This window comes from Microcoleus harperi Pol14_C6 (genome assembly GCF_036701295.1).
Classification (GTDB): Bacteria; Cyanobacteriota; Cyanobacteriia; order Cyanobacteriales; family Microcoleaceae; genus Microcoleus.
Genome location: NZ_JAUBQN010000031.1, coordinates 10,143 through 67,813, shown reverse-complemented (window position 1 = coordinate 67,813; position 57,671 = coordinate 10,143). Strand labels below are relative to the sequence as shown.

Annotated in this window: 50 protein-coding genes and 1 other RNA gene (1 of these 51 only partly in view); 24 read left to right on the top strand and 27 right to left on the bottom strand. The window is 45.8% G+C overall.

The annotated features are described in order from the left end of the window. Window positions 1–18, bottom strand: partial view of a protein phosphatase 2C domain-containing protein gene (locus QUA27_RS19835; protein ID WP_333069922.1) — the start only. It extends 2,124 nt beyond the left edge of the window; 18 of the gene's 2,142 nt are visible here — the first part of the coding sequence; it begins with the start codon at window positions 16–18; its stop codon lies beyond the left edge, outside the window. Between the two features lie 334 nt (window positions 19–352). Here QUA27_RS19835 and QUA27_RS19830 point away from each other — a divergent pair, with 334 nt between their 5' ends. Both QUA27_RS19830 and QUA27_RS19825 read left to right on the top strand, forming a co-directional pair. After that, window positions 353–784 carry an NfeD family protein gene (locus QUA27_RS19830; RefSeq protein ID WP_333069920.1) on the top strand — a complete coding sequence of 144 codons (432 nt, stop codon included), beginning with the start codon at window positions 353–355 and terminating at the stop codon, window positions 782–784. A gap of 116 nt (window positions 785–900) precedes the next feature. Then, entirely contained in the window at window positions 901–1,869 is a 969-nt protein-coding gene (locus tag QUA27_RS19825) for an SPFH domain-containing protein (RefSeq protein ID WP_333069919.1), read from the top strand. Window positions 1,870–2,122: 253 nt separating this feature from the next. Here the strand turns inward: QUA27_RS19825 and cimA are convergent, their stop codons facing one another. Next, window positions 2,123–3,781, bottom strand: a complete 1,659-nt coding sequence (gene cimA, locus QUA27_RS19820; RefSeq protein ID WP_445251528.1) for a citramalate synthase — start codon at window positions 3,779–3,781, stop codon at window positions 2,123–2,125. Window positions 3,782–3,856: 75 nt separating this feature from the next. Here cimA and QUA27_RS19815 point away from each other — a divergent pair, with 75 nt between their 5' ends. From QUA27_RS19815 to QUA27_RS19800, 4 genes are all read left to right on the top strand, one after another. Beyond that, complete coding sequence (locus QUA27_RS19815; protein WP_333069917.1) at window positions 3,857–4,195, top strand: 2Fe-2S iron-sulfur cluster-binding protein; 339 nt, start codon at window positions 3,857–3,859, stop codon at window positions 4,193–4,195. A 151-nt stretch (window positions 4,196–4,346) separates the two neighbouring features. Further along, a complete protein-coding gene (gene thiO, locus QUA27_RS19810; RefSeq protein WP_333069915.1) occupies window positions 4,347–5,444 on the top strand; it encodes a glycine oxidase ThiO in 1,098 nt (365 codons plus the stop codon). A gap of 125 nt (window positions 5,445–5,569) precedes the next feature. After that, window positions 5,570–5,776: a hypothetical protein gene (locus tag QUA27_RS19805; RefSeq protein WP_015177124.1), complete on the top strand. Its 207-nt coding sequence runs from the start codon at window positions 5,570–5,572 to the stop codon at window positions 5,774–5,776. A gap of 2 nt (window positions 5,777–5,778) precedes the next feature. Then, entirely contained in the window at window positions 5,779–6,045 is a 267-nt protein-coding gene (locus QUA27_RS19800) for a type II toxin-antitoxin system RelE/ParE family toxin (protein WP_333069914.1), read from the top strand. A gap of 101 nt (window positions 6,046–6,146) precedes the next feature. Here the strand turns inward: QUA27_RS19800 and QUA27_RS19795 are convergent, their stop codons facing one another. Further along, on the bottom strand, window positions 6,147–6,614 hold the full coding sequence (locus tag QUA27_RS19795; protein WP_333069913.1) for a hypothetical protein: 468 nt from the start codon (window positions 6,612–6,614) through the stop codon (window positions 6,147–6,149). A gap of 75 nt (window positions 6,615–6,689) precedes the next feature. On the opposite strand from QUA27_RS19795, the gene QUA27_RS19790 reads away from it, so the two are divergent. Both QUA27_RS19790 and QUA27_RS19785 read left to right on the top strand, forming a co-directional pair. Continuing rightward, entirely contained in the window at window positions 6,690–6,917 is a 228-nt protein-coding gene (locus QUA27_RS19790) for a hypothetical protein (RefSeq protein ID WP_333069912.1), read from the top strand. A gap of 876 nt (window positions 6,918–7,793) precedes the next feature. Further along, window positions 7,794–8,909: a fatty acid desaturase gene (locus QUA27_RS19785; protein ID WP_333069910.1), complete on the top strand. Its 1,116-nt coding sequence runs from the start codon at window positions 7,794–7,796 to the stop codon at window positions 8,907–8,909. A gap of 209 nt (window positions 8,910–9,118) precedes the next feature. On the opposite strand, the gene QUA27_RS19780 is transcribed toward QUA27_RS19785, so the two are convergent. Next, window positions 9,119–10,867 carry an ABC transporter ATP-binding protein gene (locus tag QUA27_RS19780; RefSeq protein ID WP_333069908.1) on the bottom strand — a complete coding sequence of 583 codons (1,749 nt, stop codon included), beginning with the start codon at window positions 10,865–10,867 and terminating at the stop codon, window positions 9,119–9,121. Between QUA27_RS19780 and QUA27_RS19775 the strand changes: the two genes are divergently transcribed. Together QUA27_RS19775 and groL are read left to right on the top strand one after the other, a co-directional pair. Further along, window positions 10,844–11,080, top strand: coding sequence for a hypothetical protein (locus QUA27_RS19775; RefSeq protein WP_333069907.1), 237 nt, complete (start codon window positions 10,844–10,846; stop codon window positions 11,078–11,080). The genes QUA27_RS19780 and QUA27_RS19775 overlap by 24 nt on opposite strands. A gap of 314 nt (window positions 11,081–11,394) precedes the next feature. Next, the gene (gene groL, locus QUA27_RS19770; protein WP_333069905.1) at window positions 11,395–13,086 is read left to right on the top strand and encodes a chaperonin GroEL; all 1,692 of its coding nucleotides are present in this window, start codon (window positions 11,395–11,397) and stop codon (window positions 13,084–13,086) included. A 312-nt stretch (window positions 13,087–13,398) separates the two neighbouring features. Here groL and QUA27_RS19765 read toward each other — a convergent pair whose 3' ends face one another. The 3 genes from QUA27_RS19765 to QUA27_RS19755 all read right to left on the bottom strand — a co-directional run bounded on the left by QUA27_RS19765 (window position 13,399) and on the right by QUA27_RS19755 (window position 15,112). Then, window positions 13,399–13,668 (bottom strand): DUF2811 domain-containing protein, encoded by a 270-nt coding sequence (locus QUA27_RS19765; RefSeq protein ID WP_333069928.1) that lies wholly within the window; start codon window positions 13,666–13,668, stop codon window positions 13,399–13,401. Between the two features lie 485 nt (window positions 13,669–14,153). Further along, a complete protein-coding gene (locus QUA27_RS19760; RefSeq protein ID WP_333069903.1) occupies window positions 14,154–14,375 on the bottom strand; it encodes a hypothetical protein in 222 nt (73 codons plus the stop codon). A 77-nt stretch (window positions 14,376–14,452) separates the two neighbouring features. Continuing rightward, a complete protein-coding gene (locus tag QUA27_RS19755) occupies window positions 14,453–15,112 on the bottom strand; it encodes a class I SAM-dependent methyltransferase (RefSeq protein WP_333069902.1) in 660 nt (219 codons plus the stop codon). A 652-nt stretch (window positions 15,113–15,764) separates the two neighbouring features. Here QUA27_RS19755 and QUA27_RS19750 point away from each other — a divergent pair. Then, entirely contained in the window at window positions 15,765–17,810 is a 2,046-nt protein-coding gene (locus QUA27_RS19750; protein ID WP_333069900.1) for a sensor histidine kinase, read from the top strand. Window positions 17,811–17,848: 38 nt separating this feature from the next. Here the strand turns inward: QUA27_RS19750 and QUA27_RS19745 are convergent, their stop codons facing one another. The 5 genes from QUA27_RS19745 to QUA27_RS19725 form a co-directional block, all read right to left on the bottom strand. Continuing rightward, window positions 17,849–19,042, bottom strand: coding sequence for a Gfo/Idh/MocA family protein (locus QUA27_RS19745; RefSeq protein WP_333069899.1), 1,194 nt, complete (start codon window positions 19,040–19,042; stop codon window positions 17,849–17,851). Between the two features lie 89 nt (window positions 19,043–19,131). Beyond that, the gene (gene rnc / locus QUA27_RS19740; protein WP_333069898.1) at window positions 19,132–19,839 is read right to left on the bottom strand and encodes a ribonuclease III; all 708 of its coding nucleotides are present in this window, start codon (window positions 19,837–19,839) and stop codon (window positions 19,132–19,134) included. Between the two features lie 373 nt (window positions 19,840–20,212). Continuing rightward, window positions 20,213–20,646: RNase P RNA component class A (gene rnpB / locus QUA27_RS19735), an RNA gene on the bottom strand. A gap of 318 nt (window positions 20,647–20,964) precedes the next feature. Further along, window positions 20,965–22,146 carry a magnesium/cobalt transporter CorA gene (corA, locus tag QUA27_RS19730; protein WP_333069897.1) on the bottom strand — a complete coding sequence of 394 codons (1,182 nt, stop codon included), beginning with the start codon at window positions 22,144–22,146 and terminating at the stop codon, window positions 20,965–20,967. A gap of 75 nt (window positions 22,147–22,221) precedes the next feature. Beyond that, window positions 22,222–26,457: a PAS domain-containing protein gene (locus QUA27_RS19725; RefSeq protein WP_333069895.1), complete on the bottom strand. Its 4,236-nt coding sequence runs from the start codon at window positions 26,455–26,457 to the stop codon at window positions 22,222–22,224. A 715-nt stretch (window positions 26,458–27,172) separates the two neighbouring features. On the opposite strand from QUA27_RS19725, the gene QUA27_RS19720 reads away from it, so the two are divergent. Together QUA27_RS19720 and hemG are read left to right on the top strand one after the other, a co-directional pair. Further along, window positions 27,173–27,298 (top strand): hypothetical protein, encoded by a 126-nt coding sequence (locus QUA27_RS19720; protein ID WP_333069894.1) that lies wholly within the window; start codon window positions 27,173–27,175, stop codon window positions 27,296–27,298. Window positions 27,299–27,323: 25 nt separating this feature from the next. Beyond that, window positions 27,324–28,784 carry a protoporphyrinogen oxidase gene (gene hemG, locus QUA27_RS19715; protein ID WP_333069892.1) on the top strand — a complete coding sequence of 487 codons (1,461 nt, stop codon included), beginning with the start codon at window positions 27,324–27,326 and terminating at the stop codon, window positions 28,782–28,784. 110 nt (window positions 28,785–28,894) lie between these two features. Here hemG and QUA27_RS19710 read toward each other — a convergent pair whose 3' ends face one another. The 5 genes from QUA27_RS19710 to QUA27_RS19690 form a co-directional block, all read right to left on the bottom strand. Then, window positions 28,895–29,587, bottom strand: coding sequence for a response regulator transcription factor (locus tag QUA27_RS19710; protein WP_333036365.1), 693 nt, complete (start codon window positions 29,585–29,587; stop codon window positions 28,895–28,897). Window positions 29,588–29,692: 105 nt separating this feature from the next. Further along, a complete protein-coding gene (locus QUA27_RS19705) occupies window positions 29,693–31,963 on the bottom strand; it encodes a tetratricopeptide repeat protein (RefSeq protein ID WP_333069891.1) in 2,271 nt (756 codons plus the stop codon). A gap of 546 nt (window positions 31,964–32,509) precedes the next feature. Next, on the bottom strand, window positions 32,510–32,677 hold the full coding sequence (gene psb34, locus QUA27_RS19700; RefSeq protein ID WP_015177107.1) for a photosystem II assembly protein Psb34: 168 nt from the start codon (window positions 32,675–32,677) through the stop codon (window positions 32,510–32,512). 69 nt (window positions 32,678–32,746) lie between these two features. Beyond that, window positions 32,747–33,778: a thiazole synthase gene (locus QUA27_RS19695; RefSeq protein ID WP_333069889.1), complete on the bottom strand. Its 1,032-nt coding sequence runs from the start codon at window positions 33,776–33,778 to the stop codon at window positions 32,747–32,749. A gap of 133 nt (window positions 33,779–33,911) precedes the next feature. Further along, window positions 33,912–34,091 carry a CdiA C-terminal domain-containing protein gene (locus QUA27_RS19690; protein WP_333069888.1) on the bottom strand — a complete coding sequence of 60 codons (180 nt, stop codon included), beginning with the start codon at window positions 34,089–34,091 and terminating at the stop codon, window positions 33,912–33,914. A 225-nt stretch (window positions 34,092–34,316) separates the two neighbouring features. On the opposite strand from QUA27_RS19690, the gene QUA27_RS19685 reads away from it, so the two are divergent. Beyond that, window positions 34,317–35,018 carry a Crp/Fnr family transcriptional regulator gene (locus QUA27_RS19685; RefSeq protein ID WP_333069886.1) on the top strand — a complete coding sequence of 234 codons (702 nt, stop codon included), beginning with the start codon at window positions 34,317–34,319 and terminating at the stop codon, window positions 35,016–35,018. A gap of 163 nt (window positions 35,019–35,181) precedes the next feature. On the opposite strand, the gene QUA27_RS19680 is transcribed toward QUA27_RS19685, so the two are convergent. From QUA27_RS19680 to QUA27_RS19665, 4 genes are all read right to left on the bottom strand, one after another. Further along, a complete protein-coding gene (locus QUA27_RS19680; RefSeq protein WP_333069884.1) occupies window positions 35,182–35,517 on the bottom strand; it encodes a cupin domain-containing protein in 336 nt (111 codons plus the stop codon). 99 nt (window positions 35,518–35,616) lie between these two features. Then, complete coding sequence (locus QUA27_RS19675; RefSeq protein ID WP_333069883.1) at window positions 35,617–36,396, bottom strand: SAM-dependent methyltransferase; 780 nt, start codon at window positions 36,394–36,396, stop codon at window positions 35,617–35,619. 264 nt (window positions 36,397–36,660) lie between these two features. Then, window positions 36,661–38,238 (bottom strand): cation:proton antiporter, encoded by a 1,578-nt coding sequence (locus QUA27_RS19670; RefSeq protein ID WP_333069881.1) that lies wholly within the window; start codon window positions 38,236–38,238, stop codon window positions 36,661–36,663. 19 nt (window positions 38,239–38,257) lie between these two features. Beyond that, window positions 38,258–39,196 carry a DUF389 domain-containing protein gene (locus tag QUA27_RS19665; protein ID WP_333069880.1) on the bottom strand — a complete coding sequence of 313 codons (939 nt, stop codon included), beginning with the start codon at window positions 39,194–39,196 and terminating at the stop codon, window positions 38,258–38,260. 499 nt (window positions 39,197–39,695) lie between these two features. Here QUA27_RS19665 and QUA27_RS19660 point away from each other — a divergent pair, with 499 nt between their 5' ends. From QUA27_RS19660 to QUA27_RS19645, 4 genes are all read left to right on the top strand, one after another. Next, window positions 39,696–40,106 (top strand): MAPEG family protein, encoded by a 411-nt coding sequence (locus QUA27_RS19660; protein WP_333069879.1) that lies wholly within the window; start codon window positions 39,696–39,698, stop codon window positions 40,104–40,106. Window positions 40,107–40,199: 93 nt separating this feature from the next. Continuing rightward, the gene (locus tag QUA27_RS19655) at window positions 40,200–40,382 is read left to right on the top strand and encodes a hypothetical protein (RefSeq protein WP_333069878.1); all 183 of its coding nucleotides are present in this window, start codon (window positions 40,200–40,202) and stop codon (window positions 40,380–40,382) included. Further along, on the top strand, window positions 40,351–40,713 hold the full coding sequence (locus tag QUA27_RS19650) for a hypothetical protein (RefSeq protein ID WP_333069877.1): 363 nt from the start codon (window positions 40,351–40,353) through the stop codon (window positions 40,711–40,713). Before QUA27_RS19655 ends, QUA27_RS19650 begins: the two co-directional genes overlap by 32 nt. Before the next feature lie 36 nt (window positions 40,714–40,749). Then, window positions 40,750–40,923, top strand: coding sequence for a hypothetical protein (locus QUA27_RS19645; protein WP_333069876.1), 174 nt, complete (start codon window positions 40,750–40,752; stop codon window positions 40,921–40,923). Between the two features lie 134 nt (window positions 40,924–41,057). On the opposite strand, the gene murD is transcribed toward QUA27_RS19645, so the two are convergent. Beyond that, entirely contained in the window at window positions 41,058–42,404 is a 1,347-nt protein-coding gene (gene murD / locus QUA27_RS19640; protein WP_333069874.1) for a UDP-N-acetylmuramoyl-L-alanine--D-glutamate ligase, read from the bottom strand. A 331-nt stretch (window positions 42,405–42,735) separates the two neighbouring features. Continuing rightward, window positions 42,736–44,883, bottom strand: coding sequence for a glycine--tRNA ligase subunit beta (glyS, locus tag QUA27_RS19635; protein ID WP_333069872.1), 2,148 nt, complete (start codon window positions 44,881–44,883; stop codon window positions 42,736–42,738). Between the two features lie 166 nt (window positions 44,884–45,049). On the opposite strand from glyS, the gene QUA27_RS19630 reads away from it, so the two are divergent. Beyond that, entirely contained in the window at window positions 45,050–46,231 is a 1,182-nt protein-coding gene (locus QUA27_RS19630) for a HetZ-related protein 2 (protein WP_333069871.1), read from the top strand. Between the two features lie 142 nt (window positions 46,232–46,373). Here QUA27_RS19630 and QUA27_RS19625 read toward each other — a convergent pair whose 3' ends face one another. Continuing rightward, window positions 46,374–46,526 carry a hypothetical protein gene (locus QUA27_RS19625; RefSeq protein ID WP_333069870.1) on the bottom strand — a complete coding sequence of 51 codons (153 nt, stop codon included), beginning with the start codon at window positions 46,524–46,526 and terminating at the stop codon, window positions 46,374–46,376. Window positions 46,527–46,835: 309 nt separating this feature from the next. Here QUA27_RS19625 and QUA27_RS19620 point away from each other — a divergent pair, with 309 nt between their 5' ends. Continuing rightward, a complete protein-coding gene (locus QUA27_RS19620; protein ID WP_333069869.1) occupies window positions 46,836–47,903 on the top strand; it encodes a hypothetical protein in 1,068 nt (355 codons plus the stop codon). 269 nt (window positions 47,904–48,172) lie between these two features. On the opposite strand, the gene QUA27_RS19615 is transcribed toward QUA27_RS19620, so the two are convergent. The 3 genes from QUA27_RS19615 to trpB all read right to left on the bottom strand — a co-directional run bounded on the left by QUA27_RS19615 (window position 48,173) and on the right by trpB (window position 50,752). Beyond that, entirely contained in the window at window positions 48,173–48,805 is a 633-nt protein-coding gene (locus tag QUA27_RS19615) for a ribonuclease D (protein WP_333069868.1), read from the bottom strand. 132 nt (window positions 48,806–48,937) lie between these two features. Further along, window positions 48,938–49,444: a CAP domain-containing protein gene (locus QUA27_RS19610; protein ID WP_333069867.1), complete on the bottom strand. Its 507-nt coding sequence runs from the start codon at window positions 49,442–49,444 to the stop codon at window positions 48,938–48,940. Between the two features lie 69 nt (window positions 49,445–49,513). Next, entirely contained in the window at window positions 49,514–50,752 is a 1,239-nt protein-coding gene (gene trpB / locus QUA27_RS19605) for a tryptophan synthase subunit beta (RefSeq protein WP_333069866.1), read from the bottom strand. Window positions 50,753–50,990: 238 nt separating this feature from the next. Here trpB and QUA27_RS19600 point away from each other — a divergent pair, with 238 nt between their 5' ends. The 4 genes from QUA27_RS19600 to QUA27_RS19585 all read left to right on the top strand — a co-directional run. Then, complete coding sequence (locus tag QUA27_RS19600) at window positions 50,991–51,359, top strand: translation initiation factor (protein WP_333069865.1); 369 nt, start codon at window positions 50,991–50,993, stop codon at window positions 51,357–51,359. A gap of 152 nt (window positions 51,360–51,511) precedes the next feature. After that, a complete protein-coding gene (recR, locus tag QUA27_RS19595; protein WP_333069927.1) occupies window positions 51,512–52,105 on the top strand; it encodes a recombination mediator RecR in 594 nt (197 codons plus the stop codon). Between the two features lie 325 nt (window positions 52,106–52,430). Continuing rightward, complete coding sequence (locus tag QUA27_RS19590; protein WP_333069863.1) at window positions 52,431–54,527, top strand: prolyl oligopeptidase family serine peptidase; 2,097 nt, start codon at window positions 52,431–52,433, stop codon at window positions 54,525–54,527. Window positions 54,528–55,306: 779 nt separating this feature from the next. Continuing rightward, window positions 55,307–57,671: DUF4347 domain-containing protein (locus QUA27_RS19585; protein ID WP_333069861.1), on the top strand; the 2,365-nt coding region annotated here is incomplete at its 3' end.

Sequence of the window (57,671 nt, the reverse complement as noted above, 5' to 3'; positions counted from 1 at the left end):
GGAGAAACTGCTGATCATATCGAAATAGTTTGTGTAAAAACATTCTGAAGATATATGATTCGCAAGCCCAAATTCATGAGCTTGAGAATAAACTGATTTTAGCCCCTATCAATTTCTTAACTGCCTTTGGGCCCGTAGAAATTGTAGTTTCTGCCAGTCTGCACCGGCTTAAATTGTAATTTAAGTTACTAAACTCAGACTTGGAGTACGATGGAAGCCTCAACCTGGTACCGCGGCGCGAAAAAGCGCTCTGAGGGCTTGCAAGTGGCAAACCCTTGCAGAGTCAGTTGTTGGCATTTCTTAAATCTTAAATTTCCAATCTAAGATCTAAATAGTATCACCTATTCTTTTTATGATCTGGACTCCGACGCTCCTTTGGCTGCTAGCTGGGTCTTTGCTGTGTTTGGCAGAGCTATTTCTCCCGACTGCTTTTGTCGCTTTTGTGATGGGACTGAGCGCCTTCGCCGTAGCTGGATGCTCTCTAGTTCTACCTTACGTTAATTTACAAATATTCCTGTGGATGGTATTTTCGACAGTTTTTGTGCTGCTGTCTCGGCGGTTGATACCAAAAGGCAAGGCAAGGGCGATCGCAGATTCTCAGGAAGCAAAAACTTTAACAGAAATTCCCCCCGGAGAAGCCGGCCGAGTCATTTATGAGGGGAATTCTTGGCAAGCTCGCTGCGAAGACACGAACGCCACCATCCCCCCCAACCAAAACGTAATTGTCGTCGGACGGAAAGGCACTACTCTGATAGTTGTGCCAGAAAATCTCTTGCATTCTTAAACAAAATGCGTAATTAATCACAGACAGTTAGTAGTTAATAATTAGTGATTGGGCATCATTCATTAGTCAGTGGTCAACAGTTAACATTTAAGAGTCAACACTTATAGGAGGCGACCGTGGAACAAATTTTTTTACTCGTATTTTTAGCTTTAGGCGGCTCAGCCGTCGCAGGTTCTGTCAAGATTATCAACCAAGGAAATGAAGCATTGGTGGAAACTTTAGGTAAATACAACGGCAAGAAACTGGAACCAGGTTTGAATTTTGTCACGCCATTTCTCGATCGCGTCGTGTACGAGCAAACAATTCGGGAAAAAGTCTTAGATATTCCTCCGCAAGCTTGTATTACCCGCGACAACGTTTCCATCACCGTTGATGCTGTGGTTTACTGGCGCATTGTAGACTTGGAAAAAGCTTGTTACAAAGTAGAAAATCTCCAGTCCGCAATGGTAAATATGGTGCTGACTCAAATTCGCGCCGAAATGGGTCAACTGGATCTCGAACAAACCTTTACTGCTCGTTCTCAAATTAATGAAATATTGCTCAGAGATTTAGATATTGTTACCGATCCTTGGGGAGTGAAAGTAACGCGGGTAGAATTGCGCGATATTATCCCTTCTAAAACTGTACAGGAATCGATGGAATTGCAGATGGCAGCCGATCGACGCAAGCGGGCGGCAATTCTGACATCCGAGGGCGAACGCGAGTCAGCAGTTAATAGCGCCAAAGGTAAAGCTGAAGCGCAAGTTCTGGATGCAGAAGCGCGCCAAAAAGCGACTATTTTGGAAGCGGAAGCTCAACAAAAGGCGATCGTCCTGAAAGCTCAAGCAGAACGCCAAAGTCAGGTTTTGAAAGCTCAAGCTACTTCTGAGGCCTTGCAAATAATCGCCAAAACTCTGCAAAATGACCCCAATGCCCGGGAAGCTTTACAATTTTTGTTAGCTCAAAACTATCTGGATATGGGTCTAAAAATTGGCACCAGCGACAGCAGCAAGGTGATGTTTATGGACCCGCGCAGCATTCCCGCTACGCTGGAAGGAATGCGATCGATCGTTGGGGAAGGTAATAATAATGAGGTCAAAAAGTAGGGAGCATCTCATATTTGTTAAAAAACTTCTTCTGACTCTTTCCTTCTGACTCTTTCTTCCTGCCTCAAAACTCCAATTTTGCGCTGGGCTGCTTTCATTGAGATGCTCCCAAAAGTATCTATTTAAACATCGATAAGCTGTTGCGGTATTTAAATTGTCTGTCCCAAAAAATGAAAGTCTTGTGGTGTCCCGCCCTGAATATACAATTTAAATCCGCGACAGCTTCTTCAGGCAACTTCTCTTCGCCGTTAACCTAATAACTCGACATAGTTAAAACGATCGCCTCCCTATCTCCCAACACCAAACCATACTCCAAACCCTCAACAACCGCTTGATAAGAAGCATCCAAAATATTACCAGAAACCCCCACAGTCGTCCAGCGGTCTTGACCGTTACTAAACTCCGCCAACACGCGAGTTTTAGCAGAAGTTCCCGCACACCCGTCCAGAATTCGCACCTTATAATCTGTTAAGTTAAAATCAGTAATTGCCGGATAAAAATTCCGCAAAGCCTTCCGCAAAGCCGCATCAAGTGCCGAAACAGGCCCGTTTCCTTCCGCGCATTCCAGAATATCTTGACCGTTAACAGTCACTTTCACGGTTGCTAAAGAATTAACTGTCTCCTCCTTACCTTTATCGCAGTGAACTTGAAAACCTTTGATTTCAAATAAATGCTTGCGCTTTCCCAAAGCCTCCCGCATTAACAATTCAAAAGAAGCCTCAGCACCCTCAAATTGATATCCCTGACTTTCCAAATCTTTCAATTTTTCTAGAATTTGGCGACAAGCAGGATTTTTGCGATCGAGATCCATGCCAAAAGTGCGCGCCTTCGCCAAAACATTGCTCAAACCGGCTTGATCCGAAATCACAATTCGCCGCCTGTTGCCAATTTTTTCCGGTTCCAAATGTTCGTAAGTTAACGGATTTTTCTCAACAGCCGATACGTGGATTCCGCCTTTGTGAGCAAATGCCGAAAGACCGACAAAAGGAGCACGATCGTCGGGAGCAAGATTGACAATTTCACTAATCGAGCGACTTACTTGAGTTAATCTAACTAATTGCTCGTCTTCAATGCAATTATGACCCAACTTTAGCTGAAAATTTGGAATCAAAGAACATAAATCGGCATTGCCGCAGCGTTCGCCGTAACCGTTAATAGTTCCCTGTACCATCGTCACCCCTTCCTGGACCGCAGTTAAAGCATTAGCAACTGCAACTCCCGAGTCGTTGTGAGTGTGAATTCCTAACTGCACAGGTACTTCGCGATTGGTTCCTAAAGCTGCTAAAACATCGCGAACAACCTGACTGACTTCGTGAGGCAAAGTACCGCCGTTAGTATCGCAAAGCACCAGCCATTCTGCACCGGCATCCGCCGCCGCTTCTAAAGTTTTAATAGCATAATCTGGATTGTGCTTGTAGCCGTCAAACCAGTGTTCTGCATCGTAAATAACGCGCCTTCCCTGACTCCGCAAATATTCAATTGTATCTCGAATCATCGCCAGATTTTCTTCTAGCGTCGTCTTCAAACTTTCAATAACGTGCAAATCCCACGACTTGCCAAACAGCGTCACCCAGCGAGTACCGGCGGACAAAATAGCCTGCAACATTTCATCATTAGCTGCTGTAGTTCCCGGCCGCCTAGTCGAACAAAAAGCTACCACTTCTGCTTGAGTTAGGGGCTGTTCTTTGAGACGCCAAAAAAATTGTACGTCTTTAGGATTCGCCCCCGGCCAGCCGCCTTCAATAAAGGGAATTCCTAAACTGTCTAACTGTCGAGCAATTCGCAGTTTGTCTTCGAGAGATAAGGAGAGTCCCTCACACTGAGCACCGTCTCGCAGCGTGGTATCGTAGATCCAGAGCCGATTTGTCATGGGAAATTGCGATCGAGAAATTGGTAATATATCACTTACCATATTAGATGAATTTATTTGAATTTAATGCGATAATATATAGGAAAATTAACATAAATCTAACTGGGGTAAATTGCTGTGGTCAAGGTACAAGCGCAAGGCAAAACATTTGAGTGCGCTCGCGGAGCGAATCTCCGTGAAGTATTGCTCAAAAACGGCATCGATCTCTACAACGGCAACGCCAAAGTCATCAACTGCCACGGCCTCGGCACTTGCGGCACCTGCGCCGTCACCGTCGAGGGCGAAGTTTCCGAGTCCCAGTGGCGCGAAAAAGCCCGACTTTCCGTTCCTCCCCATTCTCCCGCCTCCAACCGCCGTTTGTCCTGCCAAACCAAGGTTTTAGGCGATATTAAGGTGACAAAATATGACGGTTTCTGGGGTCAAGGTTCTGAAACTGTCTGGAAACCCCAAGCATAGATTTTTTGTTAAGGAAGGCAGATAGGACGATCGCCTTGCCAGATAATCTGTAAGACTTGCATAATAATTTTAACTGTAAGGTGTGCTTAGCGCACCTTACCCTAAAGAAAGCCGAGAGGTCAAAAAAGCCAGAAAGTCCATATAAAAGTTAATGAATTCATCTAAAGATATTCTGATTATTGGCGGCGGAATAATTGGTCTTTCGCTAGCAGTTGAACTGAAATTGCGAGGGGCATCTGTCGCGCTTCTCACCGCCGATTCTAAACAACCGACGGCCCGGGCTGCTGCTGGAATGCTTGCCCCGCAAGCCGAACGAATTCCCCCGAGTCCGATGCTGGATTTGTGCTTGCAAAGCCGTGCACTGTATCCCGCCTGGGTGGAACAGCTAGAAGATATTACCGGATTGAAAACGGGATATTGGCGATCGGGAATTCTCGCACCCGTTTGTCAAAATGAGCCTCAAGAAAAGCCACTTTTGTCAAACCTTAATTATCAATGGTTGGACAGAGATACTGTTCGCCAGCACCAGTTTGGATTAGGTCAAGAAGTAATTGGCGGTTGGTGGTATCCTGACGACGCTCAAGTAGACAACCGCGCTTTATTTCGGACGCTTCTGGCCGCAACTAAAGAATTGCAGATTGAGATTATTCAAGGCAATGCCGGGGAAATTATTCGGCAGGGAAACCGAGTTATTGGCATTGAAACAACAGCCGGAAAATTCCAAGCAGACCGTTATGTTTTGGCGGCTGGCCCTTGGTCTGAGCAGTTATTGAATGTTCCTGTTTTTCCAAGAAAGGGACAAATGCTATCAGTATGTGTACCAGAAGATTGTGGAGTTATCCAGCCCCTGCAAACCGTTCTATTCGGGACTGGCATTTATATTGTGCCGCGTCAAGATGGCAGAATTATTATTGGTGCAACTAGCGAAAATGTGGATTTCACGCCGGGAAATACGCCTGCAGGAATCCAAAGTTTGCTAGCAGGAGCGATTAAGTTATATCCCGAATTACAAAATTATCCTATTCTGGAGTTTTGGTGGGGATTTCGGCCGGCTACGACCGATGAATTGCCGATTTTGGGTGCTAGTGCTTGGGAGAATTTGACATGGGCTACGGGGCATTACCGCAATGGAATTTTATTGGCTCCGGTGACGGCTAAATTATTGGCTGATTTGATTGGGAATCAGAACTCTGATCCGTTATTGGCTGCTTTTCATTATTCGAGGTTTCCTGAATCTTGGAAGTTTTAAAATGGTAAATAGTGAGATTTTTTGCTTTTTTTAAGACGAGGAAGATGCGGGGAAAGAGAAACGAAAGTCAACCAAAAGGATATTTTTTGCTATAATCTAATCAGCACAATAGGATTTTGTAAGTTATGACTTTCAGTGATGTGGTCGAGACGATCAAGAATCTTTCTACTGACGAAAAGCAAGAGCTTCAACTGTTGTTGAAGCAATATCTCCGGGAAGAACGTCGCGAAGAGATGTATCAAAACTTTAAGTCAGCGCAGATTGAACAACAAAAAGGTGAACTGAAATTTTTCGCTAACATCAATGAACTCAGAGTAATGATAGAGGAATAATCGTGGAAGTCAGTTTCAGTTCTTCATTCAAGCGTGCTTTCAAAAAGCGGCTCAAAGGCGATGCTGATTTGGAGGCTAGGTTTTGGCAAAAGCTGGAACAGTTCATCAGAGAGCCGTTTGAACCAAGCTTAAAAACTCATAAATTGTCCGGTAGGCTCAAGGAGTTTTGGAGCTTTAGCGTAGATTACGACGAAAGGGTACTTTTCTACTTTACAGAAGATGGAAAAGCCGTGTTTGTAGATTTGGGAAGTCATGATGAAGTATATTAATCGACAGAACAGTTGCTACAGTAATCTGTATCTGTAGGGTGCACAGTGCGTACCTTACCACTGTAACTAGCGCCCCAAACCATTTTTTGGTAAGTATTGAATTAGTTCGCATCCTGTTTTTTGGGTTGGTTTAATTCCCTGCATTTAGCGGCAGCCAAATCGTAAGCATTTTGGTAATCGCTACCGCCTAACATCAAATCGCCGTAATATTCATAAGGTTGATTGCCATAAATCGGCAGCGGGTCGTCTTCAGGATAATCTTCTTTTGATTCTTCTAGGATTGCTTTGAGTTTCTTGACGCTGAAGCGCTGGACTGGGAAGTAATGAATGTCTTGAGCGATGAAACCGAGATGGGGAAAGGTTGGGTCAACAATTCGCTCGTCGAGTTCAATCCAGCTATACTCGATGGGTTTATATGGCACTCCCGGCACGGCTAAAAAGCCTTGAACATACATCGCGCCCTCGGTGGCTAACGCTGCTTTACAGGCGTTGTCAAAGCAGTTTTTACGGTTGCTTTTGATGCGAGTGGCCATTTCAATAGAAAGCGTCTCATCTAATAGTTCGGTCATAACCCATTTCTAGTCGCGTGTGCGATTAGATTGTAGCAAATCCGAGCTATCTCCGAGAACAAAAAACGCAGCCAATTGCGATCGCTCCTCAAATTCTATTCTCAAGGAATTGAGCCAAAATCCTCTGCGGTTCTAGATGTTGTGTCAGCTTTGGTTTCCGGGGTGGGCGGTTTGTCGATCGCCCCTATCACCCTCCCAACGGATAAAAAGCTTTCGGGAGTAGCCCAACTTTTGAACCTGCGATCGAGTTGGGGTAGAACCCGGTACGGTAAAGTGTGGCACAGACGATGCAGGCAAAAATAGCGGCATAAATCAATCACTGAATGGCGATCGTGCAACCAATCAGATTAATGCCTTCTGGTGCAGCAATTTGCTCGGCTGCTGACAGGCTTCACAGTTTTTTCTGCAAACAAAGTTGAGTTATGACGATTCTCGCTGAGACATGGGAATATCCTCGCATTGGTAACAACCGGGAAATAAAGAAAGCCCTGAAAGCATTTTTTACTGGAAATTAGAGACAGATTCTTTATTGCAGACTGTTCCCGCGCTGAAAAATATGGTAAAGTCTGCTACAGTGCTGCGGCAAGAAATCAATGTGAGTTGAAGATAACAAGCCGCAAGGTAGCTTTGGGTATTGACAGAATCTGTTCATTCACCAAAATATGCTGAGTATTGAATACATTGCTTGAAATGGATTTTTAACGCCTGGTGATTTGTCATGTAAATCGGCCTATCAATACACCTGTGAAGTGGCAGGTTGATACCGTTCCGCATCACTTAGAATTCATAACTGAATTGTCGATTAAAGATGATTGCCAACGACAGTCAATAGAGCCATCTCCTCTCTCACATTTATTCAAGTCATGGCTACCTACAATCCCACCCAAGAAATTATTATCCTAATAGGTGACGGTAAACTAAAAATATATTTGCGGGACCGATTAGTAATTACTCCGGCAGTTTGTTATGATAAATTACGTCAAATCTGGGATGAATTTAACCTTGGCAAGACAATCTAAAGGAGGAGCTTATGAACTAAAAATTATCAGCAAATTGGTAAAGTATGGGTAAATTTTCCACCTAAATTCACCCAATTACCTGCAATAAAACAAAACCCAAAATAGCGAACCTCTCCTGATGCTAAGCTAAGCACTTATCCACACACCATAGACATACTAAATGAAAAGCGCGATCAAAAAGTCGGATTTTGTGCTAGCTCCTTATATGAAGAGCAACAACTTTAAAGCTAGTTGCCAAATACTCAATACAGTGGTTCCTTATATATTATTATGGTTTTTAGCATTTAAAGCTGCTGCCATTTCTGTATTCCTGCTGCCGCCGATAATGGTGTTAATGACACTTTTTTCAGGACGTTGTTTCTCTTTGATGCACGATTGCGGACACTATTCTCTTTTTAGTTCCAAAAAAGTCAATCGTATGATGGGTTTTCTGCTAGGTATCATCAATGCGATTCCTCAGTACCCCTGGTCGAGGGGACACGCTTATCACCACAAACATAATGGTAATTGGGATATGTACCGAGGCCCTTCGGCGTTGATATCTACCGAAAAATTTGCGGCGCTAAGCCCATCTAGTCAAAAGATGTATCAGTTACTCAGACACCCCTTGATGCTGTTCCCCGGTGGTTTTTTCTATCTAATTATTAAGCCAAGACTCGCGCTGATATTGGGAACTACGGGTTTTATTCGACATATTTTTGCTTGTCTTAATCAAGATTTTGGCATGGGTTTATCTGGAATCATTGCTTCTTATAAATCAAAACATTGGTATACGACGGCTGAGTTTTGGGATTTATTGTTCAACAATATTTGTGTTGTTGGTAGCTGGATTTCTCTGAGCAACTTACTTGGGTTTGGCTTTTTCTGGAGTGTTTACTCAATTGTCATGACCTGTTCAGCAGCGATATTTATCTGTATTTTCTTTGTTCAGCATAACTTTAACGGTTCCTACGCTCATAAAGCCGAGGGTTGGGACTATATTATTGGCGCAATTGAAGGCAGTAGTTACCTAAAATTACCAACTATGCTCAATTGGTTTTCGGCTGATATTGCTTACCACAATATTCATCATCTCTCGGAGCGAATACCTAACTATAATCTTCAAGCTTGTCACAATGCTAACATTCACCTGCTTGCTAATTCAAAATCCCTGACAATTCGCGATATTCCTGACTGCTTCCAATTCATTCTTTGGGATGCTGATTCAGATAGTCTGCAATCGATTAAATTGTTTCAACACCAACAAGAAATCCCCTTCAGTAATGTAGCTAATTAAAATCGAGGGGCAGTAAATTTGGTGGCTTCTTGCTCCCCAAAATCCTATGGTATCGTTTCCGGTTGCACTGGAATTATATAGAGGACCAGTGCCGTGTCCCTACCCGGATTAATTGTAGGGACGCGGGACACTCGCGGTGTCGAAAGCTGTGGGTAATATTAATTTCCGATGCTACCGGATTTGGTATAACTCAAAGTATCGGTCACTGGTCAATGCAGCAATTCCTCTAATTTTTGCTGGTTCCACAAATACTGATAAAGCCCTGTTTGCCCTACCAATTCAAGGTGAGTGCCAATCTGAACTATTTCTCCTCTCTCCATCACAAAAATGCGATCGGCACTAGCCGCCGCCGACATTTGATGCGAGATAAAAATTACCGTTTTGCGATCGGTTCCCGTTGCCAAGTTTCGCAAAATGTCGGTAGCAGTTTGATTGTCAACGCTGGAAAGAGCGTCATCCAAAATTAACACCGGGGCGTCAACTAACAAAGCGCGAGCAAGTGCCGTCCGCTGCCGCTGTCCGCCGGATAAAGTAATGCCGCGCTCGCCAACAACTGTTTTGTACTGCTGCGGAAAGTTGAGAATTTCGGCGTGAATTTGCGCTTGTTTTGCCGCGGCTTCAATCTGTGGCTGTTCCGCTAAAGGGTTTCCGTAGCGGATGTTATTCTTGATGGTAGTGCCGAACAGAAAACTTTCTTGCGGAACGTAGGCGATCGCCCCGCGCAATTGGGTCAATTTTACCTCGGTAATATCCTGTCCGTCTAAAAATAACCGACCCGGAGCGATGTCCAGCAGTCTGGGCAGCGCATTAGCTAAAGTTGATTTTCCCGAGCCGATCGCCCCGACAATTGCGACAGTTTCGCCCGGTTTTATGGTAAAATCAACATCTTTAAGTGCGGGTGTATTAGCGCCGGGATAAGTATAATTTAGATGGCGGGCCACCACTTCGCCTTTGACTGGAGTTGGCAGTTCATCTGCATCGGCAGCATCCTTAATTTGCGGTTCCACAGTCAAAATTGATTCAATGCGATCGACACTCACTTCTCCCCGCTGGTAAGCAGTAATGGTGAAACCCAACAGGGCCGTCGGAAACACCAAACGCTCGACATAAATCAGCAAGGCCACAAAATCGCCAATGCTAATTTGACCATTAGCAATTGCCCCCCCACCAGCAGAAAGCAGCACCAACAAACTGATGCTTGCCAAACCGCCCAGCAGCGGAAAAATAAAGTTTCTAGTTTTTGCTAATTCCAAATTTGCCGATAGCAACTGTGCGTTTGAATTGCGAAAAGCTCGGCGTTCGTTTTCTTCTTGAGCGTAAATTTTAATTACGGACATCCCGCTCATATCTTCCTGAATTAAATCGCTCATCGCCGACAATTCCTCTTGTACGGCTAACTGTTGGATGCGAAGTTTGTCGCTAAATAACTGCACCAAAACCAGCATTAAAGGATAAACTGCGATCGCCAACAGCGTCAGCCGTACATTAATCCCCAGCATCACCGGCAAAGTCAAAGCATAAGCAAAAGCTGTATTCGCCAAACTCAGCACCGCAAACCCCACCAAGCGCCGAATATTGTCCAAATCTGAAGTAGCGCGGTTAATTAAATCTCCTACCGTATTGGCTGCAAAATAAGATGGTTCTAATGTTAATAAATGATTAAATATTTGCTGTTTGAGGTCAAATTCGACTTGACGCCCGACGCCAAACAGCAAAATCCGCGACGCCATCCGAATCACCCACATGATTGAGGCGAGAATCAGAATTAGTGCCACGAAGTTGAACACTTGGTCAAATTTAGTCGCAATTTGCAGAGTGTCAACTGCATTCCGAATCAGCAGGGGAATGTAAACGCCCACAGCATTGACAACTAATAGCGAAAAAACGCCCCAGAATGTTGGTTTCCAGTGCGGGCGCATATAAGAGCCGAGTTTTTGCAGTCGAGAATAACGAGCCATTTGTTAGTGCGTAATTTGAGATTGATTGAGGAAAGGAAGAAGGAAGAAGGAAGAAGGAAGAAGAAAGAAGGAAGAAGGAAGAAGGAAGAAGGAAGAAGGAAGGCGCAATCTTCAGCTCATGTTTCAGCAATTAAGAACGTCCTAATAGTCTTGGCGGTTGCTATAGAAGGTAGAAGTTTGAAAAAAAGAGAAGCTCTATCGAAAGGTAGATGACCGAAAACACAAGTTAAGAAATTTTTAATAAAAATTCTGCTTTGGGATAACGCGCCATCAAAATTAGGTTTTGACCTCAACCAAAACCTGATTATATCGATATGTAACAAACCACATTATATCTGTGGCGACACGAGATATGTGGGGACACGGCAATGCCGTGTCCTTAGCTACCCGGAACGAGCTCGCCCAAATCCCAATCCGTCCCCGCAATCCCCCCCAGCGTTGAGTCGCGCTACAATCAAAAATCGATCGGCTTAGCACTCAGACTCAGAGAGTGCTAAATTTGCTAATGTAAGCGATTGGAGACAAACATGACCAAAATAGTTGCATTTAGCGACAAATCTCGGCGGGCACTAGAACGCGGCGTCAATCAACTCGCCGATGCTGTCCGCATCACCTTGGGTCCGAAAGGCCGGAACGTCCTATTGGAAAAGAAATACGGCAGTCCCCAAATTGTTAACGACGGTATCACCGTTGCTAGGGATATCGAGCTCGAAGATCCCCTGGAAAATGCCGGCGCTCGCTTAATTCAAGAAGTCGCCTCCAAAACTAAAGATATCGCAGGCGACGGCACAACAACCGCAACGGTTATAGCTCAATCCCTCATTCGCGAAGGTTTGAAGAATGTCGCAGCAGGCGCGAACCCAGTCGCGCTGCGCCGGGGTATTGAAAAAACGATCGCTCACTTGGTGCTGGAAATCGAGAAATTGGCGAAACCCGTCGAAGGAAGCGCCATTGCTCAAGTCGCCACTGTCTCCGCCGGTAACGACGAAGAAGTCGGCGCCATGATTGCCCAAGCAATGGAAAAAGTCACGAAAGACGGCGTAATTACTGTAGAAGAGTCGAAATCTCTGACAACGGAATTGGAAGTTGTCGAAGGGATGCAGTACGATCGCGGATATCTTTCTCCGTATTTCGTCACTAACGGCGATCGCATGGAAGTTGATTACGAAAACGCTCGCATCCTGATTACCGACAAAAAAATTAGCTCGATTCAAGAACTAATTCCAGTTCTCGAAAAAATCGCCCGCACAGGTCAACCGCTGCTAATTATCGCCGAAGATATTGAAGGCGAAGCTTTGGCAACTCTGGTAGTCAACAAAGCCCGCGGCGTATTGAACATCGCAGCAACGAAATCTCCTGGTTTTGGGGAGCGGCGCAAAGCTATGCTTCAAGATATCGCCGTTCTCACTGGCGGTCAACTGATCTCCGAAGAAGTCGGACTCAGCATCGATACCGCAACCCTAGAAATGCTCGGTACCGCCCGCAAAATTACGATCGACAAAGAAAACACGATCATTGTTGCTGGCGAAGAACACAAAGCTGACGTGCTAAAACGGATCGAGCAAATCCGCAAGCAATTAGAAGCGACGGATTCCGACTACGACAAGGAAAAGCTAACCGAACGCATCGCCAAACTCGCTGGCGGCATCGCTGTAATTAAAGTCGGCGCAGCTACCGAAACCGAGCTCAAAGACCGTAAACTGCGTATTGAAGACGCTCTGAACGCTACTAAAGCTGCTGTGGAAGAAGGTATCGTTGCCGGAGGTGGCACGACCCTAATTCACCTGATTACAAAAATAGATGCGATCGCAAATACTTTAGACAGCGAAGAACAAGTAGGCGCTGACTTGGTGAAGAAAGCTTTGGAAGCACCTTTGCGTCAAATCGCTGATAATGCCGGCGTTGAAGGTTCCATCGTCATCGAACGAGTGCGGGCGAGCGAGTTCAACATTGGCTACAACGCTCTCACCGACGTGTACGAAGATATGATTGCCGCCGGGATTATTGACCCGGCTAAGGTGGTGCGATCGGCTTTGCAAAATGCCGGTTCCATCGCTGGTATGGTGCTGACCACTGAAGCTGTGATTGTCGAAAAACCCGAGAAGAAAAAAGCCGGCGGCGACATGGGCGACATGGGCGGCATGGGCGGCATGGGCGGCATGGGCGGCATGGGTGGCATGGGTGGCATGGGCGGCATGGGCGGCATGGGCATGATGTAGTCTTCAGCCATTTGTTTGTAGTCTGTAGAGTGCGCCATAAGCACCATGGATGTAAACAAGCGCATCTTATGTACTACCCGTCTACTGTTTGACGATTAAGGCAGCTTCTCCCCCCGGCATCCCCTGATAGTCCGGGGGGACTTGAAGCTATCCAAGTCTCCTTCTTAAGGGAGATGCAATGGGGATCGGCATTAAGCTATAAGCGATAGTTCTCAGGGATTTTAAGCTGAAGTTGCCACCTATGCAGCGCGCGCCCTCTCGGTCAACTAAAATCCTTCCCAGAAACCGCGTCTCCCCCTCTCCCCCGATCCTTTAAGACGACGGAGTTACATTGTTGCTGTGCAAGTCTTGAGGAGATTGAAGAGGAGATTGAAACAGAGTTTCGAGATAAACTCTCGCAGCTTGGCGATAACTGCGCGAAGCTTCAGGCGTACCGCTATCGGCATTCTGCAACAAAAACAGCGACAGGGCCGCGCAAAATACTCGGTCTAGATCCCATTCGGGATGGGTTTCCAGGTAAGTTTTGAGAGAATCGTGCAGCGTTTCGGGAATTTCAGCAAAAATACTGACTGTTGGGTTCATCATTTTTTTTAGTCTCGCTAATAAATTGAAAACAGAACCCCCCCTTCGGCCGGATACAGGTGCAGGCACAGCCGAAATCAGAGCGCTTTTTTTAGGTCGGTCGCATCATTGTGCGCTATGAGGGGGTGGGTTTGTCAATGTTGCGAAATATTACAAAGTCCTTTAGATAAAAAAAAGGTTTACCAAATAATAAGCTTTTCAGGGCATTTTTTGTTACATATCTTTATGTGTTGGGCGGTTTATGAGGGATTGGGCAGCAAGTTAAGGAAATCCCCAATTCCGCAGCAAGATGCTACCGTGCCGTTAATTTCTGTGGAAAACTTTGTCGCATCTGTGGAAAACCTCAGACTTGCCTGTGGAAACGCTGTGGAATGTTTAGGGAAAAGTCAGGGAAAAAATAAGAATTGCAAAGGGCATGGGGCATGGGCATGGGGCATGGGGCATGGGTAGCAAGTAACAAATGACTAATGACTACTGATTGCTGACTAATGACTTCCTATGTGCCACTCTGCCACTTTTTGGCCGATGGTTGCCAATTCTGTCGGCGGCATTTTGTCGAGATTAGCTAAGATAAAGCTCATGGGATCGATCGACTGAAGTTTTTCCCGGTGGCGCGTTAGGAAATCCCTGTAGGGAAGATCGATCATCGGTGCGGTTGATAGCAGCTTGGTTCTGCCAAAGTTGATCGCCTCATATCCAAACGCCAAAAGTTATCTTTTACTTTTCATGAGGGCTGGTCGTTTATTCAGAAAAATTAATCGGCTGAAAAATCACAAATCCCAACTCATAATTTATCCGCTGGTGGCGAGAACGTACTAGAGCATAACATTGATTTCCAAAGATAGGGAAACCGACCAGCAAATTTAAATTTTATGTCGGTGTATCCTTCAGATGTTAATAACTTGGTCAGCGTCTCTACTGAAAAAAATTTAATGTGACCGTTATCCCAAAGAACGGTAAAATGTTTATCTAGTTTGCCAGAAACCGCTAAAGCCAGATTTTTTAAGTAGCCGTGATAGGGTGTGGAAATAATTAGTTTTCCTCCCGGATTGAGGCATCTTTTGGCAGTTCTTGCTAGTTCTTTAGGATAAAGCAAGTGTTCGATTACTTCAATAGCTAAGACAACATCAAATGAGTTCATAATATCGGTATTTGGGAGGTCGTAAATATCTGCTTGGATAAACTGACAATCGGGGAAACTTTGACGGGAGATGGCAATTCCGGGCGCAGAAGTGTCAACGCCGACAACTTCGCAGCCGTGCTCTGCGATAACGTGACTGAGGCTGCCATTGCCGCAGCCGAGATCCAAAACTCGGAGTTTTGTCTTGCTGGTCTGCTGAAGTACCGTCAGCATTTCTAATAGGGGAGATATCAAATAAGCGTGATGATATCTCGGACGGTTGTTTGTGTAATAATACGTATAATTGCTAAAGTTTTTTTTCATCGATTAAGCTATGGAGATTATTGCCGAGACCGCGAATTTACGGAGCGTGGCTACACTGTTTGCGCCAAGGTTCCCCACATTAGGGTTGTCAAAGTCGATCGGCAGCTCGATCGTCTCATTCTTTTTGTTTGAGCGGTGAATTTTGTTACCGAATCAACCGGAGGGCAAAAGAAATCTTTCACAGGGTGCAAAATCTTGCATCGCCCATCTCTCGAAGGCATTCGGAAAAAAAAAGTCCGAGCGAGCAAGAATTCTCTCTGTACACTAGCCGGAAACCGAACTTTTTGCCTGTTAATTTGGGGCGAGTGCATCGATGCGATTCTAGCTTCAAGCAACTGCGGTATGTCCACCCGACGCTTTTTGCAGCCTGAAAAATTGGCCCGGGGGCGATCTGATGCCAGTCGCTCCGAGAATTGAGAAGGGAAGTGTGATCTAAATCACAGGCATTTGCCAAACCAATTGCTGAGCATCTTTGGGCCCACACACTTAGAATCGAGATTACTACAGTGGCTTCTATAATTGTGTTTAAATGTTGTTCTGAAGCTGTGTTGTCCAGTCAGCAGAGCCCCCTAGACAGATTCATGCTTTCGGTCTGGTTTATTTCACTTTAATGGTCGCTGTTGGGTGTTGCACCTTAATTTAGATATTTCCTATGGTTAAGTTAGGTCAATCCTCCTTTCGCCGTATTTTACTGTCGCGGATTTTGTTGCTCAGCGTACCTGTTCTACTGGTGGGGGAGTATGTTACCTATCGCAAGGCACGCTCGACGCTTCTGGAAACTGCTCGTCAAAACTTGACAGAAAGTGCAGTCAGAAAAGCAGAAACTATTGAACAGTGGGCGAAATCGCTGAAGTCGAATCTGATCGGCGCTTCGGAAAGCTCGATGTTGCAGTCGGTAAATCCGAAGGATTATCAAAAGTTTATCGCCCAATTAGGGCAGCGGTTGCCAGCACAGGTTGATTGCTTGCAATTGACTAATTTAAAGACAAATCAAGTGATAGCAAGCACTTGCGGGCAGCAGCCGATTCAGTCGCTGCCGGCAAAATTTTGGCCGCCCGTACAGCAGCAGCAAACGCTGCTGGACGACAAGAGCGTTTACATCAGCCTGTCCTTGCCTCAGCAGCGACAGGGGACAGCAAACGATCGGAAGGGGGCTTTGGGGGCTGAGGATTTTCCTGATGCGGGTAAAGAAGGCCGCGATAGCCAAGCGAGTTTGGTGTTGAGCGCTCCTGTTTACATTCGTCGGGGCAATACCCTGCAGTTGAGTTATGCTTTGAGTTTGCAGTCGGCATTGCCTGTGCAAACCAGCGCTCCCAAGGGTTCTTTAGCAGGCTATACGGTGGCGATCGACCAAGATGGGACGATTTTGGCGCACCCGAATATCAACCGCGTCGGCCGCAATATCGCCCAAGAGGCAGATGCCGATCGACTCAAAAGTATTGTCAAAAGGGCGATCGCAGGCGGAACAGCTTTTCTGCATCTATTTTCGTTTGAAAGAAATGGTGTAGAGTTGCTAGCAGGATACGCCGCTATTCCGAGTCCTTCAACTCAACAGGAGAACAGCAAGTGGATTATTTTGGCTGTTTCTCGTTTAGATTACGCTCTGTCAGGTTTGGAAGAAATTCAGCAAGTTTTATTTAATTTAATTGTAGGTTTGGTTGCTGCTAGTATCATCGCGACTTTATATCTGTCTCGCGACTTGGCGCGTCCTGTGGAAAAACTAAGAGACTACGCGATGAAAGTAGATACAGAAGCGTCGCAGACAGTGCCCCAAGATTTCCAAATTAGGGAATTCAATCAACTATCAGAAGCACTCAACAGCATGGTGCAGCGCCTCAGATCCTGGGCGAGAGAATTGGAAGTCGCAACCAAAGAAGCGCAAGTTGCCAATCAATTAAAAAATGAATTTTTGGGGAATATTTCTCACGAATTGAGAACGCCGCTCAACGGGATTATTGGTTTTATTCAAATTGTGCGGGACGGCTACTGCGATGACCGAGATGAAGAAATGGAATTTTTACAGCGGGCCCACGACTCGTCCATGCAATTGCTCAATATTATTAATGATATTTTGGACATTGCTAAAATAGAATCCGGCACGTTCTCGATGATGTTAGAAGTAGTTGACATTACTCAGGTACTTGAAGACGCGATTGATTTGCAAGCGAGTCAAATTGAGGAAAAAGGCTTGAAGTTAAGTTTGCCAGAACCTCACGATCCGATTATCGTTCATGCCGATCCAGAGAAGCTAAAACAGGTGTTTTTAAATGTTTTGAGCAATGCCGTTAAGTTTACAGAGTCGGGCAGCATTAATATATCTGTGCGGCTAGAATCGAGGACTAATGCTGGTAGTTTTAACGGCAGTGGGGAAAGTATGACGGGTCCCAGCGGTCAAAGCGATTGGGTGGTGGTGACAATTAAAGATACGGGAATTGGTATTGATCCCGAGCACCAGCAGAAATTGTTTCAACCTTTTGTGATGGCTGATGGTTCTACAACTCGCAGGTTTGGCGGTAACGGTTTGGGCTTGGCTATCTCGCGAAGGATAATGGAATCTATGATCGGAAGCATTACCCTGCACAGCGCGGGCGTGAATCAAGGTACTACGGTGATGATTTCTTTGCCTGTCAATCAGCAGTCAAGTTTTTATTTTCACAGCCCGGACTTAGTAACGGAAAAGGGAAATTTCAAAAGTTGAGGAGTAATTTTCCCAATCTAAAATCTAAAATCTAAAATCTAAAATGGTATTAGGGGCTGTCCGCCGAGTTCGAGGGATTTGCTCAAAGTGCTGAGAATGCGGATTAATTCGACGGAGGCCGCGCCCGAAGAGGTAGGACAGGGGGTATTTGTTTGCACGCAGTTGAGGAAGCGATCGCACACTCTCCGCAGCGGTTCTACTTGTTCTAAACTCAACACTTCGCGATGTCTGAGGCTTGTTCGCTGCAGCGCGATCCTCTTCGTTGGCGTAGCCCCCGTAGGGGCGGGCTTCGCTAAGGCACTTTCAAAACAGTTATTCTCTTCGGCTCCCCAATCTGGATTGCCGCGCTGCACAATCAGGGGAGTTTCTGGCGACATTTCATCAAAAATCAAGGTTCCCAAACTCCCAACAACTGTTAAGCGCCGTTGTTTGTCAGGATTTAGCCAGCACAGATGAATAAACGCTTGAAATCCGTCAGGATAGGTGAGTGTTACCCAAACTAAATCTGCTAGTTTTTCTGCCGGATTAGTAGTCACCAGCGAAGGAGCAAATTGATTTCCAATTTCTGCTGCTTCTTGATTTATTCCTTCTTCCTTCTTCCCTCTTCCTTCTTCATTCTTCCTCCTTCCTTCTTCCTTCGGAAATACAGTACCCATCGCCCTTACTTCAATTGGCGTTTGTTCCAGCCAAGTATTGAAAATAGCGATATCGTGAACGGCCAAGTCCCAAAGGGCATCAACGTCATGGCGAACCGGTTCAAAATGGGTGCGCTGGGCGTAACCGTAGCGCAATTTTCCGAGTTGATGCTGTTGAATAATTCTTTGGCCTCGATCGACTGCTGGATGAAACAGATAAGTGTGGTCAACGAAGAGTTGCCGCTGCTGTTTTTCGGCTAATTGGCAGAGTTCTATGGCTTCAGTGAGGTTGAGGGCGAGGGGTTTTTCTGCTAAGACGTGGTAGCCTTGTTGCAGCGCTGCTGCTGCGAGGGTGTAGTGTGTGGAAGCTGGAGTAGCGATCGCCACAGCTTGCAGTCCCGGCAAGGCTTGCACTTGAGACCAATCGGTAGCTAGAATCACCGAAGCATCAAGATTAAACTGTTTTTGAACCGTCGCCAATGAATCTTGATTCGGGTCTACCACCGCTAAAACTTCGCTGTTGGGATGTTCCAGAAAGTTGCGAATTAAGTTAACTCCCCAGCGACCTGCACCCAATACAGCTATTCCGATTTTCATTGATTATAATTTCAAAAATCGCACAGGAATTATAGCATATTTTGTTATTATTATCTATGTTTTAACTCAAAAAAATCACTGTTGACTGACTACTGACTATTAACTAATTTATTAAAAGCTGCCTGAGCCGCTGCTTGTTCCGCCGCTTTGATTGATCGACCTTTTCCCTCTGCTACCAACTTTCCCTGAATGAGAACTTCTGCTGTAAAACGATCTTCCCCGCCCTGTACTGTCCCGGTTTCTTGGACGCTATATTTGGGCAAAGTTTTGTATTTGCCTTGAGTCAACTCTTGGAGAGCAGCTTTGTAGTTTTGGCGGGCAGGATCGCTGCGGATTTCCGCCGCTAGGCGTTGAAAGTGAGAATCTAGCCAAGGGCGAATTAATTCTAACGTCTGGGTACTCAAATAAAGCGCAGCCAGTACCGCTTCCAAAGCATCTGCCAGCCGGGGTTCAGCGCCTGTTTTGTCCGAGGCGGCACTGCTGGAAACAATTAAATAGCGATCGAACCCGTAACTTTCAGCGATTTTAGCAAGAATGCGATCGCTCACCAATATCGATCGAATAGCAGCAAATTCCCCCACTGTACAGTCTGGATAAATTTCAAACAACAATTCCGACGCAGCCAGCCGCACAACTGCATCCCCGACAAACTCTAGCTGCTCGTAATTTGCCTTAGCTGACGCGCTCGCATGAGTCAAAGCTAAATCGAGGAGATGCCATTTTATCGAAGCATCCTTCGTCAGTCCCAATTTTTGAATTAATGTTTCAAGTTGCTTTTGGCGACCCGGATAAATCATACCCTTTTAGATTTTAGATTTTAGATTTTATATTTTATAATTAATTGCGAATGACGGATGACTATCCGGGATTGGAGCTTGTCTAAAGTTGCATATTTTTTGGAAAATTGTCTCAATTTCATATCACTAAAAAGCTTTTTATTAAAAAATATATAGTTTTTGTTGTGCTTATATTCCGCTCTTTCAAGGTTGTGAATAAGTGCCTCAAACGCTGGAAATCTGTGCTTCTGGCTATCGATAAATCTTCTTTATTTGATAGATTATTAGCAATAAATAACATATCAAGAATAAAGCTCAACGGTTACGATGACGCAAACACCTTAACTGCACCTTGACCAATCTGCCCCTAAGCACCTTACCCAAATTTGGGTGGGGAAAAAGTCGGACATAAGCCGGGTTCTGTTCTCTCAACTGCAAGCAGTTTTCGAGGGCAGTTATCTATCTGGGGCGCCTGTTACCAGACGCCTCAAGCGGTACCAAAAAACGGAACTGGTAAAAAACCAACCATAGTTCCTCCGACCTTGCTCCCAACTGGGGTTTACCGAGCCAGCACCTCTCGATGCTGCTGGTGCGCTCTTACCGCACCTTTGCACCCTTACCAAATTAGTTTTTGCTTCCCAGTCAAAAATCCTCAGTTACTTACTAATGACCAATGACTGCTGACTAATGACTAATTGGCGGTATCTTTCTGTGGCACTATCCTCACGATCGCTCGCACTGGGCGTTACCCAGCAAGTTTGGTTTTTCGGGAGCCCGGACTTTCCTCAGACAAGCTTTCGCTAATCCGCAACCGCCTGCGCCTACTTTTTCCCCAGATTTATTGTACGCGATCGTTCGTCAATCAATTTGGGATTTGAGATAGAAGATTTTAACTTGTCGCCCGCTTAATTTGGACATTTGTGTTTATTCAAACTCTTGTACGGTCTGCCCGAAAGCCCGCCCAACAATTAAATTACCATGCAAATCCCCTTAAATTCACTCACGGATGAATCAGGGGGCTGAAAAGCTGGGAATTACGATCCAAGGATTTATGGCACGGATTCCACTAGGGGCAGGAAACCTTTTTACCTAACATAATTTTTAATTATTCAATCTTCAATCCCCAATTTCCAATCTTCAATTCAGTTACTTTAATGAGTCATCTTTGATAGTAGAAAAATTATCAAACCAGCCACGCCGCCAGAAGAAGTAAACTAAACCAGAGGCGATCGCTAGCATAATTGCCCAACAAAGCGGATAGCCAAAATACCAATTTAGTTCCGGCATATTCCAGGGGGATTTCTCTGTATTGAAATTCATCCCGTATACTCCCGCAACAAAAGTTAGAGGAATAAATATACTCGAAATCACCGTCAGCAACTTCATGATTTCATTCATTTTATTACCAACCGAAGACAAGTAAACATCCATCAAACCCGAAGATAACTCTCGATAGGTTTCGACCATATCCATCACCTGCACCGTGTGATCGTAACAGTCGCGCAGGTAAATTCGCACTTCGGGACTAATCAAATCATTGCTATCTCGAATCAAAACATTAATTGCATCCCGCTGCGGCCAAATGGCGCGGCGCAGAGTCAGCAATTCTCGCCGGATTTTATAGATTTTTTCCAGGGTTTTGCGGGTGGGGTTCACCACCACTTCATCCTCTAGTTCTTCAATGCGCTCTCCGTAAACTTCTAATACAGGGAAGAATCCATCTATAATCGAATCTAACAGAGTATAAGCCAGATAATCGGCTCCGTGTTTGCGAATTATTCCTTGTCCTTTACGAATGCGATCGCGCACTGGTTCAAAACAATCATAGTCCGGTTCTTCCTGAACAGTTAACAGGTAATGCTTTCCCAAAATCAGACTTACTTGTTCTTTATGAAAAGTATCTAATTCTGGCTGAAGCATCACCATCCAAGCAATGATTAAAATGTGTTCTTCATAGTCTACTACTTTCGGTCGCTGGGGAACATTAACTACATCTTCTTGGGCCATTAGGTGTAAATTAAACACTTCGCCCATTTGTCGCCAAGTTTCTTTGTTTCCCAATCCCAACATATCAACCCAAGAAACAGATGCTGTATCTAAATACGCAGCAGCTTTTTGAGGATTTGCCAATTTGGCGCGAGTTGCGGCTGTTTCGCAATAGTCAATTAATACAATCTCCGGAGGCGGCGCATCTGGTTCTAAGTCGAGAGTTCCCGGCGGAGCCCCCGGATCGTCATAAAAATAGTCAACATAGGAATCATCATCATCATCTTCTTCTTTAATTTGTTTTGCAACGGCACTAGAAGTATGTATGCTTTTGTATACCATGCTAATATTCCTGACTTTAGAACCTTTAATTAGATTATCATTTTTCTGGTGCAACTACCAATTACCAATGACTAATTACCTCTGCCGAATGGGAATCTCGATCGCGAATTCAGTTCCCTCTCCAGGCGCGGAAATGCACCGCAGCGTTCCCCCGTGTCTTTCCACCACAATCTGATAGGATATAGACAGTCCCAAACCTGTACCTTTACCTACGGGTTTAGTAGTAAAAAACGGGTCAAATACCCGAGATTTAACAGATTCTGTCATTCCCGACCCGTTATCTGAAATTGCGATCACCACCCGATTGTTCTCCAGTACCTCAGTGCGAATCCGAATCCACGGCAATGTGTCGCAAGTTAAAGGTAAACTAGCAAAATCTTGCCCTTCCTCTTCCGAATAATTCCCCAGTTCCAACTTCCTATTCCTGACATCGGCTAAAGCATCAATAGCATTATTTAAAATATTCATAAACACTTGATTTAACTGTCCCACGTAGCACTGTATCGGCGGTAATTTTTCATATTCTTTAACTATTTGAATATGACGATTCCTGCCATTTTCTTTGATCTTGTGTTGCAAAATTAACAGAGCGCTGTCTATTCCCTCGTGAATATTAACACGCTTAAGATCGGATTCTTCCAGGCGGGAAAAATTACGCAAAGACAGAACTATTTGACGAATTCGCTCGGCTCCGGTTTGAATTGAACTCAGCAGATGCGGGAAATCCTCTTTCATGAATTCCAGTTCTATTTCTTCTGCCAAATCTTGGATAACAGCAACAGGTTCCGGGTAGTGTGCGTGGTACAAACTGCACAGTTCCAGCAAGTTTTTGGCATATTCGCTAGCGTAAGTGATATTACCATAAATAAAACTGACAGGATTATTGATTTCGTGAGCAATTCCCGCCACTAGCTGTCCCAAACCCGACATTTTTTCCGCTTGAATTAGTTGAGCTTGAGTCCTGCCTAATTGTTTCAGTGTTTGCTCTAGCTGGCGATTTTTATGTTTTAATTGAGCTTCGGCTTGTTTGCGCTTGGTAATATTGCGGGCTAGAATAATAATCTGATCTGAATTAAACGGCAACAGTCGGGCTTCATAAGTTTTTTCTCCTCCCGACATGGAAAGCGAATATTCTATGTCGATAGAATTTCTTGTTTCGGAAATTTCCAAGATTGCTTGGGAAAATTGGCTGGCGACATTCTGTGGCAATATGTCTGTCATGCGTTGGCCAAGAAAATGTTCGGGAGGCACGTATAAATTCGAGGACGTTCCTGACAAATAATCCACAATTATACCGTCAGCATCTAGTCTAAAATACAAATCAGGCAAAGCGCGAAAAACTGCTTCTAACTCTAAAGTTTTTTGGCGCAATGCTTCCTCGGCGTAGTACCGATCGCTAATATCAAAAATCACCCCATCCAAATAGCAAACGTTTCCATCTGCGTCGAACACAGGAGAACCTTTATCCCACACCCATTTAACCGTACCGTCTGCTGCTAGCAAGCGATATTCCAAGTTATAAGACTCTTTCTTTTCTATACCTTGCCGAATAGTTGCTTCTACTTTTGCCAAATCTTCCGGATAAATAATACTAGCAAAAGTCCTGCCTCTCCTGTCCAAACGCAAAATAAAATCTGTCGCATGGTAGCCGATTAATAAGTAAACGGCATCGCTAATAAAATTAGTCGAAAAATCACACCTCCAGCGATAAACCACTCCCGGAATATTAGCTACCAAAGATCTAAATCTTGATTCACTCCTACGCAAAGCTGCTTCCGATTCATGTCGTTCGGTAATATCGTGAGCGAAAGCTAGAACTGCAAATACATTACCTTCTGCGTCGCGCAGGGGAAGTTTTTGGGTATCAAAAATATTTACTGAACCGTCAGCAATAGTTGCCGGGTCGCAGGGATTGTGGATGATTTCGCCGGCCAGTACAGCAGAGTCGTCTGTGCGGAAGCCTCGGATATTTTTGGCGGCATTCCCAAACACGAGGTCTTCAGAAAATCCTAATTCTAAATCGGATTTGCCAATTATTTCTTCGACTGTTTTGCCGATCGCTTGAGCGAAACTCCTGTTTGCCAAAATATAGCGAAATTTTTTGTCTTTGGCAAAAATCCAGTCGCTGGTTTTGTCTATTACTGTACGCAGGAGTTGTTCGGAACGTTCCGTTTTGTCCAACGACGCCTGCAGTTCTAGTTCTAGGCACTTGCGAGCAGTAATGTTTTCAAAAGCAACACCGACGCAGTTGTTGGGTAATGGAAAAGCTTTAATAGAAAAAGCGCGAGTTATTCTGCCCCCTTCATCGCAGTCAATATCTTCAAGTTCTACAGCTTTCTGGGTGCGAATTACCGCAGCAAATGCTTGGGGAATGTTTTTCGATCGCAGGTGGGGAAAAATCTCGTCGATTGTCATTCCCAAAACATCCGCCATTTCTAATCCGGTAAATAGGGTAGCTGCAGGATTTGAGGCGATCGCCCTCAGGGTGCTGTCATCGTCTATATTTTCTAAATGGTAGACGTACAAACCAATTTGCATATTCTCGACAATTTGGTCGTAGAGGCGCACGCTTTCGTCCACCTGCCTGCGTTCGGTAATATCTTCAGTAATCCCCAAAACGTACTGAGGACGACCTGCCGCGTCGAGAATTGGCACTTTGCGGGTGTGCAGTATTCTCATACCTTTGTGGCGAGTTTGGATCGGTTCTTCAGCTATGTCTTTAACAGTAGATTGGTTGCGATCGCCGGTCAATATTTCTCTGTCTTGAGCAGTAAAAACATCAGCTTGTTCTTTGGGGTAAATATCGTAGTCATTTTTGCCGATCGCCTCTTGAGAGGTAACACCTGCGATCGTTTCTCCCGCTTTATTCCACAGCACAAATTTCAGCGAAGAAGCATCTTTAGCAAAAACTCCCACCGGCAGATTTTCTACTACGGAATTCAGAAACCCTCTAGCTGATTTTAATTCAGCTTCTGCACGCTTGCGTTCGATGCCTAAAGCGATGACATCGGCAACCGACGCTAAAGTTTCCTGAAAGGGGGCTGTCAGGGGCTGGCGGCTGATAATTACCATGACTCCCACCAGCCGTTCTTCGACTATCAAAGGATAGCCGGCGAAGGTGAGAATTTGCTTAGGTATTGGGCAATTTGTCGGCTTTTGGCTGGTGTTGATAATTGCTACTTCGGAACTGTGTGGCGGTGTTGCTTTCGGGGATTCTTCCTCTGAGAGTCCAAAATTATTCAGTTCAAATCCGCAGTCAAATTCCGGTTTTTGCTGTTTGGCGATCGAGTTAACTTTACTTTCAATAAACCTAGCCCGATCGTCTGTGCGGCTGTAGATTCCAGAGGCTGCTTGCAATTGCCAAAGATTATGTTGAGAGTTGAAAGTCCAAATTTCAGCAGAAGCGACATCAAGATTCCGCACCATTGCCTCGCAGCAGGGAAGCAGGATATCTTGAGGGTGTTTGGTGAGGGCAATACCGACATCGGCTACCATTGCTGTGAGGCGAGAAGCTTGGGCTTTTTCTGCTTCCAACCGTTTGCGATCGGTGATATCTTCCACCAAAGAAAGCACGGTAAAAGTGTCACCACTGCGAATAATTGAGTTGAACCAGCGACACCAAATTACCTGTCCGCTTTTAGTATAGTTGCGGTTAATTGAAGTATTGCCGTTGCCAGTGGCTAGTTCAAGCTCGATCGCGCTTACAGCCTCTCTATCTTCTTCGCAAACCAAAGCCAAATCGCCGAACTGCTTGCCCATCATCTCATCGGATGTCCAGCCAAAGATTTCCTCGGCGCGTTTCGACCACTGAACGATGCGAAAATCTTCATCCCAGCCCACCATTGCCAGGGGACTGTTAGCTGCATTCAACCACAGTAAATGGTTCGATCGGCGTAACTGTTGAGTTTTCTGCTGCTGCCAGCGGTAGTGCCTGGTGATATCTCTACCAACGCCGAAAACCCGCATCTGGTTGCTAGAGGCATCCACCGCTGGCGTGTAAGCCGTTTCGTAAATTTTAATCCCGCCGTCTGCCGCCGTCACCTCATGAATTGCCAGCCGTTTTTTCCCGGTTATAAATACTTGTTGCAGGCAAGAATCAATCTGCAAAATTATATTTTTTACCGCAGGATTATTAGGATATAATTTCAATAATTCCTGATTAGTTTTGTTGATTATTTCAGCAGGCTCTAATCCCATCCAAGCCGCAGCAATAGGATTGATCGATAAATAATTTTGCTGTCGATCGCACTCTAGGAAAGCATCAACAGAGTTAGAGAAAAAAGACTGAAACGAGTTGATAACTTCCTGCATGGGTATTTTTTCATGAGAAAAGCTTAGTATTATGAAAACCTCGTGTATTTAGACTCATATGTTGCACCATTTTCAATAAGCTTTTATGAGCCGACAGGATGCCCACCCCACAAGAAATTAACTCTTTGTGGAACAGGGCGGAAAGCCTGTTCTTGAGAATTGTGCAAGATGTGAGTAGAGCGATCGAGGTAGCACGCATCAGGCAGTTTTCACCGCCTTGAATATTGATTATTCCTACACGGGGCTACTTGGTCGCTTGGCACTTTTACGATCTATTTTCAACGGAACAATTACCGTTTCCAATATTTCACCCGCGATCGCATAGCAGCTTGGGCTGACACCCATATTTTTGATAATCTAATCAGTTAAGACGATACCTAGTCAACTCTCTCTTTTGATTAGGGCATAAAGCCCAATCTCTTCAGAGCGGGGTGGTGACTTGCTTAAGCTCTAAAATTTGCCTAAAGTTAGTTTAACCCACTCAAATCTTTTTGGGCACTGTACTGCTGCGTTATTGCTGCGTTTCCCGGTGCAATTTTTGGCGCTGTTCCCTATAATACAAAAATTTTAAATAAATAGTATATTTGGAAATATAGCTTAATTACAGCAGATGCTCTTTTTTTAAACCAGACCCAGCGGATAAAAAAGTGAGATCGAGAGACGGGGAGACGGGGAGGTGGGTTAATCCACAACCTACGAGAAAAATGCTTAAGAAATGCCCGACAGCTTACCGATTCCCAATTCCCAATTCCCGATTCCCAATTCCCTATTCGGTAATCTGAAAGCGGTTTGGCAGTACGCCCAGCAAAGAACGCAAGCCGTGCAAAGCCATGTAACATAAAGATTGCGATATTTTTCTATGTAATATGGAACTATTAGATACCTTGATTGTGGGTGCGGGTATTAGCGGTTTGAGTTTGGCGCACGCACTTCACAAGGAAGCAACGAGTGCATCGCCGCTGAAGATTTTAGTCGCTGAGAGTCAGGGACGTGTGGGCGGGAACATCACCACTGTGACAGCCGAAGGGTTTCTCTGGGAGGAGGGCCCGAACAGTTTTTCGCCGACGCCAGAATTGATGAAGTTGGCTGTGGATGTGGGATTGAAGCAGGAGTTGATTCTTGCCGATCGCAAATTGCCTCGTTATGTTTATTGGCAAAAAAAGCTGCAACCGGTGCCGATGACTCCACCGGCGATGATTCAGTCTCAGTTACTGAGTTTTCCGGGAAAAATGCGGGCGTTGTTCGGGGCTTTGGGCTTTGTCGCGCCGGCAATGGGCGATCGACTTTCGCAGCAGGGTGACGAGGAAACTGTTTCTCAATTTTTCCGCCGTCATCTCGGTACGGAAGTGATGCAGCGGTTGGTGGAACCTTTTGTTTCTGGGGTTTATGCCGGCGATCCGCAACAACTTAGCGCGGCGGCGGCTTTTGGCCGGGTAGCAAAGATGGCTGATCTGGGTGGCGGGCTGGTGGCGGGGGCGCTGCTTTCTGCTAGGAAAAGACCGAAGAAATTGCCTGCAGACCCGAATGTTCCTAAAACTAGGCCGGGCGAGTTGGGTTCGTTCAAACAGGGGTTGAAGGCGCTGCCAGAGGCGATCGCTGCTCAATGGGGCGATCGAGTGAAACTCAACTGGCACCTGACTCGCCTCCAGCGTACAGAACGCGAAACTTACATTGCTGTATTCTCGACGCCCGACGGACAGCAGGAAGTTGAGGCGCGCACCGTGGTTTTGACAACGCCGGCTTACGTTACAGCCGATTTGTTGCAGCCTCTGCAACCGAAAGTTAGCAGTGCTTTACAAGCTTTTACTTATCCTACGGTTGCCTGCGTTGTGATAGCATACCCGCAGTCTGATGTCAAGGGTAAATTAGTAGGTTTTGGAAATTTAATTCCGAGGGGGCAGGGAATTCGCACTCTGGGGACGATTTGGACATCGAGTTTATTTGCCGGTCGCGCGCCGGCAGGGTGGCAAACTCTCAGCAGTTACATCGGCGGGGCTACTGATTCGGAAATTGGCAATCTCGACTCAGAACAAATCGTTCGTGAGGTGCACCGAGATTTGTCTCGGATTTTGCTGAAACCAGATGTGCCACAGCCAAAAGTTTTAGCGGTGAATGTATGGAAGCGGGCGATTCCTCAGTACAATTTGGGTCATTTCGATCGCCTGCAACAAATCGATGAGGGCTTAAAATCTTTGCCTGGGGTGTATTTGTGCAGCAACTACGTTGGCGGAGTGGCTTTGGGAGATTGCGTGCGAAGGGGTTTTGAGCGTGCACGAGAAGTGGGCGAGTATTTGCAGAACAAACAATCAGATACTCGATCTGAATGATTATGTGGAGAGGGCGGGTTTACCAATATCGAGTATGTTAATCCGAGATATTGGTGAACCCGCACCTACAGCCTTCTGCCTTCATATCCGATGCCCAATGCCGAATGTTACTAGGTTGTGGGTTCAAACTTGTAACCCACCCCCCTAACGGTTTGAATCATCGAAATTTGAGTGGCATCTGGTTCAATTTTGCGGCGAATTTGACCTATATGGACATCCACCACGCGATCGGCTCCTACATACTCGTAGTCCCACACTTCATGCAGCAATTCCGATCGCCTCCATACGCGACCGGGTTTGCTGGCCAAACAGTACAGCAGGTCGAATTCTAAAGCAGTCAAAGCAACTATCTGACTGCCGAGAATTACCTCGCGGCGAACCGGATCTATTAGTAGCTCTCCAAAAGTAAGAGTTTGTTGTTCGGCGGGAGTAACAATGCGTTTGCGCTTCAAAATTGCTGCAACGCGAGCTCCAATTTCTACAAGACTAAAAGGTTTAGTAATGTAGTCGTCAGCACCTTCGGCAAACCCTTTCATTTTGTCAGCTTCATCGGTTCGGGCAGTCAGCATCAACACAAACACGCCCGTGCGTCTTTGCATTTCTTGACACAGTTTGTAGCCAGTTGTATCAGGTAAATTTACATCTAGAACTACTAAGTCAGGATTGAGTTGCTCAAATAATTCCAGACCAGTCTGACCGTCCTCGCCAGACTCAACTTGATAACCTTGCTGGCTCAAAAAACGGTGAATTAAATTTCGGATTGCCGGGTCGTCATCAACCACAAGGATTTTTACAGGGGCCATGACCACAAGTTTGCTTGAAGAATTAGGCAAGAATATTCAGCCATAATAATAGAAAACTGGATACAAATCTCGAAAAAATTGAGCTTTTAATAGTTATAGCCATATTTATAACCTACGCAAAATTTCAGGCAATAAATCTCCAGGAACTTTGGATAAGGCTAAATTTTGGCCTGGCAGCCCACATTCACTATAGAAAGCTCTAATCGTTTTGACAATATAGCTCAATGCTGTTTGCCTGGAATCAGCAGCTTGGGAGTTTGCCGGGGCTTGCAGGTTGAGTTTATCCCCATATGTTAACCCTTTGTCATTGAGATGTTGTCCCCATTCGGCGCACACTTGCAACTGGTGGTGCAGTGCTGCTTCTAGATGGCTTGTCTGTGCAGCTTTATTAGCGGCAAAATCTGGTTCTATGGCTAGTTGATAGTGGGCTAGTCCAAGATTGTTGCGGGCGGCCAAGGCGTCAAAGGTGAGTTGGGTTCGATCGAGTTCTCCGGCGATATCCAGGGCGGCTTCGTAGGCGGTAATCGCCTGCTGCAATGATTCCGTCCGCGCTCGTTTCTGCTGAAACTGGTTCGCCAAATGCCAATAAGCGGTACCGAGATTATTGTAGGTGGCGGCTGCTGCTGCGGGTACTAATTCTCGGGTGCGGTATTTCAATGCTTCGCGGTAGGCCGAAATCGCCCTGACTAGCAGGGATTCTGAGGGTTCGTGCTGGGAGAGGTTCCAGCAGGCGGTACCGAGGTTGTTTTGTACTCCGGCATAGTTGAGGGGTTCTCGTTCGGGACTGTAGCAGGAGAGGGCTTGGGTGTAAGCTGCGATCGCGCTTTTGAGATATACGATCGGCTCACCATCTTGGGCTAAATTCCAGTATGCTGTCGCCAAATTATTCTGAGCAGCAGCGTACTGCTGGGGCTCCACGGCGGGGTCTAGATCCAGCAGCGCTTGTTGGTAAGCTGCAACTGCGTGCTGCAAGTTCTCTGTCTTGTCTCGATAGCGGGCTAAATCGGCCGAGGCGATTCCCAAATTTTTGTTTAATCTAACGCGGGTTTGGGGTACGGTTTCGCTATCTGTTCGGTTCAAACCTTCAAGGTAGAGCGCGATGCTGCGTTCAAGGCTGGATACCGGATCTGAGGCGTTGAGGGCATTGGTGCGATCGCGCGACAGCATCCAGTAGAGAGTGCCGAGATCGTTAAGCAGATCGGAAATTGGCGGTAGACTGTTGGACTCCTGGGCGTACTGAGTTAAATTTTGTGTCAATTGGGCAATCAGCCGCGCGCATTCATCAGTTAGTGGTTGATTTTGCTGCGATTTGGTGTCAACGTCGAGATATGCAATCACTTGTTCGATCGCGCGAATGGCTATTGTCAAGTTTTGCTCTGAAACGTCTCCGCCCAGGATGCGATCGCGGTAGTAATTCCCCAAACTGTGATAAGCCAAAGCCAAGGCTTCGCAAGAACACTGATGTTCTTGCAGCAGTTCGATGTATTGCAGAGTTTGCAGCGGCAGAAAATTCTCCTCTGATGTGGCATCATTTTCTGCTTCCAACTCCTCAGAGGCTGCTGCTAGCACCAAATCTGCCAGCTCGACGGATTTAGAATCAGGCGCTGGGGACGGGGGATGGGAAATTGGGGATGGTTCGTCATCTGTCAGTTGGACGGATTTAGAATCAGGCGCTGGAGACGGGGGATATGAACTTGGGGAGTGTTCGGGAATTGGGGATTGTCCAGACAAAGAAGATATTAAAAGTTTGTTGCCAAAGTCTCCGCTGTCCCGCAGGTTTCGCAAGTCTCCTGAGTTCCCGAAGTCATCAAAGTGCCCGAAGTCTCCCTTAGCTGGAGTTGGTTCGCCTTCAAACTCAAATACTCCGGTTCGCCAGTGCCAAAATTCCGGCGCCGATTGCTCGATCGAACTTAGCCAGGGCCGCGACACCCACAGCAACAGAGTAGACTCGCACATTTGCAGGTTTCCTTCGATGTCTCTCAAATAGCTCAGGAACGACCACTGCACGGCTGCTGACTGCCTGGTCAGGTGTTCTGCCCCAAGAATTTGAAATCCCGGCAAAGGGCTGTAGCTGCCCCTGTTTTGTGGCGGTGGGTGGTGGGTCAGCCATGCGGCGATCGAACCCCAAGGATTTGGATTGCTCAAGTCGAGTTCCAAACTGACAAATCGGGGGTAGTCGATCGGGGAGCGAGGATCTGAGCCAGCGCTCTCTGCGGCTAATTCTGCCTGCAAGCGGGCTGCCAGACAGTCCCGCAAGCACAAGTCGTCGCAGGCGGCAATAAAAATTTGACGGCGTAAATTGAGGTCGATCGCCTGTTTCAAGCGTTGGTAGATCAGCTTGTTCGAGCTAGAAACTTTTTGGGAAGGAATAGACATCAGGAGCAGCCGATTTTAGATTTTAGATTTTAGGTTTTAGGTTTTGGATTGTAGATTTTAGATTGTAGAGTTGAGAGTTGAAATCTCGATCGGTCATAACTCACAACTAAGCCCCGAAGGCAGTCAATCGCACCGATGATGACTAAAGGATTGTAGATTTTCAATTGGCAATTTTATGTGGGTGACGAACCAGTGTGATTAAGTGCAACCCAAGTCCCTGAAGCTGACAGCCGAGAGCAAAGAACCAAATTTCTGCTGGTCTTATATCGTTTCCGGTTGGATGGGAATGATCGAGTCAAGGTCAATAATTCCACATTCCCCCACTGCCCACTGCCCACTCCCTACTCCCTACTCCCCATCCCGAACGGTGTTAACGGAATTGATATTATTTAGCTTTCCAGCTTGCTCGGCACGCTTCAGGATTGTCGCAACTACCTGCTTTGTATTGAAACACAAAAACCATGTTTCCATTGGTTGGAAAACATGGTTTGTTGAATGATTATTTAAAATTGCGATTTGAAGCAGCTTTGAGTCTCAGCCCAGCTTTTAGACGGAAGCAGCCACAAACACCAAACCCGCGACCAACATGGCTGCTGCAATTCCCATGATGATATAGTTCCGTTGCTGATTTTTGTTGGGAGGTACGGCTTCATACACCTTCGGCTCTTTAGCAAAGTTGTTCAGGCGTCCATCGTCATCTTTGATGTAAGGCATCAGTCACAATCCTTAATATTTTTGATGTTTACAACTGTACCAAAAAAGCGCCCAGGAAAATTCGGCCATTTATTTGGAGGTGACAGTGCCTGTTTGGGGAGAAGAGGCGATCGCGTAATCTTTGATCGGCATTCTGCCTGCTAAGTACGCCATCCGCCCCGCTTCTGCTGCCATTCCCATTGCTTTTGCCATTGCCGGGGAATTTTGGGCATTGGCGATCGCGGAATTAATCAACAGTGCATCGGCTCCCATTTCCATTGCTCGGGCTGCTTCGCTGGGCGTTCCGATCCCCGCATCGACTACCACCGGAACATTTACCGTGTCAATAATTATTTGAATGTTGGCCGCATTGTTGATCCCTTGCCCTGAACCGATGGGCGAACCTAAAGGCATGACTGTCGCACAACCGACTTCTTCGAGGCGTTTGGCCAGGAGGGGATCGGCATTGATGTAGGGCAAAACGGCAAAACCTTCTTTGACTAATTGTTCTGCAGCTTCCAAAGTGCCGATCGGATCGGGCAGCAAATATTTAGCATCCGGAATCACTTCTAATTTGACAAAATTATTGTCTTCTTGCCCTAAAAGTTTCGCCATTTCCCGGCCCAAACGAGCTACTCTAATCGCCTCATCCGCAGTTTGACAACCGGCAGTATTTGGCAGCATCCAAATTTTCGTCCAATCAAGAGCCTCTGCCAATCCTTCATGACCGGGAGCATTTGTTTGCACTCGCCGCACAGCTACAGTCACAATTTCGCACCTGCTAGCGTTGACACTTTGCTGCATTTCTGCGATGCTGCGATATTTTCCCGTCCCCGTCATCAAGCGAGAATGAAAAGTTTTACCGGCAATAACCAGAGGTTTGTCTAAAGGTGGCGTTGCTGTGTCTACTGGATACCCAAAAATGCTGTACTCAAGTGCCTCTTCCCACTGTGTTCTGCCACCCATCATCTCTTCAAGCTGCCAACCTTCTTTTATGGTTAGATCGTCGCGGGTAACAGCATATAAAATTTGGCCTACAGTAATTAGTTTAGCATCTCGCGGCATATTATTTTTCAACCCGCACTCTACGATTTCTTTAAATTCACTGAAATGGTCTTCCATTTTGCCAGTCTTCCCTTGTAATGATTTGAATTTGTTTGGTGTTGGCAACAAAAATTATTTGTTGAATACGCTTTTGGGTATCCCAAAACAGACCTTTTTTGATGCCAGCGTTGATTTTCCAGCCATCGTAATTTTATCGGTTGATGTGAAAAACAACTACTGATGCACCTTGATTTTTTGCCCTGCTAATTCCTTCTTGAACTCGATATCTGATGTTTTGAGTCTGTTCTGTCAACTCCTTAAATTCGCAAATCTCACCGTCTATCTCAGCGTCTGGTGTTCTCACACGCTCTGCTGCTTGCTCACTCAACATTCTAACTCTCTTCCCTATTTTAGCCAAAATTGCAGCAAGAAAGATTTCCGAATTATTAAGATTATGTTGTTGGTGAATTAGCACAAATCCGCCAGCTATCTCATCAAAATAATATCGCCGATGTTCTGGTTATGCATTTTCATAGATGGCTCTGCTTGTCTAGATATATTCTGAATTCACCGTTACTATACTCTCAATGGACTCCGAGCGGGTAGAGTTAAAGGTATGAAATCAACTGTTGAGCAACTGGCTAAAATTGGAATATTTGCCAGCTTAAACCAAACTGAATTAGAACGATTGCAAGAACACACAGTAATTTGCAGTTACCGACAGGGAGAAGTTGTGATGTATGAGGGCGATCGCATCCCCGAAAAATTATACACTCTTTTGAGCGGTTCTCTGCGGGTTGCAAAAACAGCGGCGGCGGGCAAAGAAACAATTCTCCGCACTTTATTTCAGGGAGATATTTTTGCCGCACCTGCTTTGCTAGGCAACGGCATTGCCCCCGCAACGGTGACTGCAGAAACTGATGTGGAAGTTCTTACCACAGAACGGGAAGTTTTGCTAGCAGCAATTCGGGAAAATCCTGAGATTGCCTTGCGAATATTGGCGGTTTTTAATCAGCGGTTGCAACAACTGCACGACACTGTGCACGGTTTGGTGTCGGAAAGGGCGATCGTCCGGCTGGCCCGATTTATTCATTACTTTGCCGTCGAGCAAGGTACAAAGATTGCGGATAATAGTGTATGTTTAGAAAAACGTTTTCCCTACTATCAAATTGCTCGCAGTATTGGAATTACCTACGAAGAATGCGTGCGGTTGTTTAAGAAACTAAAACCGTTTGTCTCCTACAGTCGAGGCGGTAAAATTATTGTATTGGATTGGGAAAAACTGCAGGATGTCGCCGCTGGAGATGAAATATACTAACATATTAACATCCCAATTATTGTATGGCTGCTTTCACAAACAATATTTGACTGCCACTAACTATATAAAACCGCCCCCAGAATCGATTAATCGGGGCGAGTTTATGAGGTTGAGTTTAAGGAATTATGGTTGTTAAACCGCCCAAACAGCTATATTTCGGTAATTAATTGACTTCAGAAAGTGTCAAAATAAACGCCAAATTTTCTTCAGCTTTCAAAGCGTGAAGAGCTTTACCAGGCATAAAGACAAATACCCCCGGTTCCAAAACAATATCCTTGCCTTCCAAAGTCAAAATACCCTTTCCTTCTATGACATTAACTGTGGCGTTCCGTGCCGAAGAGTGTTCCGAAATTTCTGTTCCTGCTGCCAGACAAAACAAACTGTACTGACAATTCTTGTCTTTGACTAAAATTTTGTTCAGGACTCCGGCGGCGGGATATTCAATTGCGTCTCGAAGTTGGATTGCTGAAGATTGTAGCGGTAAAAGAGTAGTAGTCATAGTTTTTGACAATTAATTAATTTGGTCACAAGCCTTGAATTTATCAGTGGCTTCGCTTTCTGCCATCGAAAAGTGAAAATCGAAAATCGATTGAATCGGTTAAGATTGTTTTTGGGCAGAGATAACGATGTAGCCTAGATCCTGTTGGTAATGCTGGAAAACTCGACGCATTGCTAAGATACGATCGCGAATTTGCGATCGACTTAATATATTCCACAAAATCCGCACAGTACCCACAAACCCTTCATCTTGCAGCATTCGCGACAAATTGAGGAGCCCCATCGCCCCGGTTTGACACTTTTCTACTTGCAAACCCGCGTTTTGGTAAACAGCAATCCAGCCAGACTCAGACAAAGGCGTTGAATTGACGCGAATCACTTCTGATAAAGCTTTGTGAATTTCAGCTTCTCGGTTTTTAACTAAAAGTTCGTGAGAAAGAAACTTGCCACCTGGTTTTAAACGATCGCAAATTCCCGATACAATTTTAGCTTTCCCTGACGGCGACTGCATTGTCAGGATAGCTTCAGCCAACACCCAATCAAACTGTTGGGAAATCCGATCCAAGTGAAAAATATCTCCTTCCACAATTTCCACTCGATCGCTCAAACCGGTTGCTGCAACATTAGCACGAGCGCGGGCAACACTCTCGGGATTTTTCTCAACTCCCACTACTTTTACGCCAAAACGTTCAACAAGGGCGATCGAACTATATCCAAAACTAGCAGCCAACTCCAAAACAGTCTCCCCAGGCTGAAAATCCGCCCATTCAAATAACTGTTCCGTAGCAAATTTCCCCCCCGGCCTCAACATTTTCTTACCCGCCGCGGCCAGCACTTCATGTCCGGGTGCAGTCTTAAAATTGAGAGCAGTATTGGTCATTAAATTGACCTCCTATTTAACCTTACTCTCAGTTTGCCAAATTCTGCAGAATCTTTCTATGATCTAGCTCATATTCAAATTATCGTCGGCTAACGAACCCTATAATATCAGGAATTATACCATGTCCGCCCCTCAACAATTCGGACTGTTTTTGATTGCCAACACGGAATCTAATAAGAAACAAAAAATTTGAGAGTTTTATGACTTACGAAAAATTTCCACATCAGCGGGACAATCACGTGGATTATCCCTACAAACACCCTATTAAGAAACTATTTTCTCATTCCGATCTTGAAAACATTGCCGCAACACAGAAACAGGCAGCTCATTCAATTGACCCGCGCGCACAAATTCAGCATAAGTATCAGCCTCTATTGCCTGCAAATCCCCTTCGAGTTTGTCGATAGTCATCTGCCGCAGTTCAGGAGATCGATCGTACATTTTGTTGATTTCTGCTTGCAGCAAGTTTAATTTTTCTTGAAGCTGACTCACGAGATGATTGGAAAAATCAGGCTCGATTTTACGATCGCCCGATACTTCAGATAGATACTTGAGAACCCGATTGAGAGCAACACGTTGGGCGATCGCCTCCTGATACTGCTGGCGCAACTCCTGGTTGCTCAACAACCCCAATTTTTCCAGTAGCGCCTTGGTGGTTAAACCTTGTACTAGCAGCGTAAATAAAACTACGCCAAACACGATCGCAATAATTGTTGGTCGCTCGGGCAGAACATGGGGTACGCTCAAAGCTAAAGCAATCGATACAGAACCCCGTAACCCTCCCCACCAAATCACAGTTTGATCGGGCAATGAAATTTCAGATTTCCCTAACCAATTGCTCAACCATCCTAGACCAAAAATAGCGATTGCTCGCGTCACGAACATCGCCACTACAGTTATGCCAATTACTCCTAAATTCGCTCCGAAATCAGCAAACCTCATCTGATCGCCAATCAGCAGGAACATGATCGAATTTACAAAAAACGCCAAAAAATTCCAAAATTGTGTTACCGCAAGTCTGGTACTGGGTTGCATACCTATCTGAGAGCCAAAATTGCCAAATATCAAGCCCATCGTTACCACCCCAATCACCCCTGAACCGCCGAGCTCCTCCACAACTATATAAGTGCCGTAGGCTGAAACTAGAGTTAACGATTGCTCAACCAAAGGTAAATCAAATGGTTGAGTCAGATAAGAAACTCCAAAACCGATTAAACTGCCGACAACAACCCCAATTCCCACAAAAGCTAAGAAACGCCCAATCAGAATTGGGATGCCAACGTCATCAGTCCCTAGAGAGAATCCCACCAAAAAACTAAAAGCAACAATAGCAATGCCATCATTAAATAAACTCTCTCCCTCCACCAGCAAAGCTAGGCGTTTTTCAACTCCCAATTCCCGGAACAATGCAATTACTGAAACAGGATCTGTAGCAGATATACTAGCTCCTACCAACAGAGCGATCGCTAAAGAAACTCCAGCTATTTGGTTGAGAGCCAAAGCCACGCCAGCAACAGAAATAACAACACCCAAAACCGCATAAAGAGCGATCGGCAGCAAATCCCGCTTGAGTTTAGACCATTCCAGATTCCAAGCAGCTTCAAACAACAGAGGTGGCAAAAAAATCAACAGAATCAGTTTCGGTGAAAGCGTCACCAGCCGCACATCTATAAAAGCCAAACCCAACCCGACAATTACTAAAAGCAGCGTGTACGGAATTTTGCTCAGCCAGCCAAAGATTTGCGGCAGCGTCGCCACAGTTAAGGAAACCGCTAGCACTAAGAGAAATTGCTTCAGATTCCCCTCGATAGTCACTTCGTGAATTAGAGTTTCTGGGGTCATATCATTAAGAATAAAATAGTTAAGGCTTCGGTTTCGAGCGGGACTTATTCAGCGTCGATCGCCGCACTTCTTCAACTTGACTGACTTGAAAAATTAGGGTAAATTTTTGACCCATTTCTTTTTCGACAAATGCTTCTAAAAGCTGCACCTGTTTGGGTGTCAAAGCTTCGCTACTGCGAACAATCAGACGCACTTCCGGCGGTTTCGTCAACCAGTTAGTATCAGTGTTAATCAGTTCCACCCGTTGAAAAGTGATAGTTCGGTTTAGCAACGCCCGCTTCAGGCTCGCTTCGAGTTGCGCTTGCTCGATCAATTCCGCAAAACTCACCCCCAGAGGAATCACAAGTATAGCGGTCAATGCTAGCGCCCAAAGGAGGGCTTTACCGGCGCGATGCAGAGGCGTGTAGCCGGCCATTAAAGAGGTTAGCATACAGGAAAGAGTAATCCCCAGCAAATTAGTAAGATACAGGAGGCTTGCTCCCAAACTGAGCGACCAATTAGCTTGAGATAAGCCTAAACCTATAACACAAATTGGCGGCATGAGAGCCACGGCGATCGCAGTTCCCGCCAGAGTAGCAGAAACTTTGGGCTGAACTTTCGCATAGCCGCTGATTCCCCCAGCGGCGATCGCAATTCCTAAGTCTAGTAATGTAGGTTTAGAACGAGCTAGAACTTCGCTCCCAAAGTCGGGAAGTTGTACCAAAGCGCCCAAAAAACAAGCTAGAAAAATTGCTAGCCCCGTCCCGACTGCTAATGCAACTAAACCTTTGCGGAAAATGAGAACGTTACCTTCTACCGCTCCAAATGCTAACCCTCGGATTGGCAACATCAGAGGCGCAATGATCATTGCACCGATAATTACGGCCGCACTGTTGGCAATCAGTCCAAAGGTGGCAATTATACAGGAGCCTAGAATTAAGACAAGATAGTTAATATCTAGGGTTGATTCTTCCAACAAGTCAACTCGTATTTGCTTTAAATGCTCTCGAGGAATTCTGCTCCTGGTGAAATATTTAAGACGGTCTCGAATATTGTTGAGCAAAATAATCTCCTTAAGTCGGGGGCTTGTATTCGTATGCAGGTGGGGTCAGTCGATGTTAGATTTTAGATTTTAGATTCGAGATTTTAGATTCGAGATTTTAGATTTTAAATTTACTCCACAGATTTTAGATTTACTCCACAGATGAATCTGGGAGCTTGAACAAGAGTCTAAAATTTGGGCTACTCACGACAAGAGTCGGGGGCTTGTATCCGTAGGCATATGCGAGCAAAAGAATCAAAATCCCAGCCAGCAAGTTTTCGAGGATGTCGCGGAACCCAAAAGGAATTGCCGCGCTACTAATCCCCAGCAGTTGCATCAAATCCGCTGCCTGGATGACGGGATGGCGATGAATAACGCGATCGGCAATAATTGATTTATAATCAAGATATCTACTCCACCCCAATAATACCGAATCATGCTCGCAGAAGCAAACGCGACACTTTGGCCTAGTCTAATTAGTGTTTCAGCATTAATTCTCTACTTCGTTGTTACCATCAACGTCGGCAGAGCTAGATTCAAATACAAAGTTTCTCCCCCGCAGATGACAGGAAACCCAGACTTTGAGCGAGTTGTGCGAGTTCAGCAAAATACCTTAGAGCAAATGATTCTATTTTTGCCCTCGCTGTGGCTGTTCTCGCAATTTATCAGCCCAATTTGGGGCGCAGGTATCGGCGCAGTTTGGATAATTGGACGCATTTTGTTTGCTTGGGGTTACTATCAAGCTGCCGAAAAAAGAGCGGCAGGATTTGGCATTAGTACCTTAGCTACTTTAGCTTTGCTTGGGGGTTCATTAACAGGCATAATTATGTCGCTGCTGAAGGTTTGAGCGTAACTTCTGAGCATCGAAATAATTGTTTTTCTACTCGTTTCCCGGCTCTGCCTGGGAAACAGTTAAATGTAATAAATGTTAGGAGTAAATATGTCAGAAACCAACAAACCCGTATTTGAAATTAACCCGAAACTTTTTCAGCAGCTTGTCGATTGGCAAGAAAAACTTGAACGAGAAGATGAATTAGCAAGTGAGTCAGAAGACGAGAAACCAATTGAGGTAAAAACTCCTCCCGACAGTGATGAACAGCATTCTCAAACACATAATTTATAGCTGGTGGCTAGCAGCATTTTTGGGATTTCCGGCTGCTGTCTCGGCTCAAGCGCTGACACCTAGCCAAATTCAGCAAGTTAATAGCGGTTTGTTTCGTTCTAATTCTCAAGATTTCTTTCAGCAAGGCAATCGCCAACTGGAAAGGGAAATCGCAACTTTGTTTCAAAAAAATGTCGCTTCCGAAGACCGGATTCTGGAGATTGATGAAAAATTGCTCTCTCAGCTTTGCAGCGAAGAATTTAAAATCTCCTTCCCGCATTCTGATACAATAAGTGCTGCTCATATTTCGGATTTTCAGACCCAATTAAAAGACATTTGCAGACACAATTAAAATGAAAGTGAGGTCAATATTCAAAGTTTAGTGCTAATGGATAAAGAGGCAATGGCGAAGTTAAAAACAGCCATGCTGGAAGCGGAAACCGCTGCTCATTTGGCGGCCATCATTATTGATTATACTCATGAGGAAATAATGATAGTTTTTCAGGCTTTAGAATGGGAACAACAGGATAGAATTAAGACTATTTGGAAGATGGTTAGTTAAAGTAGGCGGAAATCAGAGGTTTGAATTTTTAACCGCAGATGTAAGCCGATAGACGCAGATGAACGCAGATTGAATTTTGTTAGTGTTCGCTGTGTATAACAATCTTAATTTGTACACAGCGAACAATGACATATCTAAACTAGGGATTCGAGGCATAATTGGCGGAAATGATCGCCTCGCTGCTCGAAGTTTTGGTATTGATCGAAGCTAGCACAGGCTGGAGAAAGCAGCACTACTTTAGCGTTGTTCTGTTTGCCTAATTCTGCTGCTCGCGGGATTGCTCTTTCCATTGTTTCGACTATTTCCCAAGCGTTGTAGTTTGCTTGTTCGAGCCGATCGGCAAAAATACCTGCCGCATCCCCAATTAGCAACACCCCAGCAGCTTTCGCCTTGATTGTATCAATCCAAGCGCGATCGTCCCCTTCTTTGGCGTCGCCGCCCGCAATTAAAATCGCCGGTGCGCTGACAGAAGCCAACCCGACTTGGGCGGCGTCATAATTAGTAGCTTTGCTGTCGTTGATGAAATCTATGCCTTCCCAAGTGCAGATGTGTTCGAGGCGGTGCGAAACTCCAGGGAATTTAGCGATCGCCCGGGCGATCGCACTTTTATCTATCCCCGCTAAATTAGCCGCCGCCACCGCCATTAACAAATTCTGCAAATTGTGTTCTCCCACCATCCGCAAAGAATCAGCAGGTAAAATTTTCTCGCTTTGAGCTATTACCCAACCGTTTTCGATGTACGCTCCAAAAGTGCGTTTTCCCAACAAATGTTTTTCACCTTTGACACTCGTCCAGCACGCCTCCGGCCAAATGTCAACTCCTTGCTGCCGCAAACAAGGATCGTCGCCGTTAATTACTTGCAATTCCGACTTTTTCAGCAAATGCGCTTTAATGTTGTAGTAATTTTCTAAAGTTTTGTGGCGGCTGAGGTGATCCGGCGTCAAAGTCGTCAAAACTCCGATTCTCGGCGCTACAAACGGCGACGATTCTATCTGATAGCTGCTGATTTCTGCGATTACCCAATCCGGCTGTTTTTCGGCTAAAGCTAATTCACAAGCAGCATAGCCAATATTGCCGCAAGCAGGAGCGTAAAGCCCGGCTTCTGCAAAAATAGCAGCAATTAAAGCAGTCGTAGTAGTTTTGCCGTTAGTGCCAGTAATTCCCACCCAAGGAGATTTGAGGTAACGCCACGCGAGAGCCATTTCTCCGATTGTTTCAATGCCTAACTCTCTGGCGCGCATTAATGCTGGACTGTCCCAGGGAACGCCCGGACTTACTACTATTAATTCTATAGATTCGACTGGTTCAAAAGATTTACCTAACTCCACATGAATTCCTTCGTTAGCGAATTCCTGTTGCTGTTCGAGCAAATTTGGGGAAGATGAGCGATCGCTCAGCGTTACTTCCCATCCTTCGCGTTTTAGCAGTCTTGCGGCGGCAATTCCTGATTTTCCGAGTCCAATGATATGAGCGATCGGCATAAGCTGTGTGTGTGATGGAGCGAATTTCCCTGGTTTTATAAGTTTATATCTTAACCTGGGCTCTGTTGTTGGCTATTGGCCATTTTGCTTAAATTATGACTGTTTTGACAAAGTTATCGTAAGGTGCGCAATGCGCACCCTACCATTATGATAGGCTTATTGGATAAATCTTTGATAGATAGGGAAACCGCAGATAAACGCAGATACTTTCAAGATAGTTTACGACTTTTGCAATATTGTCTAATTTACTATCATGATGATTTACCCCGATTTTTTTTGTCGCATAAGGTGCGCATTGCGCACCCTAGCATGATGATTTACCGTGAATTTTTTAACCTTTCACGATCGCCCCAAAGTCAGCCAAAACCCGCGCGTGATTCCGCAGCAAACCCAGTAAATTCAACCGATTTTCCTTAATTACCGGGTCAGAATCCATCACCAAAACGCTTTCGGGTCCGTCGAAAAAGTTGCTGACAGTCGGAGCAATTTCCGTCAAACTATCTACTAACTGCTGGTAATTCCGAGTTTGTTTGGATAACAGCGTTTGCGGCACTAACTGCACGACTGCATCGTAAAAAGCTTGTTCAGACGACTTTTGAAATAACTCCGGTTTCACAGCCGTTTTCGGTTCCAATTCTACTTTATCCAAATCACCTTGAGCAGCCAAACGAGTTGAACGGTTGACTGTTTCGTAAATTAGATCCAAAGTCTGGTTATTGCGGATTTCTTGGAGAAAAAGCGATCTTTCCAGTGCGTCCAACAAATCTCTCAATGCTCGTTCAGTATATTCTGGGTCGTTTTCTCCCAAAACTGCATTTACCAAATCGTAATCTACATTCTTTTCTTCTTGCAACAAAGTCCGAATTCTTTGTAAGAAAAACTCGTATAACTGTGATAGCAACTCTGCAGGTGTTTCTGGGCGTGCTGCAGTAAATTCGGCAACAACTTCTGCAAGCAACTGGTGCAAATTGATTGGCAACTGAGCCGCCCAAATAATGTTAATTATTGCATTAGCGGCGCGGCGCAAAGCGAAGGGATCGGATGAACCAGTCGGCAACATTCCCAAGCCGAAGATGCTGACTAAAGTATCTAATTTGTCGGCTATTCCGACAACTTGACCTGTGAGAGTTTGGGGTAAATTGTCGCCGGCCCCTTTGGGCAAATAATGTTCAAAAATTGCTGTGGCTACTTCTTCGGATTCACCACTTGCTAAGGCGTATTTCTGCCCCATGATTCCTTGCATTTCGGGAAGTTCGTAAACCATTTGGGTTACGAGGTCGGCTTTGCAAAGTAAGGCTGCTCTTGCTATGTAAGCTTGTTCTGCGCCTGTGATTTGCAGTTGGTTGGTGATGAGGCTGGCAATCTTGCACAGCCGATCGACTTTTGCGCGTACTGTCCCCAAATCTTCCTGGAAAGTAACTGTTGCCAACTTGGGCAAATAATCCTCTAGAGGCTTTACCAAGTCTGCTTTGTAGAAAAACTGACCGTCTGCCAATCTCGCCCGCACTACTCGCTCGTTACCTGCAGCAATAATCGCCGCTTTAGCCGGGTCGCCGTTGGAAATTGTAATAAAATAGGGCAGCAGTTCGGGAAAATCCGGGCTTTTGAGAATCGGAAAATATCGCTGGTTGGTGACAATAATTGTGGTGATTACTTCCGGCGGCAATATCAAAAATTCGTCGTCAAATTTCCCGACAACTGCGTTCGGCCATTCTACTAAGTCGGTGACTTCTTCTAACAAATCTTCCGTAATGTCGGCGTAACCGCTTTGTTTTGTTGCTGCGGCTTCTACTTGTGCTTTAATTTGATTTTTGCGCTGGGATCGATCGACCTCCACGCAAGCAGCCCGCAGACATTCGACATAATCCTCGGCTTGCGGAATCGAGACAGGCTGCGGATGTAACACCCGGTGTCCTTGGGAAATCCGATCGCTCTTGACCGTATCCGAACCGCTCACCAATGTAATTGGCAGTACAGTATCATCTAACAGTGCCACGAGCGATCGAATCGGGCGCGGAAACTTCAAATCTCCGTCGGCCCACCGCATAAATCTTTTGCCTTCTAACTTGTTAATCCACTGCGGTACAAGTTCTGCCAAAATATCCGCTGTCCTCCGCCCCGGAATCTTTTTGAGAACAAACACAAAATCGCCTTTATCGGTAGCGCGAACTTCCAAAGCATCAATTTCGACGCCTTGCTTTTTCGCAAAACCTTCCGCTGCTTTCGTCGGTTTGCCATCTTTAAAAGCCGAACTTGCTGGCGGCCCTTTTACCTCTTCTTCTCTATCTAATTGCTGAACTGGCAGTCCTTTCACGAGAACGGCCAAACGCCTCGGAGTAGCGTATACATTAATTGACTCATTTGTCAAGGATTCTTCTGCCAGCGTTGCAGGTACAAGTCGCTGCCACTGCTGGGCGCTGCTTGCGACAAAAGATGCGGGCAATTCTTCTGTACCGAGTTCTAATAAAAAGTTAGGCATATAACAGTGTTAGGTATTTTTGTCAATAGGCAATTAATCTGCCCGTTCAATCATTAGAAAACTTACCGATATGCAGTGAAATAAACCTGCAATTGCGATCGCGATAACCCAATGACAGAATTATTTTACCTACGCGCAAGTCCTATTAGATCCAAAAAAGACTCAAATGATCAGCATACCACGTAAAATCGGGGGTGAAAGACAAATAGCTCAACAGCTCATGACCTTGGCGGAAAGACTGGCACAAGATTGGAAGTCACGACTTGAACAAGATTGCCCGGAGGAGAGTTCTAGCACTCGCGAGAGTGTTGTCCGCTGGCTGTTGGGAGACAGGCCAGAAAGATTTGACACTCTTGCTCCGGCTCAACTAACCGTCGCCTCCGGCGCGATCGACTTTTTATATCGAATTTTGATTTCTCGGTATCTGGGAGTACCGCCAGAAAAAGCTTACCGCAACTTGATCGGGCGGCTCGGCGGCTTGGTTGTGCTCCGGCAAAAAATCCAAGCGTGGGTTTCCCTGAGCCGCGACAGACAGCGGAGTGCGGTGGAGGTACTGCAAGAAGTGATTCAGGAAATGCTCAATTCCGATCGCTACCTGCAGCAGCAAGTCGCCTGGATTGCCGAATGCACCTCAGACAGACGCCTGCGAAATGCTTTGCTGCTAGCGAGCACAGAAGAATACTGCTTGCGGCCGATCCGCAACCAGCCGCTGCTGGTGTACCGTTTTGTCAACTACTTGCGGCGTGCCCAGCGGGGCGGGTTGACGCAAGTGCCTGCGGGAGACTGGGTGCGGCTGGTGTCGGAACAGGTTCTACCCGACGATACAGACGAACCGCTCAGCCTGCTTGACGAACAGGCAATGTCCGAGTATCGAGAAAATCAAGCTTGGGAAGAGCAGCAAACTCAGCGGCAGATTGTCCAACAAGAATTTGAGAATTATTTGGCGGCTGAAGTCGATCCGCTGGCTTCCCGGTGGCTGCGGCTTTACCTGCAAGGCCGTTCCCAAGAGGCAATTGCCGAGGAGTTGAAGGTTCCGATCAAGCAAATTTACCGCTTGCGAGAAAAAGTTAGTTACCACGCGATTCGGGTTTTTGCGGTCAAACAAGCACCGGAATTAGTCGCCAACTGGCTGGAAACTTCGCTCCAAGAACACAGTTTGGGCTTGACTCCCGCTCAGTGGCAGCAATATTTACAAGACCTCACACCGGTGCAGCGGCAGTTGCTAGAATCGTTGAAAGCAGGGAAAAGTGTAGAGACGATCGCATCTGAATTAAAGTTGAAAACCAATCAAGTCATCGGCGAGTGGAGCAAACTGTATTTAGTAGCTCAATCGCTCCGCAACGAGTAGATTGGTAATGGGTGGCGGGCAATTGCTAATTGTGAATTGGCGGTAGCATTTTTCGGAATCCGCGCTACAAATCAATTCCCCAAAAGCCACAGAGTGCTGCGAGTTTCCCCGTGGAAAACCGCGCCATGCCCCTTGTATCAATTCAGGTTAGATCGATCGGGATATCGTAGCGCTGCCGTGACGATCGCGCTCCGAGACGATCGCAGTCAGCTCTCTGAGGTAAGATACTAGCAGCACGATCGACTTTTGAGGATTTTTTAACCAATCCTAAATTCAGCGGTTGCCCGTAAATCATCGGTTGTGGTGCATCTCTAATACTTGTGCATTAAAGACATAATTCTATTGTTGCCAGCCACGGGCATCAATCTCGGGCGATCGATGATAGTGGGTCTAGACGGCGCTAGTCATCATCTAGTTCTCAATCTTTTGGTAGAATTTGAGGCTGCAATACATAAGAGAGAAAATTCTGGGACTAAGGATTTTTCTTTAATAAAAGCTTCCGGTTGTTAGGCCAATTCCTCCGTCAGGGAAGTTGCAGCGTTTAATTTTATCGCATCAGGTTGGTGCGTCGCGCTCGATCGCGCTTCCAACTACAAAGCAGCTAATGGTACATACATCTTCAACAGACTCGGCAGCTACAATGGACTCCGATCGAATATTTCACCTAATCGATACAGTTGTCCCCTTTGAAGCTTGCCTTTACTATCAAGTTTTGCCTTTATCTCTAGAAGGTAATCTGTTTAAATTGGGTGTAGTCGATGCCCAAGATGACTCCGCCTTGGACTACGTGCAGCGGATTTTAGCTTACATGAATTGCTCAGTCACAACAGAGCCAATTGCCTCGGAAACTCAGCGCTCGATGCTCTCAGCTTACTTGCTGCACGGGAACCAGCTCCGAGAACCGAGCCAGACAGAAACCGCCGCCGCCCCAACACCCAAAAATCCCGCACCAGCAACTTCAGGCCCCAATGCAGCAACGCTGCTGTCGGTGCCAGAACCCTCGATACCCGCTCCTGAGCGGTTTAAACCTGCTGGCGCTGAGGTTCCCCCGACACCGACACAGCTCTCGGTTTTGAATGTCGAGGCTTTGCACTTGTCAAGCCAAGTGGAAGTTTTGGCAACTTTGCCCGCGCCCCAACTCCTACAAGAATTGCTCGGTAGAGTGCTGCGAGAGGGTATCGGTCGCCTGTTTTTTGAGCGGCATCAGTCCCAAGGTCGCATTCTTTGGAGTCAAGATGGCGTTTTGAAATCGATGCTCGAAGGTATCGATATCGTCCTTTTCCAAGAGGTCATCGACGAGTTGAAGCGGCTGACAGATATGCCTGTATGCCCGGTGGAACAGCCCAAACAAGTCGAAGTTGAGCGCATATATCAAAACACTCATTTGCTGTTGCGCTTGCGGGTAATGACGGTGGGCGGCAAGGAAGAAGCCACCCTGCAAGTTTTGCGGGGGGCAGCTTTGAGGTTTTACCAGCAGCAGCAGTTGTCTACTTTGAGTCGGGACGCGCTGCGGCTGGCCGAAGAATTGCAGCGGAAAGTGAATCAAATTCGCGATCGAACTCGGCTTTCTCCTGTGCCTTTAGAGGGGTTGCCCGCTTTGGAACAGGTGGTTAGAAATGTTGACGACCAAATTGAAGCTTTACTGCACGAACACAATACCGAGCAGTCCTAATCAGCCATAGATCACTGTTTTGAATTTTTTTTTACTCACATCAAGTCCGGTCAAATAATAATAATTATGTTTGTAGTGAGGACTAAAGTCCAAGCGAGTTTTATGATAGTTCAAGTCTTCACTACAAACCAATTTGATGGCAGTTCTGCGAGGTGACAGAATATTATACCAGTTCCAAAAAAGAATGCAATTGTATGATCGTGTTCTAAACCCTGGTAGTCATCAGTCATTGCCAATCTAAAATCTAAAATCTAAAATCTAAAATGGTATTAGCCGTGCTCGAAAACATCCTTGTACTGCAATAAATCCAAACTCACAAAAATCGGCAAACACTGAAAACATTGCTGGGAAATTTCCCAGCGTTCTTCTCGCTGCAACATAGCAGTCAATTTTTGTTTAGCGCTCAGCAAATAGCGGACATCGTTAGCAGCGTAGCTGAGTTGCTCGTCTGAAAGATGTTCAGAATTTCCCCAGTCAGAACTTTGAGAAGTTTTGTTGAGTTCTACTTTTTCCAACTCTTGGATTAAATCTTTAAGTCCGTGTTTGTTGGTGTAAGTTCTCGCAAGTTTGCTTGCAATTTTTGTGCAGAAAACAGGTGCAATGTCAATACTTAAATTGTAACGCATTGTTGCCATATCAAAGCGCGCAAAATGAAATACCTTCTCAATATTTTCAGCTTCCATTAGCTTTTTTAAATTCGGGGCCGCAGTCTGGCCTTTAGCAATCCGCACCGCCGCAACTTTACCTTGCGGATCGCACAACTGAACCAAACACAAGCGATCGCGCCACGGTAGCAAACCCATTGTTTCCGTATCAACGGCGATCGCCTCTGCTGTCAAATAATAAGATAAGAGAGAATCGGGAATATCACCATCGCACACTTGAAAATCTGCAAATTCCATTATTAGTAATTATTGACTGTTGACTATTGACTGTTAACTGTTGACTGTTGACTATTGACTGCCTTCTTCCCTCTTCCCTCTTCCCTCTTCCCTCTTCCCTCTTCCTTCTTCCTTCTTCCCTCTTCCTTCAGCTTACCGACTGAGAACAAAAAGCTGAGTAAAATAATACTCACCTTTGGCATTTTTGGCAATTCCAATACCTGTCACATTAAACTGACCTTCCATATTTTTGCGGTGGCCGTCACTTTTAATCCAACCCTCAACAGCATTGCGTACCGGGTCCCTGTAGCCAAAATTGTAAGCAAGATTTTCAGCTACACTTTTATAAGGAATCGTAATTGCTTTCGCCCGCGCTTCAAATCCATCGTGGCTAAAACTTACTTTACCCTTAGCCATATCTTCGCTGTGAATTCTTGCTATCTGAGTGATTCGCGGATCGATACTCAGCGGCGGCAACTTTTTAGATGCTCGGTATTGATTAATCTGTTGGTTGACCGCTTTTTCTAAGTCAGTAATAGCACTCGAAGCAACATTAGTATTCATGGGAGTTTGTGGCAGCGATCGCGTAGGAATAGAGGTGTCACACTGAGGCAGGATTGTCAACAATCCCAAGCACGTCAAAATCAAACCTTTGGACATGAAATCAAACGAGAAATAAAGTTAATTGTTACCAATTCCTACAGAGCGATCGCCCCACATTCCGCTAACCTAGATATTCAGAACCTTCGCTACAGTGTTCACGTCTTTATCGCCGCGTCCGGAACAGTTAAGCACAATGCGCGGATTGCCTGTTAGCTGCGGGCACAGAGTCTCTAAATAGGCGATCGCGTGAGCAGTTTCCAAAGCCGGAATAATCCCCTCCAACTGCGAAAGCCGCTGAAATGCTCCCAGTGCTTCTGCATCAGTTACGCTATAATATTCAGCTCTGCCCGCATCTTTCAAATAACTGTGTTCCGGCCCCACACCCGGATAATCCAAACCCGCACTAATCGAATGCGGCTCGATTACTTGACCTTCATTATCTTGCAGCAAATAACTCATCGCCCCGTGCAGAACTCCGACACTTCCCTTAGTCAAAGTAGCAGCGTGCTTATCCGTATCCACACCTTCGCCCGCCGCTTCAATACCGATCAATCTGACAGTTTCTTCCCCGACAAACTCGTGGAAAAGCCCCATTGCATTAGAACCGCCGCCGACGCAAGCTAATAAAATATCCGGCAAACCGCCCCACTTTTCCTGACACTGAGCGCGGGTTTCTTGACCGATTATCGCATGGAAATCGCGCACCATCATCGGGTAAGGATGGGGGCCCGCTACGGAACCGAGAATGTAATGAGTTGTTTCGACATTTGTCACCCAGTCGCGAATCGCTTCCGAAGTCGCATCTTTCAGCGTTCCCGTACCCGCAGCCACCGGCCGCACTTCGGCTCCCATCAAGCGCATTCTAAACACATTTAAAGCCTGTCTTTCCATGTCATGAACGCCCATGTAGACAACGCATTCTATACCGAAACGAGCGCAAACTGTGGCAGTAGCAACGCCGTGTTGACCCGCACCAGTTTCAGCAATTACGCGCTTTTTGCCCATACGTTTTGCTAACAATGCTTGAGCTAAAGCGTTGTTAATTTTGTGAGCTCCGGTGTGGTTTAAATCTTCGCGTTTGAGGTAAATTTGCGGGCCAGTTCCGTCTGCTTTAGCATAATGCTCTGTGAGGCGTTCGGCAAAATACAAAGGGCTGGGGCGGCCGACATAATCTTTGAGCAATTGTTGGAGTTGCTGTTGAAATTCCGGTTCGCTGCTGTATTTGTGGAAAGCGGCTTCTAGTTCAAATAAAGCCGGCATCAGGGTTTCGGGGACGTATTTGCCGCCGAATTGGCCGAATCGGCCGAGGGAGTCGGGGCGTTGGGCGCTGGTTTCGGTGGTGAGATGCAGGGGGGTGACTGTCATTTGATTTTAGATTTTAGATTTTAGATTTTAGATTCACGGGTAAGCTAGAGGCTTGGTGTCGATCGTACCAAATTGGTTGTGGACTGGAGGCGATCGAACAAATTTCATTATAATTCCTTGAACGCTTGACGGGCTAATACAATAAGTAGAAGATAGAGCGCATTCCGAGCGATCGCAACCATACCCCAATCCGCTAAAACTAGAAATACCAGTAAAAAAAGTTCAAGCATCTTAACCTATGGCAGCATCCAAACGCAAAGATTCTGACAGCAAAACAACCGAGGGCAAACGAATAGTTTACTCCGAATTTGGCAGCGTTGACAACTCTGCAGCCCTCCAACGGGGAGTTGCCGAAGTTCCCCCCAATCAACAAAACCTCAAAATCGAAGCATCCCGAAAAGGACGCGGCGGCAAAACAGTTACAGTCATCAGCGGCTTTCAGGAAAAACCCGAAACATTAGCAACTTTAGCCAAGCAGCTAAAAGCCCAATGCGGTACTGGCGGCACAGTCAAAGATAATGAAATCGAAATTCAAGGCGAACACAAGCAAAAGCTGCTAGAAATTATCACAAAGTTAGGCTACAAAGCTAAAATTAGTGGAGGGTAAATTAGTCAATAGTCATCAGTGTAGGGGCGAGACGAGTTTATGATATACTTAGTTTAAGACATAGATGGTTGGTAAAACCCGCCCCTACATCGCGCCAATTCTACGATCGCGAATCAACCAGAAATGATATTACCAATTACCGCCAATTTTTAATGTACACTCGACCTTTAGCTCGTTTAATCGAACAATTGCAGCGCTTGCCCGGAGTCGGTCCAAAAACAGCCCAGCGTTTAGCTTTACATATTTTGAAACGACCGGAAGAAGAAGTGCAAGCCCTAGCTAAATCTTTGATTGAGGCCAAACAGCAAGTAGGTTTCTGTCAAGTATGCTTTCACTTATCTGCTGACCCTGTTTGCGAAATTTGCCGCAATACAAACCGCGACAGTCATACCCTTTGCGTAGTGTCAGAATCCCGCGACGTAATCGCTTTAGAAAAAACGCGGGAATATATGGGTAAATATCACGTTGTTGGCGGCGTTATCTCGCCGATGGATGGAATTGGCCCGGAACAATTGAACATTCAACCATTAGTCCGGCGCGTCAGCCAGCAAAAAATTAAGGAAGTAATTATTGCTATTAGTCCCAGCGTGGAAGGCGAAACTACTACTCTTTATATCGGTCACTTATTAAAACCTTTTACCTTAGTGACGCGCATAGCTTTTGGTTTGCCAATGGGGGGAGATTTGGAATATGCCGATGAAGTAACATTAGCTCGCGCTTTGGAAGGAAGGAGGGAGTTGGATTAGTTGAAAACTGGTGATTGCTGATTTAACAATAAGAGAAACGAACGGCGAAGACGCCAAGGACACGAAGGAAGAAAAGAGAGGATGAAGAGTTTACAATTGATGCGACGATAGCTATATCCTAAGCTTCTGCGATTGCTTCGCTGAGGCTCGTAATGACAAATTTGTAAGATATGAAACCCGCGTCGGCGGGTTTTGTCTGTGTAGCGACAGGTTGAAACCTGTGGGGTATTTGGTATTTGTTATTTGGTCTTGAGTTTCGTTGTTCCCTGTCGTCACTGCCGCGAAAGGGTAAACTGGAAAAAGTTACCGAGAGTAGTAAAAAATCATGACCAAATTCGATCGACCTTTAAGCTACCCCACCACCCGCAAAATCGACCAAACAGACGACTACCACGGCGTCCAAGTACCCGATCCTTACAGGTGGCTGGAAAATCCTGACTCAGAGGAAACCCAAGCTTGGGTGGAAGCCCAAAATGCAGTCACCTTCGGCTACCTCAACGAAATTCCGGCGCGGGAAAAAATCAAACAGCGCCTGACTCAACTTTGGGATTACGAGAAATACGGCATACCTTTTAAAGAAGGCGATCGCTATTTCTACTACAAGAATGACGGCTTGCAAAATCAATCCGTACTCTATACTTTAACATCCCTCGACAGCGAACCCAAAGTATTAATTGACCCCAACACACTCTCAGAAGATGGAACCGTTGCTTTGGGTAGCGTAGCTATCAGCGAAGACGGCAAACATATGGCTTACGGTTTGTCAACCTCCGGCTCGGATTGGCAAGAATGGAAAGTCCGCGATATCGAAACAGGTGCAGATTTATCGGATCATTTAAAGTGGGTAAAATTCTCAGGCGCATCTTGGACTCACGACGGTAAAGGCTTTTTTTACAGTCGCTACGACGAACCCAACGAAAAAAGCAAGCACGAAGACGTTAACTATTACCAAAAACTGTTTTACCACAAATTAGGAACACCACAATGTGAAGACGTATTGATTTATGATCGCCCAGACCAAAAAGAATGGGGATTTAGCGGCGGCGTCACTGAAGACGGCAAATATCTAATTATATCAGTTTGGCAGGGAACTGAAACAAAAAACCTGATTTTCTATAAAGACTTAACTGCCCCTGAATCGCCCGTCGTAGAACTGATTAACGAATTCGAGGCAGAGTACAGTTTCATCGACAATGAAGGCCCTCTGTTCTGGTTTCAAACTGACTTAAATGCACCCTGCGGCCGGGTAATTGCGATCGACACCAACAACCCCCCTCCTTTATCCCTCGCTGGCGATGACAGTCAAGGGAAATTTACAGAAATTATCCCCGAAGCAGCCGAAACCCTCCAAGGTATTGGCATCCTCAACAATCAATTTGTGGCTTCTTATCTGAAAGACGCCTATACCAAAATTAAAATCTTCAACTTAGACGGCTGTTTCGCGCGAGAAATAGCTTTGCCGGGAATCGGTTCGGCGGGAGGATTTGGCGGCAAGCGGCACGATACCGAAACTTTTTATGCTTACACGAGTTTCACTACACCAAACACTATTTACCGCTACAACATGGTGACGGGCGAAAGCACAATTTACCGCCAGCCGAATGTAGATTTTAACCCCGACGATTACGAGACTAAGCAAGTATTTTATCCCAGCAAAGACGGCACGCAAGTACCGATGTTTATCACCCACAAAAAAGGCTTGCAGCTTGATGGCAATAATCCAACTTATCTTTACGGATACGGCGGTTTTGGCGTGTCGCTAACTCCGAGTTTTTCTGTTAGCAATGTAGTGTGGCTGGATCTGGGCGGAATTTACGCGATCGCCTGTTTGCGGGGAGGCGGCGAGTACGGCGAATCATGGCACCAAGCAGGGACAAAGTTGAATAAGCAAAATGTGTTTGATGACTTTATTAGCGGCGCTGAATGGTTGATCGAAAACAAGTACACCAAACCTGCAAAATTGGCGATCGCAGGTGGAAGCAACGGCGGTTTATTAGTAGGGGCTTGCATGACTCAGCGGCCGGAATTGTTCGGTGCGGCATTGCCCGCAGTCGGCGTTATGGATATGCTGCGCTTCCACAAGTTTACCATTGGTTGGGCCTGGACTTCGGAATACGGTTCTCCCGAAAATGCCGAGGAATTCCCGACAATTTACGGCTATTCTCCCCTGCACAACCTCAAACCGGGAACGGCTTATCCGGCGACAATGATTACAACTGCCGATCGCGACGATCGCGTGGTTCCGGCCCACAGTTTTAAGTTTGCTTCTGCTTTGCAAGAAACCCACGCGGGAGAAAAACCCGTGTTAATTCGGATAGAAACTAAAGCGGGACACGGGGGTGGCAAACCTACTGCTAAAGTGATTGAAGAATTGGCTGATGAATGGGCTTTTTTAGTGCGCGAACTCGATATTGACGCTTAGCAAGTGGCGTTAGAGGGTGGGATCGACGCAGTTTGATGATTTAGATAGAAAGAGGGTGTAAAGGGCGATCGTACTTTTTGAACTCAAGGGCGATCGTTCTTTTTTGTCACCGAAATCCTGATATTAACATATATAATTTTCCACGTTTTTTTTATTAACTTTTGTAGCGTTGAGTGGCTATTATTACATTGCTGTGAGTTTACTGCACGCCAAATTCTTATAAATATAAGTATAAATCTCTAGAAGTTTGGTCCTCTCAACTTATAACAGCGATCGCACCTCAAAGCCAAAATCTGCCAATTTTTAGGAAATTAATATTTTCAGTATATTTACGGTTCAAGCTGTCCGATCCAGCCTCGATATCACCAGACGAAGTAAAACGCTATGAGGGGTCAGACCCCTTGTGCTGATAAATCCGTAAGTAATTTACCATATAACTAACCTTAGACCTGATATCATTTTTCCCAAAAATAGAGCATCTTGGCTAATACAAAGGCTGTCACCCCTTATTCATGTTAGAATTTGCAGCCATGGGCCGCGTCAGGACATCCCAGGGCGATCTCAGTAAATCCTGTCTAATGATTGACTAAGATCATAAATAACAAATAGAGGTAACTATTATGTATCTTTAAAAAATATTGTTTAAAACTTTATAGTTGAAAGTTTATCGTCATCTATGAAAAGGGGTAGCTTAGATTTAGCAACCAAATTAACCAAAAATCAAAACCATCCCTAATCTGTAAAATTGGTCATCTACACAAACACGGAAATCTACCAATATGGAAACTAAAATCTTGAGACAAGCTAGCTATAAAGCAGAGAAGGCTAGTCGAAACAATCTAGCGATTGTGGATTCAAAAGTAGAAAACTACCAAGAGTTTCTCTGGGGAGTGAAAAGCGATACAGAAGTAATCCTGCTCGATAGAACCCGGGATGGAATCGAACAAATTGCCGAAATTGCAGCCTCGCGGCACAGCCTCAACAGCATTCAAATAGTTGCTCACGGCGCATCAGCATCAGTAGCAATCGGCTCAACAGAACTCAATATTCACAATATAGAAACCTATTCCAGCCAATTGCAGCAGTGGGGTAAAGCTCTCAACGAAACAGGTAGTATTCTGCTGTTAAGTTGCCACACAGGCGCCGGGGAATCAGGTCTAAAATTTATACAAAAGCTCAGCAAAATAACAGGAGCAAATGTTGCAGCTTCCAATAATTTAACGGGTAGTGCAGCACTAGGCGGCGACTGGGAATTAGAAATGGCCACAGGACAAATAAATACCGAAATAGCCTTTGAAAAAGAAGTCCTAGAAGGCTACACATCAGTCCTGGCTACCTTAGCTGCTGAAGAATTTAAAAATTCAACCGTAATCGGGCCTTGGATATATGGAATTTTTGGCGCATCCGATCCACCAGGCTTAACCGCAGGTAGTACACAAAACCTCAGCGGCGTTATTCCCGCTTTAGGGACTGGCGATCCACCCGGAAGCGGTACTTTGAGATTAACATCCAATAAATTTGATGAAGCAGCTTTTGTTATCTACAACAACCCCATCTCTGCCACTGAGGGTCTGAGAGTTACCTTTGATTTCTTTGCCTATAACAGAGGTACTGTTCTTGATGCGAATCAACAACTCCTTGGTGCGGATGGCATTAGTTTTTTCCTCATTGACGGAACAGCTACGCCCACACAAGCGGGAGGCTTTGGTGGCTCTCTCGGCTATGCTCAGAATAATAGGGGTGGAATCGTACCGGGTATTGTAGGAGGTTATTTAGGTATCGGATTAGACGAGTTTGGCAATTATTCTGCTAGTCAATCAGGAGCGGGAGGGCGTGTAAATACAAATCCGGCTGCGCCGGGAGGGTTTCTAGCGGATGCAGTAGGACTTAGAGGCAGCCAAAGCACATCTTATAATTTTTTAACTAGCACTGTCGTTCCCGGTGGGATAGACAATAAAGATACAAGCATTCGCGCTGAAGCTAAAAGAACCGTTCAAGTTACATTATTCCCGGCGAATTCACCAACATTTCCTAACCGTCTGACAGTTGCCTTCGACTTGAACAGCAACGGCACATTTGATGCGGGCGAAACACTGCTCGACATACCAAATTTGGCAACCGTAAACGGAGCAGTTCCACGTACTTTTAAATTTGGCTTTGCTGCTTCGACAGGGGGAAACACAAACATTCACGAAGTTAACAATGTTATCGTCCAAAGTATAGATCCGCCTACACTCGTAGCCGACGTTTCCATTGTTAAAAAAGGCCCGCTCTATGCCATACCCAATAGCACCATTACCTATACGATTACCTCCACAAATAACGGCCCAAACAGCGCCGAAAGCGTCCTGATTCAAGATCCCCTGCCCGCAGGCTTAATACCAGTCAGCATATCTGACGACGGTACTTTCAATTCCACAACGAGGACTGTCATCTGGCCGGCGATTCCGACTCTGGCTAGCGGTGCTAGTGAAACCCGCACCATCACCGCCACAGTTCCCGCAACCGTCGGCGCTGCCTTAACTAACACTGCCTATAGCACCTCCAGCACTTTCGACCCCAATCTAGCTAACAACAATAGTTCCCAACCCATCTCTCAAGTCTCAACTACAATTGTTGCTGCTCTTGCCGACCTAGTTACCACCAAAATCGGGCCTGTTACCGAAACTGTGGGTAGGACAGTCAGTTACACAATTTCCACAGTCAACAACGGTCCGAGCACAGCCGAAAACGTCACCGTTACTGACAGCATTGTTCCCGGTTTAACAATAGTTAGTCTATCCAATCAGGGTGTTTACAATAAAGATACTGGGATTGTCACCTTCCCAGCGATTCCCAGCTTGCCTTCGGGTGCTCCTCCTGCCATTAACACAGTCAGCTTCATCGCACCTGCATCTGCATCCGGCAGCGTCAAGAACACCGCCAAGAGTGACTCCTCTACCCTAGATCCGACTCTCAGCAACAATGACGGTACTGCGCCCGGTGCTAGCGTCACCACGATTCTGACACCCAACCAACCACCAGAAGCGATACCTACTAACCTCACGGTAGGACCAAACAGCAGCGCCCCGGTGCCCGGATTGGGAGGAAATGACCCCGACGGGTCGATCGCCTCCTACACCATCAACACCCTGCCGCCAGCGG

Bases quoted from the DNA above. Each gene is read 5' to 3' on its own strand.
- QUA27_RS19805 (WP_015177124.1), top strand. From the start codon at position 5,570: ATGACTTTCAGTGATGTGGTCGAGACGATCAAGAATCTTTCTACTGAC.
- trpB (WP_333069866.1), bottom strand. From the start codon at position 50,752: ATGACAGTCACCCCCCTGCATCTCACCACCGAAACCAGCGCCCAACGC.
- QUA27_RS19630 (WP_333069871.1), top strand. From the start codon at position 45,050: ATGATCAGCATACCACGTAAAATCGGGGGTGAAAGACAAATAGCTCAA.
- hemG (WP_333069892.1), top strand. From the start codon at position 27,324: ATGGAACTATTAGATACCTTGATTGTGGGTGCGGGTATTAGCGGTTTG.
- QUA27_RS19650 (WP_333069877.1), top strand. From the start codon at position 40,351: ATGAACAGCATTCTCAAACACATAATTTATAGCTGGTGGCTAGCAGCA.
- QUA27_RS19695 (WP_333069889.1), bottom strand. From the start codon at position 33,778: ATGGAAGACCATTTCAGTGAATTTAAAGAAATCGTAGAGTGCGGGTTG.
- QUA27_RS19765 (WP_333069928.1), bottom strand. From the start codon at position 13,668: ATGAACCCAACAGTCAGTATTTTTGCTGAAATTCCCGAAACGCTGCAC.
- QUA27_RS19675 (WP_333069883.1), bottom strand. From the start codon at position 36,396: ATGACCAATACTGCTCTCAATTTTAAGACTGCACCCGGACATGAAGTG.
- rnc (WP_333069898.1), bottom strand. From the start codon at position 19,839: ATGATTTATCCGGGTCGCCAAAAGCAACTTGAAACATTAATTCAAAAA.
- QUA27_RS19655 (WP_333069878.1), top strand. From the start codon at position 40,200: ATGTCAGAAACCAACAAACCCGTATTTGAAATTAACCCGAAACTTTTT.
- QUA27_RS19795 (WP_333069913.1), bottom strand. From the start codon at position 6,614: ATGACCGAACTATTAGATGAGACGCTTTCTATTGAAATGGCCACTCGC.
- QUA27_RS19600 (WP_333069865.1), top strand. From the start codon at position 50,991: ATGGCAGCATCCAAACGCAAAGATTCTGACAGCAAAACAACCGAGGGC.
- QUA27_RS19620 (WP_333069869.1), top strand. From the start codon at position 46,836: ATGGTACATACATCTTCAACAGACTCGGCAGCTACAATGGACTCCGAT.
- recR (WP_333069927.1), top strand. From the start codon at position 51,512: ATGTACACTCGACCTTTAGCTCGTTTAATCGAACAATTGCAGCGCTTG.
- QUA27_RS19690 (WP_333069888.1), bottom strand. From the start codon at position 34,091: ATGTTGAGTGAGCAAGCAGCAGAGCGTGTGAGAACACCAGACGCTGAG.
- QUA27_RS19615 (WP_333069868.1), bottom strand. From the start codon at position 48,805: ATGGAATTTGCAGATTTTCAAGTGTGCGATGGTGATATTCCCGATTCT.
- QUA27_RS19660 (WP_333069879.1), top strand. From the start codon at position 39,696: ATGCTCGCAGAAGCAAACGCGACACTTTGGCCTAGTCTAATTAGTGTT.
- QUA27_RS19745 (WP_333069899.1), bottom strand. From the start codon at position 19,042: ATGAAAATCGGAATAGCTGTATTGGGTGCAGGTCGCTGGGGAGTTAAC.
- QUA27_RS19610 (WP_333069867.1), bottom strand. From the start codon at position 49,444: ATGTCCAAAGGTTTGATTTTGACGTGCTTGGGATTGTTGACAATCCTG.
- QUA27_RS19780 (WP_333069908.1), bottom strand. From the start codon at position 10,867: ATGGCTCGTTATTCTCGACTGCAAAAACTCGGCTCTTATATGCGCCCG.
- QUA27_RS19685 (WP_333069886.1), top strand. From the start codon at position 34,317: ATGAAATCAACTGTTGAGCAACTGGCTAAAATTGGAATATTTGCCAGC.
- QUA27_RS19720 (WP_333069894.1), top strand. From the start codon at position 27,173: ATGCCCGACAGCTTACCGATTCCCAATTCCCAATTCCCGATTCCCAAT.
- murD (WP_333069874.1), bottom strand. From the start codon at position 42,404: ATGCCGATCGCTCATATCATTGGACTCGGAAAATCAGGAATTGCCGCC.
- groL (WP_333069905.1), top strand. From the start codon at position 11,395: ATGACCAAAATAGTTGCATTTAGCGACAAATCTCGGCGGGCACTAGAA.
- corA (WP_333069897.1), bottom strand. From the start codon at position 22,146: ATGGTATACAAAAGCATACATACTTCTAGTGCCGTTGCAAAACAAATT.
- QUA27_RS19755 (WP_333069902.1), bottom strand. From the start codon at position 15,112: ATGAAAAAAAACTTTAGCAATTATACGTATTATTACACAAACAACCGT.
- glyS (WP_333069872.1), bottom strand. From the start codon at position 44,883: ATGCCTAACTTTTTATTAGAACTCGGTACAGAAGAATTGCCCGCATCT.
- QUA27_RS19625 (WP_333069870.1), bottom strand. From the start codon at position 46,526: ATGATTTACGGGCAACCGCTGAATTTAGGATTGGTTAAAAAATCCTCA.
- QUA27_RS19680 (WP_333069884.1), bottom strand. From the start codon at position 35,517: ATGACTACTACTCTTTTACCGCTACAATCTTCAGCAATCCAACTTCGA.
- psb34 (WP_015177107.1), bottom strand. From the start codon at position 32,677: ATGCCTTACATCAAAGATGACGATGGACGCCTGAACAACTTTGCTAAA.
- QUA27_RS19705 (WP_333069891.1), bottom strand. From the start codon at position 31,963: ATGTCTATTCCTTCCCAAAAAGTTTCTAGCTCGAACAAGCTGATCTAC.
- QUA27_RS19830 (WP_333069920.1), top strand. From the start codon at position 353: ATGATCTGGACTCCGACGCTCCTTTGGCTGCTAGCTGGGTCTTTGCTG.
- thiO (WP_333069915.1), top strand. From the start codon at position 4,347: ATGAATTCATCTAAAGATATTCTGATTATTGGCGGCGGAATAATTGGT.
- QUA27_RS19590 (WP_333069863.1), top strand. From the start codon at position 52,431: ATGACCAAATTCGATCGACCTTTAAGCTACCCCACCACCCGCAAAATC.
- QUA27_RS19710 (WP_333036365.1), bottom strand. From the start codon at position 29,587: ATGGCCCCTGTAAAAATCCTTGTGGTTGATGACGACCCGGCAATCCGA.
- QUA27_RS19785 (WP_333069910.1), top strand. From the start codon at position 7,794: ATGAAAAGCGCGATCAAAAAGTCGGATTTTGTGCTAGCTCCTTATATG.
- QUA27_RS19645 (WP_333069876.1), top strand. From the start codon at position 40,750: ATGGATAAAGAGGCAATGGCGAAGTTAAAAACAGCCATGCTGGAAGCG.
- QUA27_RS19725 (WP_333069895.1), bottom strand. From the start codon at position 26,457: ATGCAGGAAGTTATCAACTCGTTTCAGTCTTTTTTCTCTAACTCTGTT.
- QUA27_RS19670 (WP_333069881.1), bottom strand. From the start codon at position 38,238: ATGACCCCAGAAACTCTAATTCACGAAGTGACTATCGAGGGGAATCTG.
- QUA27_RS19750 (WP_333069900.1), top strand. From the start codon at position 15,765: ATGGTTAAGTTAGGTCAATCCTCCTTTCGCCGTATTTTACTGTCGCGG.
- cimA (WP_445251528.1), bottom strand. From the start codon at position 3,781: ATGGTAAGTGATATATTACCAATTTCTCGATCGCAATTTCCCATGACA.